Below are 57,671 nucleotides of genomic sequence, written 5' to 3'. Positions count from 1 at the left end.
CCCCGCCCGGTTAGCGTCGGACGTAACCCCGCCTCAGGGGAGGCTTCCAGCCGCTGTGCCAGCACCTGCGCCGGGGCGCACAGGTAAATAACCGTTCCCCGCTCCCGCATAAAACAGCGGTTTTGCTGCGCCAACACCATGCCGCCGCCGGTCGCAACCAGCGTGCTATCCGCCGCTACCGCCTGTAGCGCCTGACTTTCTCTGGCGCGAAAGCCTTCCCAACCTTCCTGTTCTACAATCTGCGCAACGGTCATCCGCGCTTCACGCTGAAGCCAGTGATCGGTATCAATAAAGTGTAAACCCAGCGCAGCGGACAGCGCTTTACCCGTCGTGGTTTTGCCGCAGCCGCGGGCACCAACTAAAAACAGGGGTTGTGTCATTACTGGCAAATCCTCTTTCCTTGCGCATTGTGTAACCATTACGGTGGTATGGCGAATAAGCGAACGATAATCATACCAGCCGATGGATGCGTATCAAGGTGTAAAATAATTTTTACTTACAAACTTTTACTGACAATAATTTCACAAAAAATCAACAAGAATGGGAAATTAAATGTAAATAAAACATAACATCGTCTGTACAATATACAAGACGCATATGCCCATGCCGCAGCATGAAGCATAGCCGGTAACACTTTCACATGCGACTTTACTCACTAATTATTTACAACACATCTTTTTGTTTCACTCTGAAATATGACGCAGTGAACGGAACAGTGGTAATCAGAGGCAAGTGGAAGAGCAACGCCTGTTAAGCGCCGTGTGCAGGTCAGAAAGAACGACGCCCCATGCAATGCCTGCGCCGAAGCGCAAATTAACCAGCGGCGGAGCCGGCAACCTGACCTGATTCCGGAAGCGACGGTAAAGCAACTTAACGCCCAGGTTCAGGTGCCACAAGCGCAGGCTAATTAAAACAAAGCGCCGAACAGAACAGCGGCAGCGTCCCCCGCCGGGCTACCTGACAACAGCACGTCACATTTAACTCTCACCTGGCAAGAAAGCCCTGACAACTCGCCGGTTTTCGCCAGCCAGTTAAAAAACGCTGCGCAGAATACCGCCGCACCGCCAGGCATGCAGCCTTCAGCGCACGCGGCGGGTTTATGGACAGCGTGTTGCAGGCGGCGGCAGGCATGACGGACAGCCTGGCGCCGATAAACCAGTTAACCGGTATATTCCAGCACACCCGACCAAATTGTTACTATTATCAACACGCCCGCACGGAATACCGACATCGTCCAAACGCATAACGCAGCCCTGCGGGTGGGCCACAGGGCGCAAACCGCTTAACACGGCGTCGCCAAAACGGATAAATTACGGCTGCGACAGCAAGCGTTGGAATTAACCGCGTTGCGACGCCAGCAGCCACTTATCCAGCTCTGAGGCAAATTGCTGGCGATCCCGCGGGCCGAGCGCCGCCGGGCCGCCGGTCTGGATGCCGCTGGCGCGCAGCGTATCCATAAAATCACGCATCGTCAGTCGCTCGCGGATAGTTTCCGGGCGGTAGCGTTCACCGCGCGGATTCAGCGCAGCAGCGCCCTTTTCAATCACCTGCGCAGCCAGCGGAATATCAGCGGTAATCACTAAATCGCCCGCCTCACAGCGACGCACAATTTCATTATCCGCCACGTCAAAACCCGTCTGTACGCGTAACGTACGAATATGCGGCGATGGCGGCACGTTTAACGGCTGATTGGCCACCAGCGTCAGCGTTGTACCGGTGCGCGTAGCCGCCCGATACAACATGTCTTTAATCACGTTTGGACACGCATCGGCGTCCACCCAAATTTGCATAGCGGCTCCTGCCGGATCAATGAAGGGCGGATTGTCGCCGCAGCGCGCAGCCGTTGCAACCTGTCTGTGCTTTTTGTTTACCCGGTTACGGCGCGGTAAACGCCGCTAACCGATACAGCATACCCCACAGACACCCCGATCTGCGTCAGGTCGAAAACCATAGCGGACGTGGTCAACTGAAGCTCCCGCCGCTTCACACTCTCCCGGCATGCGCCATGCGTCCATTTTTAGCGCTCTGCTGCCCGTTCCCGATGTACAATGCGCAATTGTTGATCAGACGAGGGACAACCTATGGAAAAAAAAATCGGGTTTATCGGCTGCGGGAATATGGGCAAAGCAATTCTTGGCGGGCTTATCGCCAGTGGCCAGGTACCCGCCGGACATATCTGGGTCTACACCCCTTCATCCAGTAACGTGCAGGCGTTGCGCGAACAGTATGGAATCAACGCCGCGCAGAGCGCACAGGAAGTGGCGCAGGTTGCCGATATTGTGTTTGGCGCAGTAAAGCCGAATATCATGCTAAAAGTACTGGGCGATATCGCTTCCAGTCTGAATAAAGAGTCGCTGGTCGTCTCCATTGCCGCGGGGATTACGCTTGACCAGCTTGCCATCGCGCTGGGCCACGATCGCAAAATCGTGCGCGCCATGCCGAACACGCCAGCGATGGTCAACGCCGGGATGACGTCCGTTACGCCCAACGTTCTGGTCACGCCGCAGGATATTACAGACGTCGTCAATATATTTCGCAGCTTCGGCCATGCTGAAGTGGTCGACGAAGCCATTATCCACCCAGTCGTGGGCGCCAGCGGTTCTGCGCCAGCTTACGTCTTTATGTTTATTGAAGCTATGGCCGATGCCGCCGTACTGGGCGGCATGCCGCGCAAACAGGCTTACAAATTTGCGGCACAGGCGGTAATGGGATCGGCAAAAATGGTGCTGGAAACTGACGAACATCCGGGCGTACTCAAAGACAGGGTTTGTTCGCCGGGAGGCACAACGATTGAAGCCGTACGCGTACTTGAAGAGAAAGGTTTTCGTTCAGCCGTCATTGAAGCGATGGAAAAATGTATGGAAAAATCACGCGCAATGAGTAAATCCTGACAAAACGGCTTCCGGAGTCAACGCCTGCGCTAAAAGCGGCAACCGCAAAAATAGTGAATAACAACCCGGGCGCTGAACTGAAGTAACGAACCCCCGGATCGGTATCGGGTCAGCACCGGATTGCAATCCGGGGAAGTGAGCGCGCCGCGCACAGTGCGTCCATTGCTCACAAAGAGGGCAAGGCCCCGTTTTGCCCTCTTTGTGACTGCTGACGAACCCCAACCTGTCGCAGACAGGGTGGATGAAATACAATAAAAATCAAAGAAATGAATTTCACCTGCTTACCATAAAGAAGGTAAAACCCCGTTTTGCTCTCTTTACGGCCATCATCTGAGCAATTTCCAGATGTTTTTTCTGGCGCTTCTGGCTAAAGCCGTTTGACCCGCAAAATAACAACACGCTTTTTCTCTGCACAGGGCGACGAATGCCAGCAGCGTTAAAGCTTACGCGGATACCTCCCATTCACCCATGAATCAATCCCGCTTTTCTGCCTAACGCAAGGCGAACGCAACACCCGGCCTGCTTTAAGCGAACAATATTACCCTACAACACAGTGGGCTATGGCGCATCAAAATAAAACAGAACGCCTGTCGAACCAGCAAATATCGACTTGCCTGTGTTGCGAATATATTATTTTGGTTTTAGCTGAAGTAGCTTGCGCATATGTTGTTGTATTAATTCAGGATGTTTTAAATGGGTATTATTGCAAGACGTAAACTGCGTAATATCCTCATTAATACGGGTAGTAAAAGAGTAAAAATCTGTCGAGCTCATTTGGCCTATTAGCAAAGTTACCAAACATTCCAGCGCGCTAATACGGGCATCCTGCTCATCTAACTCAGCGTCCTTTTCCGCCAGTTTAACCAGTAATTCGGCAATTAAATTTTTCATGGCGAGACTTCCGAGACCGGGATTAACATCAAATTAACACTCAAGCGGGATAAATCCTAGCAAATAACATAATTATTTTTTATCCCAGGAAAAATATGCGTCTGACATCTAAAAACATTAGCGAAACGTTTAAACGTTATCAGAAACCTGAGCGATTCAGGTCATTATAAATAAGCCGCGCAAGGATAATACTCACGCCGCGTTTTATTGCCGAATAACACCGCATTTAATCCGGATTTCTGCGGCGCAGCGCGGCAGAAAATTGCCAGAGATTAATTAGCACAACGAACGCCGTGACGAGAAATACCCAGCGGTAACCTGCTATTGCAGACACCCCCGCCCCTGTCAATGGCCCCACAACATTTCCCAGGTACATAAACGATTGATTATAACCAAAAATACGCCCGACCACCTGCTCGCTGACATTTTTAAGCAGCATTGTCTGTACTGCCGGGAGCATGGCGCCGTCGGCAAAACCCAACAGAAAACGCAGCACGCCCAACTGTAGCGGCGAAGTCACAAAAGACATAGCGAAGAACAGTACGACAGTGCAGGCAAGCGTAGCAACCAGCACGCGCGCCGTGCCAATCCGATCGCCAAGTTTACCCAGCCGCGGCGCCGACAATAGCGCCGATACCCCAGGCACCGCCGCAATCAGGCCGCTTATGAAAGCGATATTTCCGCTGTCTTGCGACATATCTTTGATAAACAGCGCCAGTATTGGCCCTACAGAGCCGTTACCGAGCTGTATGACCAACGAAGTAATAAACAGACTAAAAATAAGGCGTCGGTGCGCCAGCGAGGCAAATAACGCTTTTGCGCTCAGGCGCTCGCCTTTTGCCGCAGCGGGCCGGACGCCCTCTTTAATCAACAACAACGTAACCAGAAAACTGACCAGCAGCAGCGAGGCCGTAATCAGAAAAACAACGCGCAGCCCAAAGGCATCGGCCATAAAGCCCCCCATGAGCGGCCCGACGATTACACCGCTGATTTGCGCTGTGGATAGCGTACTGAGCGCCCAACCGCTACGCTCGCGCGGAACCTGAGAGGCCACCAGCGCCATAGCATTAGGGATGTAGCCAGACGTGAGCCCCATCAAACCGCGCAGTAAAAATAACTGCCAGACGCTGGTGACAAACGCCTGTAGCAGAATAGCTATCGCCATGCCAAGGGAAGCGCGCAGCAGCATAAGCTTACGCCCTTTGCGATCGGCAAGATTGCCCCACACGGGCGACACAATAGCGGATACCAGGAAAGTAATGCTAAAAGTAAGTCCGGACCACATCGACAGCGCCTGATGAGAAGAGACGCCAAGCTGCTCCACATACAGCGGTAAAAACGGCAAAATCTGGCTGATAGCAAGGCCGGTAAAAAAACAGCCAAACCAGACTGAGATGAGATTAACCTTCCACTTTTCCATCCGAACAGACCCGGTAAATCGGTAATCAGTAAGCCGGCAGCGCAGCCTGCGGCGGGAGCGAAAATATGTGAACACAATCACATAATGGCGCACAGCATACCAGACGTTGTTTCATCGGCACAGGCCAAATCCACGCACGCCGAGATGAAAATGGCCCGCATGGGCGGCATTGTATTGCGGCCCAAGGGCCGTGCCATACCACAGGCAACTTTCCTGAAAAAGCGCTTTTAGTACTGCGGATGTCTTACCCCCGGCACGCCAACCCTTCTCTATGGTGATGCGCTGCCCGTTAGCAAAACGAAAGCCGCTAACGTCAAGCGCGTCTGCCGTGGCATGCTCGCTAAGTCTGCCTTCAGGGCGGTTATAGATATTACGGCAGGCAAAGCTGCCCACGTGGTCGATACGCGTCAGCGCGCTGCCCTGAAGGCGCCGCGCCAACGGCGCGGCATGCTGATGTATGTACATGGCGCTGCGCAACGCCAGCGGGCAACTGGCAAGAAACCGGCTGCTTAACCCTACGGCGCCAAAGCGCTCCACGCGAACCACATTATTAAGCGGACAGGGACCGGCAACGTCGCGCTGCGCCTGCCAGCTAATCATGCCGCGTGCGCGCGCCTGCTTCAGCAGTGCGATACACCGCTGCGGCTGCTGCGCCAGTTTATGCAGCTTATAGCGCGTAAACGTGCCGGGCGGATCGTCAAGCGTCAGGGGGATAAATGGATTATATTGCGTTGGCAGGCGCTGTAGCCCCCACCAGCCGCTCGCGAGAACAACCAGAATTATCATCACGCCAACCGCCCCTTTTGCCATACTCCCCCCTCGCGCTATGCCGACGCTTTTAGGCTGTGTTCCTTAAATCTGCATGGATGCTGCTGGCGGCTATTTTTAGGCGCGGCAAGGCACAAGCCGCGCAATTTAGTGGCCCCAAATCAGCGGCAAGTAACGCAGCGGCGCGTAAAAATAGCCCCAGCCCACCGGGGCGCGTGCGAAAAAACGCTGACTGCGTTGTTGGGCTTGAACAGAGAATCACTCTGCCCTGCGCCTTGCCAGCGGGTTTTTCGCTCAGCGCCAGCATCATGAGGATTAAGGAACACGGCCTGTATAGCCGCTTCTCACGACGGCGCTGTTCTGGCGATATCCCCAGGGGCGCGATGCTGCGCGTGCAAAACAGGCGGCGACGGCGCCTCGCATAAGAAGTGAACAAAGGCTCGCCGCTGCGGCTAATGAAATGTGAACCAGGACGTAAAAACAATATTCAGGACTATTCCGCAACATAATTTACCAGCAATCTGATGTCACCACCGGGTGCAGATTGCCAGACTTACCTTCGTCCGGGCGCGCTAAGCTGCCCATTTATATCCTGCGGGAGGTCGGCAATGGCAGAATTTCCTCTATCTAAACCGGTGATCACTGGCTCAAAAAGAGACGCATCGACCCTCGGCAACGCGGCCTATGCCGTGTTTGTCCTGTTCTGCTTCTGGGCCGGTTCACAGGCTATCAATCTCCTGATGAATATGCCGGGTCTTTTTGAACACCTGATGCAAAGCAGCGGCGCTGCGACACGCCCCTATGTTGAAATGGGGTTTGGCGTAAATATCCTGTTTGGGCTGGGCGTATTTACCGTGGGCGCGCTGGTGCTTGGCGCAATTGTCTTCGCAGCGCGTCTCTTTTACCCTCAGCGCGCCTGAACGCATTTATCGACGCATACAACTGGCACGGCGTGCGTCCACGCGTTTTGCAAACCACGCTGTCGTCAGGTTGCGGGTTATTTTGGGGCTTTCAAGCGTGATACCAGGCAGCATTTCTCTGGGCAGCTTCCTGCCGGCCCGGCGCTCTGCCAGCGAAAATACCGCATTATAAAGTTTACTGTTTTCAAACGCCGGATCATCGCTCTTTCGTAAGGCGCGGTGAATTTCGCTGTCGCTCATTTTCAGCCGGGAAGCCAACTTACGCACCGCCAGCTCGGTTTGGCCCGGTTCATCGCTGTCATAACGTATTAAGTCCCCGTCCAGCGCCAGCTTCACGCCTGAGGCTTTACTCACCGCGTTCTGAAAGGCTGCATTGCGGCTGGCGTACCAGCCGGCATTGAAATCCGCAAAGCGATACAGCGGGCTGCTGTAGCTGGCCGGATAGTTCAGCAGATGATAGATGCCAAACCACAGGCCGCCGCGCCGGGTGAAGACTTCCTGGCGTACTGTGCCATCGATTTTCCACGGATAGTCGGAGGCGTGCTGCTCGGCAAAAGCGATACTGACCTGCATTGGCCCGCCGGTTCGCACCGGGTTCAGATTACCAAACAACGTCTGCCCCAGTGGCGCCATATTAATGAAATCATCGAAAATCGCGCTGAGCTCCCCTTCGCTTTTCACGTTATCAAGCCGTTGCGTATAGCTTTTGCCGTCAGGCGAACGAATTGACAGCGCGCCACGCACCACAAACGCGGGTATATATAACTTGCCTGCCCGGCGGTTGATTTCCTGCCAGGCGATTCGACTTAACCCTGGCACCTGCGGATCGCTTTGATAGGTAGATTCCTGCGCCGCAACGGCCAGTACCGAGCAGACATTCTCTTCACTCGGCGCCAGCTTCTGGCTGGCAAAGGCCGCTGCAATATCCTGCGCCCAGGCGTTGCGATCTTTAACGCTGCCCGGCATTTTCTGACGTACCGTAGCGGCCACATCTACCGGTTTGACGCCGTCAGGCAATTTTTGCTGCGTTTGCTGGCTGGCGCAGCCTGCCAGCGCCAGCGCGCCCAATAGCAGTCCCGAACGAAAAGCATGGCTCATAGCGTTCTCCTTTTTATGCAGTCCGGAGCCTGCCATTTTTGCATCTGCGCCGTCAATACCACAGACATTACGGTGACTCTGACGCCTGGCACAGCGGCGATTCGTCCAGTTGGTGTTCAAAACGCCGTAAGCGTTTATAAATAGACATCAGCTCCACCAGCGTCGACCACGACCCAATCAGATACTGGAAGGCACCGCGCACCTTTTCAAATACATTGGTTATCTGCGTTAGCAGCCCAAGCGTGATGGTGCCCGCCACAATAGAAGGAAAGAGCAAAAACAGCCCAAAAACATTATCAACCTGAAGATAAAGAATACGTGCGATATTGAAATACATGTAGTGAAAGTAGAGGCGAAAATAGTTGCGACGCACGTCAGTAAACAGCTCGCGTACAGTAGGCGGCGCCGCGCGCTGCGGATCGTCTTCGCCATAGACCAGCTCCTTGCGGTAAGCCGCCTCCACACGCTGGTTTTTAAACTCAAGCCCGGGTAATTTAATCCCGACAACCGCCAACAACCCGGTTCCTATTAGCGCCCAGATAATGGCCGCCAGCACCAGCCCATAGGGCACGTGCCCCACAAACGGGAGCGCCTGCACATGAGGCGACAATGCAACCAGCACCGGTAAAAACGCAATTAGCGTCATCACCGCCTGAATAAACCCAATACCTACGCTTTCAAGGGTGGTGGCAAAACGCATGGTATCTTCCTGTACGCGCTGAGCCGCCCCTTCGATATGGCGCAGACGCTGCCAGTGCGCCATATAGTACTCATTCATGGCGGTGCGCCAGCGGAACACATAATGGCTAACAAAGAAATTATTAAGCACGCCTACCGTCACCGAAATCAGCGCGATACCGAGAAATACCTGCAAGCCTTTGTAAAACTGCGAAAGGGGGACGCTGCCTGGCTTACTGAGCGCCTGCTGGATAATATCGTAGAATGGCGCATACCAGGCGTTAACCGCCACGCCCACCTCCACCAGAAACCAGGTCACAAAAATAATTAACGCCGATCCGAGAATCGACCAGTATTGCCAGCGGTGCGGGCTTAACGTAAACCAGAACAGTGCAAATATCCCCACGCAAACGGCGTAGTAGGCATAAAACAGCAGATAACCGGCCGACCAGAACCGCGCTGCGCTAATGGGCGATTCGCCACGGATGCCAGCCAGCGCCATCAGCCATTCTCTTCCCCCCAGTTGCCAGAAAAGTACGGCAAAAAACGCCCAGACAACCGCCGACAAAAAAAATGCCGCCGGCCGGGGAAAAAATGATTTAAACATCGACAACCTCTCCTGCAAATTCCTGTGCTTACATCAAACATGCGCCCGTTATACTGCAAAGCGCGTACGGCAGATTACAGGATGTTGTATCAAAACATAAAATATCCCTGTAGAAACAGCGCCAAATCAGAAAGTTCCTCTCGTCTGGCAACGGAAAGCCTGCCAGCCGCGCGGGCGTCATTTAACTAACAACGGAAATTCCCCCTCTCCGTTCCTGACGTAGCGGCACGGCAAGAACGGTTTATCAAAACCCGCCGTGAATTTTTATCACATAGCGGATAAATCAGCAGCGCAAATCTCTGGCCTGCCGACTGCATCATGAAAACGCCGCCTTACATAATTTTGTTAACAGAAATACGTAACCCCGCTTGTTTTTTACTCTTCATTAACAAAACGGGTTGGGCCGCCGTCGTCGTTCACCGCCGCTTTTATTGAGAAATGTAAGGTTACGTTTTTTCCTGACAAAATTAGCGCCGAACGCTGGCGAAGCGCTGATGGGTGGTGTAAATACCAATGACCCCATGATATTAACGAATCTAACGGATCGAACACCTTGAAACGACGTCTACTTGCGCCTGGCGCTCTGGTAATAGCCGCGTTAACTTTTTCACAATCGGCCGGCGCGGCGTCTACTGAGCCGCTTTTTACTTCCGATACCGTTGAACGCTACGCTAATCAAATCTTTTATAACAGCGGCGCGACCGGCATGGCGCTGGTCGTAATAGACGGCAATCAGCGCGTATTTCGCAGCTTTGGTGAAACGCGGCCCGGCAACAATGTACGTCCGCAGCTTGATTCGGTTGTCCGCATCGCTTCCATAACCAAACTTATGACAAGCGAGATGCTGGTAAAGTTGCTGGACGACGGTATTGTGCAGCTAAACGATCCGTTGAGTAAATATGCGCCGCCAGGCGCATACGTGCCATCGTTTAACGGCGAGCCTATCCGGCTGGTCAATCTCGCAACCCACACCAGCGCTCTGCCGCGTGAACAGCCAGGTGGCGCGGCCCATCGCCCCGTTTTTGTCTGGCCTACGCGCCAACAGCGCTGGAGCTGGCTGCAAAACGCTACGCTGAAAACGAAGCCGGGCACTACCGCAGGCTATTCGAACCTCGCCTTTGATCTGCTGGCGGATGCGCTCTCCCGCGCTGCGGGCATATCGTATCCGCAGTTGTTTGAAGAACGCATTGCGCGCCCGCTCGGTATGAAAGATACCACTTTTACGCCTTCGCCAGATCAGTGCGCGCGCCTGATGATCCCTGAAAAAGGCGCCAGCCCGTGTAACAATACACTGGCGGCTATCGGCAGCGGCGGCGTCTACTCCACGCCGGAGGATATGATGCGCTGGATGCAGCAGTTCCTGGCCTCGGATTTTCACATCCGCAGCAAGCAGGCCGACAGAATGCAGACGCTGATTTATCAACGCAACCACCTTACCCGCGTCGTGGGTATGGATGTGCCCGGCCGCGCCGACGCGCTGGGCCTCGGCTGGGTATATATGTCACCGAAAAACGACCGCCCCGGCATCATTCAAAAAACCGGCGGCGCGGGCGGTTTTATTACCTATATTGCGATGGTGCCTGCAAAAAACATCGGCGCATTTGTGGTGGTGACCCGCTCGCCGCTAACCCGCTTTGCAAACATGAGCAATGGCGTAAACGATCTGGTAAGCGAATTAAGTCGCCAGCAGGACATCCAGCCTGTGATTGAACAGGCATCGATAAATAATAGTGATGAATTGTTGACCAGCCGCCCTTTCCGGTAACGTTTTGCAGGCCGGCTTTTTGTAACAATACAAGCACACAATTAACGTACTGTATTTATCTGCCGATTCTATAATTGGGAAAATTCTCAAACAGAAGAACCACTATGAACGACCGTACGGAACGTGTGCTGCTGCTGGATGAACACTTACGAATCTGCGGTACGGAAGATAAAGCGCGCGTACATACCACGCATACGCCGCTTCATCTCGCCTTCTCATGCTACATCTTTAATGACGAAAACAGGCTGCTGCTGACGCGACGGGCCTTAAGTAAAATGGCCTGGCCCGGCGTATGGACAAATTCGGTATGCGGTCATCCACTTCCCGATGAACCTTCGCCAGTTGCGCTACGGCGTCGCTGCTGCCAGGAACTGGGGCTTAATGTAGAGAATATATGCGAGGTTGACCCCGATTTTCGCTATCGTGCGGTAGATGCCGGCGGTGTGGTTGAAAATGAGGTTTGCCCGGTCTTTTTTGCTCGCGCCCTCCACTCGCCGCAGCCGAATCCCGCTGAAGTAATGGACTTTTGCTGGTCGCCGGTTTCCAGCGTACTGAATGTCGTACGCGCCGTTCCTGCAGCGTTTAGCCCGTGGATGGGCCAACAACTCCAGCGCGAGGCCGTGCTGGCGGCTATGGCCTCGCGCATGCGATAACGCCCTTAAGCCGTCGCGCTCCCCGTCGTGTGGAAGTGAAAGCGGCAATCCAAAAACGGTTTAAAAAAGGGAGCGTGAAGAACAGCGCAGTTTATGAATATATCATTGCTGTTTCTTACGTATGTCATTATTTCAGACGATTGATAAAATTTGCCGCATAGGCCAGCTCAATAGCCCGTGCGTTTGACAGGGCCATTTTTATTTAACGCAATGGCGTCTCGCGCGAGCGGCGCCGCTTGCGGGATAAAGCGCGCAATCTCCGCCTGCGCCATGCTCACTGTTTCTACGCTATATTACCTTCCTTCTTTTATTATGACGCAACCGCCAGCGAATACTTTCCACTCAATCCCGCAGCTCACATCGTGCTTTGATAAGCCGGCTCTCAAAAAATAATGCATTTACTTTATTTATTACAGTGGTTACTATATCGACCGCAATTAATGAGGTTATGTCAAAATGGATAGTTCGTTTTCTCCTATAGAGCAGATGTTGAAATTTCGCGCCAGCCGGCACGCGGATTTTCCGTATCAGGAAATTTTGCTGACGCGTCTGTGTATGCATATGCAGGGCAAGCTACTGGAAAATCGCAACAAGATGCTGAAAGCGCAGGGAATTAACGAGACTCTGTTTATGGCGTTAATCACGCTGGAATCTCAGGAAAACCACAGCATTCAGCCCAGTGAGCTGAGTTGCGCATTGGGTTCTTCCCGAACCAATGCGACCCGCATTGCCGATGAGCTGGAAAAACGCGGCTGGATCGAGCGCCGCGAAAGCGATAACGATAGACGCTGCCTGCACCTTCATCTGACCGAAAAAGGGCATGAATTCCTGCATCAGGTACTGCCGCCGCAGCACAACAGCCTTCAACAACTCTGGTCATCGCTTTCAGGTACGGAAAAAGAGCAGCTTGAGCAGATCACACGCAAATTGCTCGCACAGCTTGATAAAATGGAAAAAACGCAGTTTGAGCCAGAAACGAGCCGCTAACCGCGCATAAAAACCCCGTTCGGTTATATTTCAGTAAACTTATTTCACAGGCCAGCATCTCGCCATGCTGGCCTGTCCGGCTGAGCAGCCCGCAAACCGTGGCTAATGATAGCTAAAATAATAATTGGTCTGGAGAAAAGCATGAGCGCACAAGCACAAGCGCAAACCCCACTCAAGCCGAAAAAGAGCAAACGTAAAGGCATTCTCCTTCTGCTGACGTTATTTTTTATCCTTCTGGCTGTGGCCTATGGCATCTGGTGGTATCTGGTGCTCCGCCACTACCAGGAAACAGACGACGCTTATGTATCGGGCAACCAGGTACAAATTATGTCTCAGGTCTCCGGCAGCGTGACTAAAGTGTGGGTGGATAACACCGATTATGTGAAGCAGGGCGATGTACTGGTCACGCTTGACGCCACCGATGCACAACAGGCGTTCGAAAAAGCAAAGACTCAGTTGGCCTCCAGCGTACGCCAGACCCGCCAGTTGATGATCAACAGCAAGCAGTATGAAGCCAATATCGCCGTGCAAAAAACCGCACTGGCGCAGGCGCAAAGCGATTTACGCCGCCGTGAACCGCTTGGCAGCGCAAACCTCATCGGCCGCGAGGAGCTGCAACACGCCCGCGACGCGGTAGCCAGCGCTCAGGCGAAACTCGATGTGGCCGTGCAACAATACAATGCAAATCAGGCCATGATTCTCGGCACTCGCCTTGAAGATCAGCCCGCAGTGCAGCAGGCCGCCGCCGAAGTGCGAAACGCCTGGCTGGCGCTGGAGCGCACCCGTATCGTCAGCCCCATGACCGGCTACGTATCACGCCGCGCCGTACAGGTTGGCGCGCAGATTGGCCCTGCTACCGCGCTGATGGCGATTGTACCCTCGACAAACCTGTGGATTGACGCCAACTTTAAAGAAACCCAGCTTGCCCATATGCGTATCGGCCAGAAAGCCACCGTCATCAGCGATATCTATGGTGATGATGTGAAGTACACCGGTAAAGTTGTCGGTCTGGATATGGGCACCGGCAGCGCATTTTCGCTGTTACCGGCACAGAACGCCACCGGCAACTGGATTAAAGTCGTACAGCGCCTGCCTGTACGCATTGAGCTTGATGAAAAACAGTTGGCGCAGCATCCGCTGCGTATCGGCTTATCGACGCTTGTAAAGGTGGACACCACTAACCGCGACGGCGAAGTTCTGGCAACCCAGCAACGCCAGGGGCCGGCCTACGCCAGCAACGCGCGTGAAATCAAACTGGAGCCGGTTAATAAGCTGATTAACGGTATTATTCAGGCAAACGCAGGCTGACGTGGCGGAGGTTGTCGTGCAACACCAAAAACCGCTCGAGGGCGCACAGTTGGTCATTATGACCATCGCCCTTTCTCTGGCGACGTTTATGCAGGTGCTGGATTCCACTATTGCCAACGTCGCCATTCCGACAATCGCAGGTAATCTCGGCTCCTCGCTAAGCCAGGGGACATGGGTCATTACCTCATTTGGGGTGGCGAACGCAATTTCTATCCCGCTGACCGGTTGGCTGGCAAAGCGCTTTGGCGAAGTACGGCTGTTTATTTGGTCAACGGTAGCATTTGCCCTCGCCTCCTGGGCCTGCGGCGTTTCAAACAGCCTCAATATGCTGATTTTTTTCCGCGTGATTCAGGGGGTTGTGGCAGGCCCGCTGATCCCGCTGTCCCAAAGCCTACTGCTGAGCAATTATCCGCCGGCCAAACGCAGCATTGCGCTGGCCCTGTGGTCGATGACGGTGATTGTCGCCCCTATCTTTGGCCCAATACTCGGCGGCTGGATCAGCGATAATTATCACTGGGGCTGGATTTTCTTTATCAACTTGCCTATCGGCATCGCGGTAGTATTGATGACGCTGCAAACGCTGCGCGGCCGTGAAACCCGAACGGAAAAACGACGCATTGATGCAGTAGGCCTCGGCCTGCTGGTAGTTGGCATCGGCAGTCTGCAAATAATGCTCGACCAGGGTAAAGAGCTTGACTGGTTCAACTCCACAGAAATCATTGTACTGACTATTATCGCAGTCGTGACGATAAGCTTCCTGATCGTCTGGGAACTGACGGATAACAACCCCATTGTCGATCTGTCGCTGTTTAAGTCACGTAATTTCACTATTGGCTGTCTGTGTATCAGCCTGGCCTACATGCTCTATTTTGGCAGCATTGTACTGCTACCGCAGCTATTACAGGAGGTATACGGCTATACGGCCACCTGGGCAGGGCTGGCCTCCGCTCCGGTAGGGATCATTCCAGTTATCCTGTCGCCCCTGATTGGCCGCTTTTCCCATAAGCTGGATATGCGCCGTCTGGTGACGTTCAGCTTTATCATGTATGCGGTGTGCTTCTACTGGCGCGCCTGGACATTTGAACCAGGGATGGACTTTGCCGCTTCAGCATGGCCACAGTTCATTCAGGGTTTTGCCGTTGCCTGTTTCTTTATGCCGCTGACCACGATTACGCTGTCCGGGCTGCCGCCGGAACGGCTGGCGGCGGCATCAAGCCTGTCGAATTTTACCCGAACGCTGGCAGGATCTATTGGTACATCTATCACCACAACCATGTGGACGAATCGTGAAGCCATGCACCATACGCAACTCACACAGGCCATTACGCCTTATAACCCCAATGCTCAGGCAATATACGATCGCTTGCAGAGTATGGGAATGAGCCAGCAGCAGGCCTCGGGCTGGATAGCGCAGCAGATAACTAACCAGGGGTTAATTATCTCAGCCAACGAAATTTTCTGGGCCTCAGCGGGAGTATTTCTACTGCTGATGGGGCTGGTGTGGCTGGCAAAACCCCCTTTCGGCGCAGGCAGCGCCGGGGGCGGCGCGCACTAAAACAGGTAGCGCGAGCGTATGGCTGGGGAGCATGTCCGGCAGCGGGCTGCTTCGTCTGTCACAGGATGGCGGCAGCAAAAAGAAATTTGCTCGTTGCCGGCTGACTGAAAGCTATATGGGTTACACGCCGGCCAGGAAAGAGGCTTCTGTTAAGGCTAAGAGGGCTAAATCAAAGGCTGCTGCTGAGTCTATCCACAGCTAACTAATAAAAAAAACGCCAGCCGGTTATTTAACTGGCTGGCTCGAAGCTTTCGCGCGTTTTCGGCAACGTTGCAGACTAAATATGCAGCTCCTGCAATTTTTCCTTCGGTAGCGCCAGTTCATCATTACTGTTAACGGCTATACCGCGCTGCGTAATATGGCGGGCGATGCTCTGCGCCTCTTCCAGCGAATGCATCTGCCAGGTTCCGCACTGGTAAACGTTCAGTTCCGGGATCTGATTCTGATCTTTTACTTTCAGCACGTCTTCCATCGCCGCTTTCCACGCCTGCGCCACACGCTGTTCATCCGGCTGGCCGATAAGGCTCATGTAAAAACCGGTACGACATCCCATCGGCGAGATATCGATAATTTCCACATCGTTGCCGTTCAGGTGATTACGCATAAACCCGGCGAAAAGGTGTTCCAGCGTGTGTATACCTTTTTCCGGCATAACTTCTTTATTTGGCACGCAGAAACGCAGATCAAACACGGTGATCGTGTCGTTATGAGGCGTGTGCATCGTTTTGGCTACGCGCACCGCAGGCGCCCCCATTCGCGTATGGTCAACAGTAAAGCTATCCAGTAATGGCATCTGGCTACCTCCGTTAAGTGAATTTTTTAAATTAAATGAACTATTGGCGCCGGGGCAAGTCTGAAGTTATGAAAGACGCGCATTTGTTATCATCATCCCTGCGATCAGAGATGAAAGTTTGGCCACATAGATGTGGCCTTTTTCTTTGCTGTTACCTCTGTTTTGCCAGCCAGCTTTCAAACGGCTCGGTATCCGCCGCCTCCAGCGCACGCTGACGCGCCCATGAAGCATCGTGCTCCTGACGAAAATCCGCCTCGCTCAGTATGGACAGCGGCTCCTGAATCAGCATGCCACGGTATTTCTCCGCCAGAAGCTGGCCCGCGCCGCCAATCCCATGCGCCAACATAAGCTCCAGGAGGCGTGCGGAATACGTTAACGCCGGATTATCGAAAGATGCAACCAAGGTATCACACACATTACAATAGTCGCTGCCGCCGGAAATAGCGTCCAGCGTTTGCGCAACGCGGCGCAAATCACGAAACAGATTGCGGCCAATCTCATCGAGCGGAAACTGTGCCGTTTCACAACCCACACCCAACGTCAGGCCCGGCTTGCGCCCTTCAAGAATAACGCGATTCCAGTTCACCCGCGTGCACTGCAATTCTGCGCTGCTCATCTGTGGCGCATCTGCAAGCACGCACCAGATCATAAACAGATCCAAAAAACGTACCTGCTGCTCGTCCACGCCTGTGGGGGAGAAAGGGTTAATATCGAGCGAACGCACTTCAATATATTCGATACCGCCTCGTAGCAACGCATCTGAAGGCGTTTCCCCGTCACGCGTTACGCGTTTCGGGCGAACAGGCGCATACAGTTCATTCTCAATTTGCAACACATTAGTATTAAGCTGCAGCCTTTTGCCATCTTTTTTCAAACCAAGGCGAGCAAACTCTTGCGACGGAGTGTTAATCGCCTGTTTAAGCCCGGCGACATAACTGTCGAGGTGGTTAAACGTGATGCCAAGTTTACTCTGCGATTTATTCGTGTAGCCAAGGTCGCTCAGACGCAGCGAAGTCGCATAGGGCAGATAATAGCCGCAGCCGATTTTCTCAAACGGCAGCGCAGACGGTTTGCCCTGCAGGAAAGAAGAGCAGATGGCGGGAGAAGCGCCGAAGAGATAAGGGATAACCCAGCCAAAACGGTAATAATTACGGATCAGGCGAAAATACCCATCAGAGATAACGTCCTTGCCGCTGTTTATGTCTGTCACCCCGTCACGGGCCTGCCAGTATGCGAGCGGCAGCGAGAAATTATAGTGTACGCCCGAGATAGTTTGCATTAATGCGCCGTAGCGATTGCGCAACCCCTCCCGGTAGAGCGTTTTCATCTGCCCAATATTTGAAGTGCCGTACTGCGCCAGCGTTATCGCCTGGCCATCATCAATGAAGCACGGCATACTGAGCGGCCACATCCTTTCATCGCCGATGTTACGCGCCACATAGCGGTGTATGTCGCGAAGGAACGTCAGCATGTGGTCAACATCGCCGTCAACCGGCGTAATGAATTCCAGAAGCGATTCGGCAAAGTCTGTCGTGATCCATTTATGGGTCAACGCTGAACCCAGCACTTCCGGATGCCCGGTGCGGGCCAGTTCGCCCTCGGGAGTAACGCGCAGCGTTTCACGCTCAAGCCCGCGACTAATCCCCTTAACTGCATAAGGATGTGCTTCCAGCCAGGCCAGCGCCTGAGATACGTCCGGGATCAAATTGACCTCCGCCTGTCGAATACATTTTTATTAAGCATAATTGTAATGGTTGCCGATTAAAGGTCATCAATCACTTCAATTACTGCCACCATGCCGCACCCTGGAGCGTCAACGCGGCAACAATGCCGTAACGCAGCGCTTTACCCAGGCACAGAAAAAATAGCGCTGGCCCCCACGCCAGGCGCAACCAGCCCGCAAGCAGGCACAATAGATCGCCAATCAGAGGGGCCCAGCTTAACAACAACGCCGCCGAACCGAAGCGACGCAACAAACGCGCCGCGCTCGCCTGCCAGCGTGAACTTTCGCGTAACGGAAAAAGGCGCCCAATAATAATATTGGTCAGGCCGCCAAGGCTGTTGCCAATGCTCGCCGTTGTGACCAGCAGCCAGGGCGTGCTTTTACCCGCCAGCAGTAATGTAACCAGCAGCGCTTCCGAGCTGCCAGGCAGCAGCGTGGCGCTCAGGAAACTGCTGGAAAAAAGAGAGAAAAGCGAAAGCGTATCGCTCACAGCAGACGTACGTCTATAGCGTCCATCCCGGCATCGCGGGCCGCCTGGAGGCCAAAATCAGCATCTTCAAACACCACGCATTTCTGTGGCGCAACGCTCATCAGTTCGGCACAGCGTAAAAAAGTATCCGGAGCGGGCTTCGGATGCTGGATATGATCGGCGGCGACCACGGCGTCAAAATAGCGGCGCAGGTTCAGATGTGTCAATAACGCTTCAGCAACCACGCTTTCACTGCCGGTGCCAACTGACATTGGTCTGCGCCCATACCAGGACTTGACTACCTCAATCAGAGGGAGCGGCTGCACAGAATCGAGTAGCATCATTTTCACCAGCGCCGTTTTTTCCTCTGCCAGTTCATGCGGATCGAGATTCGCCTGATGCTGATGGATGATGTGCTGGGCGATACGCCAGGTTGGTGAGCCATTGAGCGCAATAACTGACGCTTCGTCAAAACACATGTCATAGCGGCGAAGGACTTCATGCCAGGCTTTACGATGTGTGGGTTCGGTATCAAGTATCGTACCGTCCATGTCAAAAATCAGCCCATCGTAACGATCGTACATTATGCCCCCACACAGGAAAATGTCAGGGAGTTACTTTATCGTAAAGTGTACCAAATGTCGCTAATTGCAATGGGGACAGTCACCTGCGTGAAGAGTTTTCAGACAGCGTCAGCGCACGGCGGCAAAAGGGCGCGCTCAGTATATAAAGAAACGGGAACAGAAAAGAGCGCTACAGGCGACGGATGCAAAACCGACACGGGGCTGCTATAAAAAGTTGAGTATGGAATTTGCCCGGCATGACAGAGAAATAGCGTTCAGGTCATCGCGACCAACGCTGACGCGACGTCTCCTTTTTGGTTCATCCTGCCGCACAACGTCATGAGGTAAAATGGTGCATCCAGGAGGATTCGAACCTCCGACCGCTCGGTTCGTAGCCGAGTACTCTATCCAGCTGAGCTATGGATGCATTAAATGTATTTACTGCTCTGAATGCGTTAAAGCACGAAACCGAAAAATTGCGGAAGATGGTTACAGCATAGCCCTACTTTTGGGCCAACGCCACGGCAACTCTCTTGCCGCCATATCCGGTACCCGCATCTTCCTTTTCGGAATGCCCGCCATCGGTAACATTGGGGAATATGGTGCATCCAGGAGGATTCGAACCTCCGACCGCTCGGTTCGTAGCCGAGTACTCTATCCAGCTGAGCTATGGATGCATTGAAATTTATTGCACTGAACCCGTAAGGCGCGGTTTAGCAAGCTTTCAGAAAATGAACCGCTATCGTTGTCGGCTGCGCCAGCACCGCTCGCCTTCGCGCCCGATACCGACTTTCGGAAAACCCTGTATCGGCAACGCTCTGAATATGGTGCATCCAGGAGGATTCGAACCTCCGACCGCTCGGTTCGTAGCCGAGTACTCTATCCAGCTGAGCTATGGATGCAAATGGCGGTGAGGGGGGGATTCGAACCCCCGATGCAGCTTTTGACCGCATACTCCCTTAGCAGGGGAGCGCCTTCAGCCTCTCGGCCACCTCACCTCGCGCCTCTTACGAGTGCGACGAAGAACTGTTTGCTCGTCGTCGCTGCGATGGCGCACATATTACTTTCTGAGACTTATAAGTCAAACTTTTTTTCCCAACCGTGAATTGATTGCACACTTCACAAACAGTTGGCATGGTTTATCGACAAAACGTTTGTTTTATCAGCAATAAAATGCTTATTCCAGTACCAGAAAGCGGCCGTTAAACACATTGCGTTACTCAGGAATTTTTAGGCTCGGCAAAAGTTGAAGGAGTAATAAAGTTAAAAAATACGCAAAGCAGAACAGAAGTGAAACGGAAGGAAGGGTGCGAAATGAATGTTGCGCCCCGCCGCAAAAAGCGAGGCGCTCAAACCTTAATAACTGGTCTGCTGAGACTTTTCAGCCTGAATGCGCTGGTAGATCTCTTCGCGGTGAACAGAAACTTCTTTCGGGGCATTCACACCAATACGCACCTGGTTGCCCTTCACCCCTAGCACTGTCACGGTGACTTCATCCCCAATCATGAGGGTTTCACCAACTCGACGAGTCAGAATCAGCATTCTTTGCTCCTTGAAAGATTGAAAGAGTCGGGTCTCTGTATCCCGGCATTATCCATCATACAACGTTAAAACGGTAAGCGATAACAGCCGCCTGACGGCACCTGTCGTCATCACACTGCTTTCATGTATACCTAAGTTTAGCCGATATGCACAACTTCAACCTGACTTTGATCATTTAATGCAAAAGCGCCATAACCAGGTATAAGATTATGACGCTTTAACGCTTAATGTTTGTTACAGCCTGGATGCAACCCAGCTTTCAACGCTGGACAGCGCTTGCGGTAGCGCTTTCACATCGGTACCACCCGCCTGGGCCATATCCGGACGACCGCCGCCTTTGCCACCAACCTGCCGGGCAACCATACCAATCAGCTCGCCTGCCTTAATGCGATCGATCAGATCTCTGGAAACGCCACAAATCAGAGAAACCTTATCATCTGATACCGTAGCCAGGACGATAACCGTAGAACCAAGTTGGTTTTTGAGGTCATCAACCATTGTGCGCAACATCCTGGGCTCAACATCGCTCAGCTCGCTAACCAACACCTTCACGCCCTTGATATCAACGGCTTTTTCGGTCAGGTTGGCGCTTTCATGAGCCGCCTGCTGCTCTTTAAGCTGCATAAGCTCTTTTTCAAGCTGGCGTGAACGCTCCAGCACAGCGCGAAGTTTATCATTCAGGCTGCTGCTGTCGCTTTTCAGCAACTGTGAAATTTCATGGAGTTTATCGCTCTGAGCATGCAGCGAAGCCATCGCGCCTTCTCCGGTTACGGCTTCAATGCGGCGCACGCCCGCCGCCGTACCCGATTCAGCAACAATACGGAACAGGCCAATATCCCCCGTACGGCTGGCGTGCGTTCCCCCGCACAATTCGGTTGAGAAATCGCCCATGCTAAGGACACGAACATGCTCATCATATTTTTCACCAAACAGCGCCATTGCGCCTTTGGCTTTCGCCGCAGCAAGATCCATAATATCGGTCTTGATAGCCAGGTTACGACGAATCTGTTCGTTAACTTTATCTTCTACAGCCCGAATCTCTTCTGGCTTCATTGCTTCGGTATGCGAAAAGTCAAAACGCAAACCTTTATCGTTGACCAGAGAACCTTTCTGCGCTACGTGCGTACCCAGTACCTGACGAAGCGCAGCGTGCAACAGATGAGTGGCCGAGTGGTTTAGTCGAATACGCGCGCGACGCGCCTGATCGACATCAGCCTTAACGCTATCGCCTACTTTAAGCATGCCAGACGTCAGCCTGCCGATATGGCCAATCGCCTGGCCATATTTTTGCGTATCCTGAACATCAAAACTAAAACCACTGCCGGAAAGCACGCCTTTATCGCCTACCTGGCCGCCAGATTCTGCATAGAAAGGCGTTTCATCAAGAATAATAACGGCATCCTGATCTGTAACAATTTGTTCAGCCGGCTTTCCATCAACAAACAGCGCGCTGACTTTTCCGGTTAGCTCCAGTCTGTCGTAACCTTTAAACGATGTCGCGTCGTCAATACGAATAATGCTGTTGTAGTCTGCGCCAAAACCGCTGGATTCGCGCGCGCGACGGCGCTGCGCCTCCATCGCGGCTTCAAATCCCGCTTCATCAATTTTGATATTGCGTTCCCGGCAAACGTCGGCGGTTAAATCCGCCGGGAAACCATAGGTATCATACAGACGGAATACGGTTTCACCATCCAGCGTATCGCCCTTCAGCCGCGTCAGCTCGTCATCAAGCAGCACCAGCCCACGCTCCAGCGTACGGGCAAACTGCTCTTCTTCCGTCTTCAGTGTCTGCTCAACCCGTACTTGCTGGCACTTCAGATCGTCGCCCGCGCTACCCATTACATCAATGAGCGGCGTAACCAGTTTATAGAAGAAGGCCTCTTTTGCTCCCAGCATATTGCCATGACGTACTGCGCGACGGATGATGCGGCGCAATACATAACCGCGCCCTTCGTTAGAGGGAGTGACGCCATCGGCAACCAGGAAAGCGCAGGAGCGGATATGGTCCGCAATAACGCGCAGCGACTTGTTTGACAGGTCGGTCGCGCCGGTCACTTTCGCCACTTCGGCAATCAGCGCCCGGAACAGATCAATATCGTAGTTAGAGTTCACATGCTGCAACACGGCTGCAATACGCTCCAGCCCCATACCTGTATCAACAGACGGCTTCGGCAGCGGTTCCATCGTACCGTCAGGCTGACGGTTGAACTGCATGAAAACAATATTCCAGATTTCAATATAACGATCGCCGTCTTCTTCCGGGCTGCCTGGCGGGCCGCCCCAGATATGGCCGCCGTGGTCATAGAAAATTTCGGTACACGGGCCGCACGGGCCGGTATCGCCCATCTGCCAGAAATTGTCAGAAGCGTATGCGCCGCCTTTATTATCGCCAATGCGGATAATACGCTCGCGCGGTACGCCAACTTCATTTTCCCAGATATTGTAGGCTTCATCGTCGGTTTCATAGACGGTGACCCACAGGCGATCTTTTGGCAGGTTAAACCACTTCTCGCTGGTCAGCAGTTCCCATGCAAAGTTAATAGCGTCATGCTTGAAGTAATCGCCAAAGCTGAAGTTACCCAGCATTTCAAAAAACGTATGATGGCGTGCGGTATAACCCACATTTTCGAGGTCATTATGCTTGCCGCCTGCGCGAACGCAGCGTTGCGCAGTAGTGGCGCGAGAATAGTTGCGTTTATCGAGACCAAGGAAGACCTCCTTGAACTGATTCATTCCCGCATTAGTAAACAACAGCGTCGGGTCGTTACCGGGAACCAGAGAGCTGCTGGCAACGATCTGGTGTCCTTTACTGTGAAAAAAATCGAGAAACGCCTGACGGATCTCAGCGGTGCTCTTGCTCATAGATGTCCTGGAAGAAAACTTAACTCATCATTGTGGTACCTGGCCACGTAAGCGCTTACACGCTGTCTGACCAGTTTCGCGTACAAATTGGGGGATAAGATATGTTTTCTGGCAAGGGAAGTAAAACCCCAGGTGTGCTAAACGTTGAAATTTCGGTAAATGGACTGGATATCGTCCATATAAAAACCGCGATACAGTAAAAAACGCTGTATTTTTACTTTTTCAGAAAAGGTTGAAGGCAGAGGATACCCAAACCGCTTTACCGCCAGCTCAGTCGCCAACCGTACCCAGTCTGTTTCGCTTGCCTTAAAAGCCGCGTCGATATCATCATTGCTAACGCCCTTTTGTTTCAACTCCTGCCGAATGCGCTGTGGGCCATATCCTTTACGACTGCGCCCGGCAAGATAGCGCTGGGCAAACCGCTTATCGTCAACCCAGCCGTGCTCAAGGCACCGGGTCATAACGCGTTCCAGATCGTGCTGAGTAGCATCGCTATCGTTTGTTCCATCCCCAAGCAATGTTCCAAGCTTACGTCTTAATTCCTGTTCCGCGTGATCGCGCATCGCCAGCAGACGGGTTGATTTATCAAGTAAGCGAGTATAGCCAGAACGGCGGGAAATAGATTCAGACACAGGTGTATCCAGAAAGTGGTGGCGCAGGAGAAGCTTAAGGAGAGGGGCCGCATTCGCAGCCCCGTAATCATCAGAAATCTTGATCGGCTTGTGCAACGCCTTCGTTAAGATCATCCACCGCAAAATCGGGTTTATCATCCTGATTATTCAATAGCGTTTCACGCAGCTTTTTCTCAATTTCTGCCGCCATTGGCTTATTTTCTTTCAGGAAGTTAGACGCGTTCGCTTTACCCTGCCCGATTTTTTCGCCGTTATAGCTATACCATGCGCCAGCTTTTTCAATCAGTTTATGCTTAACGCCCAGATCCACCAGTTCACCGTAAAAGTTAATGCCTTCTCCATAAAGAATCTGGAATTCCGCCTGTTTGAACGGCGCCGCGACTTTGTTTTTTACAACCTTAACGCGCGTTTCGCTGCCTACCACATTCTCACCTTCTTTCACCGCGCCAATGCGGCGAATATCAAGGCGAACAGAGGCATAAAATTTTAGCGCGTTACCGCCGGTTGTGGTTTCCGGATTACCGAACATGACGCCAATTTTCATACGGATCTGATTAATGAAAATCAGCAGCGTATTAGACTGTTTCAGGTTACCGGCAAGCTTACGCATGGCCTGGCTCATCATACGCGCCGCAAGGCCCATATGAGAGTCGCCGATCTCGCCTTCGATTTCTGCTTTCGGCGTCAGCGCCGCGACGGAGTCGACGACGATAACATCAACCGCGCCAGAGCGCGCCAGCGCATCGCAAATTTCCAACGCCTGCTCGCCAGTATCCGGCTGAGAGCACAGCAGATTATCAATATCGACGCCCAGCTTGCGCGCATAGACCGGATCCAGCGCGTGTTCCGCATCGATAAACGCGCACGTCTTACCTTCGCGCTGCGCGGCGGCAATCACCTGCAAAGTGAGCGTGGTTTTACCAGAAGATTCCGGCCCGTAAATTTCAACAATACGCCCCATAGGCAACCCGCCGGCGCCCAGAGCGATATCAAGCGACAGAGAGCCGGTAGAGATCGTTTCCACATCCATAGAACGGTCTTCACCCAGACGCATGATGGAACCTTTGCCGAATTGTTTTTCAATCTGGCCGAGTGCTGCCGCTAACGCCTTTTGTTTGTTTTCGTCGATAGCCATTATTACTCCTGTCATGCAGCGCGGCTGCGCCACTCTGTGTCTTAATCTGGATTGCTTCAGTTGCGGCAATTATACTGTATGACTGTACAGTATCAAGTGTTTTGTAGAAATTGTTGCCATAGCGTTTGCAAGGCATAAGCCGTCGCCTGGCGGCGCACTGCATCACGATCGCCGGCAAAGCATTCACAGCGGGTAACGATGCGCCTGTCGGCATCCGCGAAAGCGAACCAGACCGTGCCAACCGGCTTAACCGCCGTGCCGCCGTCAGGCCCGGCAATACCGCTAATGGCGATTGCATAGTCCGCTGAGGCGGCGCGCTGCGCGCCGAGCGCCATCTCACAAACCGTTTCCTTGCTGACGGCGCCGTGTTCGTTCAGCGTCTGGCTGCGAACTCCTGCCATTTGTTCTTTCGCCTCATTACTGTAAGTGACAAAACTACGTTCAAACCAGGCAGAACTTCCCGCGATATCCGTAATAACTTTTGCCACCCAACCGCCGGTGCATGACTCAGCGGTAGTGACCGTCGCGCCGCGTTGTTTCAACGCCAGGCCAATTTTCCGGCTTAGTTCAAGTAATGTTTCATCATTCACTATAAAGAGGCCCCTGCGCGTCCAGAACGTAATAAGCCAGCCAACCCCAAACTTCAGGGCCGGTCGATATCCCCGGAATGCCTGTTACACAACGCATATTTCAGCAAACCGGGAATGTATTTACTTACGAGCCATTGCAACAGCCTGCCCAAGCTGCCAAACGGCCATCGCATAATGCGTACTGTGGTTATAGCGTGTAATAACATAAAAGTTTGGCAAACCATACCAGTACTGATAGTGAGTTCCCACATCAAGGCGCAGCAGGCTTGCCGAGCTATAGCCCCCCGGCCGCTGCTGTGGCGTAAGACCAGCGGCCGCCAGTTGGTTAAGGGTATACCTCGTGTTATAACCCGTCGCCAGGCCCGGCGCTTCGCCGTTAGCCTGCACCGCGACCGGACCGCCTTTCACCCAGCCATGAGCTTTGAAATAGTTTGCCACGCTGCCAATGGCATCCACCGGATCCCATAAATTAATGTGCCCGTCGCCGTTGAAATCTACCGCATATTCTTTAAACGATGTCGGCATGAATTGCCCATATCCCATTGCGCCAGCAAAAGAGCCGCGCAGTGACAAGGGATCGTTGCCTTCGGTACGCGCCATCAGAAGGTAAGTTTCCAGTTCACCTGCAAAATATTTAGCGCGGCGGGGATAATCAAAAGCCAGCGTGGAAAGCGCATCGATGATACGTGTTTTCCCCATCACCCGCCCCCAGCGGGTTTCAACGCCAATGATACCGACAATGATTTCCGGCGGCACGCCATAAATCTGCCAGGCGCGATTAAGCGCATCCTGATATTGATTCCAGAACATCACGCCGTTTTGTACGTTATCAGGCGCAATAAACTTGCCGCGATAGCGCAGCCATGCGCCGTTCGGGCCGCGGGGCACCTGGGTTGTCGGCGCTTGCCGATTCATCAGGCGTAATACGGAGTCAAGACGCTTAGTTTGCGAAAATATTTCATACAATTGCTGGCGATCGAAACCATGCACGCGAACCATTTTATTAATAAATTTTTCCGCTGCGGGATTCATCGCAAAATCACCGCCGAGCTGTTTTATATTGTGCTGTGGTTCCAGTAAAAATCCCCCTAAAGGAACAGCAGCAGGCGCGCTCCCCCCCTCCGGTTGCATGTGCGTTTTACTACTGCAGGCAACAAGAAGCGCCATCGCTGGCAGAAGTGTGGCATAACGTCGACTAAGCATATGTGTCCCTGAACATAACTGCGAAAGTAGTAACTAATGGTAATTCGTTATTCGCGATCAACGAAAGTTTATCCAGGTATTTTCACATTAAATTTACCTTTCTTCGCACCAATATCAGGTTTTTCTACAACTTCAGCATAGATTTTTCAGAGAATTACCTGGTTTATTCCATTTTCGGGCCAAGCCACCCGGGCAGACAACCGAAGCCTCATCGTCAGGCCCCTACGTGGATGCTCTCGCGATAGCGGTAACGTTGGGTTCTGTTAACAAGGCATTCAATATGGTTAAAGACAGGCCTCTATTTCCATAACCTTATTTTCATCATTTCAATCAATCCCGAAGAAAGCACCTTCCGTGCTGGTTTTCCTGACATAAAGACTCCGTTATCATGCACACTGCACATCAGGGCAGTGCGCTAAACAGCACCGGTTAATCCGCTTACAGCCCGTTAAACAAGGCCCAAGCCTGGGGGTCTGAAGCCGCTCTCTTATAAATGACGATGCGACAACACAGACGCCATAAGAACAACAATTGCCGCAGCCTCATTAAAAATTAAGCAAATGGACATCAAAAGCTAATGAGTACATTAGAGAATTTAGATTCCCACACCCCTATGATGCAGCAGTATCTGCGCCTGAAGGCAGAGCATCGCGATATTCTGCTGTTTTATCGCATGGGAGATTTTTACGAGCTGTTCTATGACGATGCGAAGCGCGCCTCTCAACTTCTGGACATTTCATTAACCAAACGCGGCGCCTCTGCGGGCGAACCGATACCGATGGCTGGCGTGCCGCACCATGCCGTAGAAAACTATCTTGCAAAGCTGGTCAACCTCGGCGAATCAGTCGCTATCTGTGAGCAAATTGGCGATCCGGCAACCGCAAAAGGTCCGGTCGAGCGTAAGGTCGTGCGTATCGTGACACCCGGCACTATCAGCGACGAGGCGCTGTTGCAGGAACGCCAGGACAATCTTCTGGCCGCCATTTGGCAGGATGGCAAAAGTTTTGGCTACGCCACGCTCGACATCAGTTCCGGCCGCTTTCGCCTGAGCGAACCGGCGGACAAAGAAGCGATGGCCGCTGAGTTACAGCGCACAAACCCTGCGGAACTGCTGTATGCAGAAGATTTCGCCGATATGTCGCTAATTGACGCGCGCCGCGGTCTGCGCCGCCGCCCGCTGTGGGAATTCGAACCAGAAACGGCGCGCCAGCAGCTCAATATGCAGTTCGGCACGCGCGATCTGACCGGCTTTGGCGTGGAGAAAGCCGTGCGCGGGCTGTGTGCGGCAGGCTGTCTTTTACAGTATGTCAAAGATACGCAGCGTACTTCCCTGCCCCATATTCGCTCAATAACAATGGAGCGCCAGCAGGACAGTATAATCATGGACGCCGCCACGCGTCGGAATCTCGAAATCACACATAACCTCGCAGGCGGAACAGAAAACACGCTCGCCTCGGTGCTCGACTGTACCGTCACGCCGATGGGCAGCCGAATGCTTAAGCGTTGGCTGCATATGCCGGTGCGCGATGTGCGTACGCTAACCCGGCGCCAGCAAACTATTGCCGCATTGCAGGATTGCGTTGCAGATATCCAGCCGGTATTGCGCCAGGTTGGCGATCTGGAACGTATCCTGGCGCGCCTTGCGCTGCGCACCGCGCGTCCGCGCGATCTGGCGCGTATGCGTCATGCCTTCCAGCAACTGCCAGAGCTGCAAGCCATATTGCAGGATATGGATGTCGAATACGTACAAACGTTGCGCAGCGATATGGGCGAGTTTGCCGAGCTACGCGAGCTGCTGGAGCGCGCGATTATCGAAACGCCGCCGGTGCTGGTACGCGACGGCGGCGTCATTGCGCCCGGTTATAATACGGAGCTGGATGAATGGCGCGCGCTGGCCGACGGCGCCACGGATTATCTTGACAGGCTCGAAGTGCGGGAGCGCGAACGACTGGGAATCGATACGCTTAAAGTCGGATTTAACGCCGTACACGGCTACTATATCCAGGTCAGCCGCGGGCAAAGCCACCTGGTGCCGATGAACTACGTACGCCGCCAGACGCTGAAAAACGCCGAACGTTACATTATTCCTGAATTAAAAGAGTATGAAGATAAGGTACTGACCTCCAAAGGCAAGGCGCTGTCGCTGGAAAAACAGCTTTATGACGAGCTGTTTGACCTTCTGCTGCCGCATCTTGCCGGGCTGCAACAAAGCGCCAGCGCGCTGGCTGAACTCGATGTGCTGACCAACCTTGCTGAGCGTGCAGACAGACTGAACTACATCTGCCCAACCTTTACCGATAAACCTGGAATCAAACTTACCGGCGGCCGACACCCGGTCGTAGAACAGGTACTTAACGATCCGTTTATTGCCAACCCGCTTAACCTCAGTAGCCAGCGGCGAATGCTAATCATAACCGGCCCGAATATGGGCGGTAAAAGCACCTATATGCGTCAGACCGCATTGATTGCCCTGCTGGCCTATATTGGCAGTTTCGTACCGGCGGAAAAAGCCGAGCTTGGTCCGATCGATCGCATCTTTACCCGCGTCGGCGCCGCCGACGATCTGGCTTCGGGGCGTTCCACCTTTATGGTTGAAATGACCGAAACGGCCAATATTCTGCATAATGCTACAGAACAAAGCCTGGTGTTGATGGATGAAATCGGCCGCGGCACGTCAACCTACGACGGTCTGTCGCTGGCCTGGGCCTGCGCAGAAAATCTGGCCACGCGCATCAAGTCGCTGACGCTGTTCGCCACGCACTATTTCGAGCTAACCACCCTCGCGGAAAAAATGGAAGGTGTGGTCAATGTGCATCTGGACGCCGTTGAACACGGCGATACTATCGCCTTTATGCATAGCATACAGGAAGGCGCAGCGAGTAAAAGCTATGGACTTGCCGTGGCAGCGCTCGCCGGGGTGCCCAGAGACGTCATTAAGCGCGCACGACAGAAGCTGCGTGAGCTTGAAAGCATTTCCGGCCCGGCTGCGGCAACCCAAGTGGACGGAAGCCAAATGTCGCTGCTAAGCGTTGAAGAGCGTTCGCCAGCCGTTGAAGCCCTGGAAGCGCTTGATCCGGATACGCTGTCGCCCCGCCAGGCGCTGGAGTGGATCTACCGCCTGAAAAATTTGGTTTAGCCTACAAAAGCCAGCCGGAGACGCTTGCGCGGCTGACTTTGGCTAACCCGCTGAAAACAGAGTGGTAAAATTTAACGGCTGGCTGCGCTAAGGCTTATGGTTATACAGCGGTCATGGCTGCTGCGCTCAGGTTGATGCGGGCAATAAAAGGCTCTCTGCCTGCGGCGGGAAGACATTAACGCTGTCATAGCGACATAAAGCGAGCAAAAAAATACCTCCCGGCGGGAGGTATTTCTGTTTAAACAAAACGCTTAACCACGAAACAGCGCTTCAATGCTCAGCCCCTGGGTTTGAAGGATCTCACGCAAACGGCGTAGCCCTTCGACCTGAATCTGACGTACCCTTTCACGGGTCAGGCCAATTTCACGCCCTACGTCTTCAAGCGTTGCCGCTTCATAACCCAGCAGGCCAAAGCGACGCGCCAGCACTTCGCGCTGCTTGGCGTTCAGTTCGAACAGCCATTTGACGATACTCTGCTTCATATCGTCGTCCTGAGTGGTATCTTCCGGGCCGTTGTCTTTTTCATCTGCCAGAATATCCAGCAGCGCTTTTTCAGAATCTCCGCCCAGCGGCGTATCAACCGATGTGATGCGCTCATTCAGGCGCAGCATTCGGCTGACGTCATCCACCGGTTTATCCAGCTTTTCAGCAATTTCTTCAGCGCTGGGCTCGTGATCCAGCTTATGAGAAAGCTCGCGGGCCGTTCGAAGGTACACATTCAGCTCTTTAACGATGTGGATAGGCAAACGGATCGTACGGGTCTGGTTCATAATAGCCCGTTCGATAGTCTGGCGAATCCACCATGTCGCATAGGTTGAAAAGCGAAACCCGCGCTCCGGGTCAAACTTTTCTACCGCGCGAATCAGGCCCAGATTGCCTTCTTCAATCAGATCCAGCAACGCCAGGCCGCGGTTGCTGTAGCGGCGGGCGATTTTCACCACCAGACGCAGGTTGCTTTCAATCATGCGTTTGCGGGACGAAACGTCGCCGCGCAACGCACGCCGGGCAAAATGAACCTCTTCTTCCGCCGTCAGCAGTGGAGAATAACCAATCTCCCCCAGATAAAGCTGGGTTGCATCAAGGACGCGTTGCGCAGCGCCCTGTGATAACAACTCTTCTTCTGCAAGGTCGATATCACTGGGCTCTTCTTCAACCAAAGCTTTTTCATCAAAAGCTTCCACTCCGTTCTCATCAAATTCCGCATCTTCATTTAAATCATGAACTTTCAGCGTATTCTGACTCATAAGGTGACTCCTACCCGTGATCCCTGGGCGCAGCACCCGCATAAGCAACACCTTTCAGGGCACAGCAAAACTCTGCTGCTGTCGTTATCCCGACGCTCTGGATTGCCAGACTGTCGGGATTAACTCCGCTGCCTTCCTGGTGCGGTCTGAACGGGGGGTTATACTGGGTTTTCGCCGATGTTATCGCTGCGGTAAGTAACGCAGCGGGTTTACGGATTTCCCCTTGTAACGAATCTCAAAGTGCAAACGTGTAGAACTGGTTCCGGTGCTACCCATAGTAGCTATTTTCTGCCCCGCCTTAACTTCTTGTTGCTCCCGGACCAGCATAGTGTCGTTATGGGCGTAGGCGCTCAGGTAGTCGTCATTATGTTTGACGATAATCAGATTTCCGTAACCGCGCAGGGCGTTGCCAGCATAAACTACGCGCCCATCGGCGGTAGCGGTAATAGCCTGGCCCTTCGTTCCTGCGATATCAATCCCCTTATTGCCGCCTTCAGCAGCAGAAAAGTTCTCGATAATTTTGCCGCTCGTCGGCCAGCGCCAGGTTGAAATCGGCGAACTGGTCGACGTACTACTGACAGTCGGTTCGGCTGTGCCTGTTGCTGGAGCCGTAACGGGAGCGGCAACGCTGCCGACGCTTTGGTTTCCAGGCAACATCTTATTAGCACTCTGTTTACCCGAATCCTCAGAATACGTAATTGTTAGTTTAGACGCAACTACTGTATTCGGATTTTGTGCAGCCGTGACGCCCTGGGCCGAGGCATCGGCCTGAGTGATGGCGTTTTCGCCGGTAATCGGCCCTCCGGAAGCGTTTCCGACCTGCAGCCTCTGGCCCACAGACAGGTTATAGGGCGCAGCAATAGCATTACGCTGCGCCAGGTCGCGAAAATCATTGCCGGTAATCCAGGCAATATAGAACAGCGTATCGCCGTGCTTAACGGTATAAGTATCGCCGCCGGTATAGCTGCCTTTTGGAATATCCCCGTAGCTACGGTTATAAACAATCCGGCCATTTTGAATCTGTACCGGCTGTACTGCCGTCGGCTGCGATGTCTGAACCGGCTGCGCAGGCTGAATCTGCGGCTGTTGTAGCACAGGATTTTGCTGCGACGGGCTCTGTACTGGCGGCGGCTGAGTCACCAGCATTCCGCCGCCGCCCTCATCGCTCCCCTCACCCACAACGCTTATCGGCGCCTGCGTATTATTGCTGGAACAACCGGCAAGCCACAGGCTTACCAGCGATAACGTCGCCAGGCGACGTAAAGTAAAATTCGGGCTTCCCGCGCTCATTGATCCCCCAGGAATGAAAACTGATTTACTTTTATTGCTTTGATTTCAGGTACGTTAAGGCCTGTCCATCCCTGAATCTCCCCTTACAGGGCTGCGGCGTGGTCGGGTTAGTCTGCGCCAGCAGAGCGCCCGCTTATCGGCAAGTTCACTGACAGATGGCCACACTACCGTCCCTGCAGCGCAAAACGCGTCGGTAAAGTTGCCACCAGGTCATTCTGGCCTGTCCTCAGACATCGCCATAAGCGCAAGTATAATTGCGCTATGCCGGCTGGATGAAAACAGGATATTTCCAGGACTTAAGCCAGCTCGCCTTGTACCAGAGGTACAAAACGTACGGCTTCAACAGTGTCAATGAGATATTCACCCGACCGGCGGCGCACCCGCTTGAGAAACTGGCGCTCAACGCCTACCGGCAAAACCAGAACGCCTCCCTCATCAAGTTGCGTCAGCAACGCCGCCGGGATTTCAGGCGGCGCCGCCGTCACAATAATAGCGTCAAATGGAGCGCGTGCCTGCCAACCCTGCCAGCCATCGCCGTGACGGGTTGAAATATTATGCAGATCAAGCTGTTTAAGACGGCGACGCGCCTGCCACTGCAATCCCTTAATGCGTTCGACTGAGCACACGTGGCGCACCAGATGCGCCAGAATCGCCGTCTGGTAGCCCGAGCCAGTGCCAATCTCCAGCACGCGTGATTCATGATTAAGCTCAAGCAGCTCCGTCATGCGCGCAACCATATACGGCTGAGAAATGGTTTGTCCGGAGCCTATTGGCAGCGCCACATTTTCCCAGGCCTTGTGCTCAAAGGCCTCGTCCACAAATTTCTCACGCGGAACCCACGCGATCGCGTTAAGCACGCGCTCATCGCGAATCCCCTGTTCTTTGAGTTTATCGAGCAATTTTTGAATACGCCTGCTTACCATGCCTGCTCCATCCCGGTTCTGGCAAGCCAGGCGCTGACAACATCATGGGCGCTGTAGGCGGTCAAATCGACCTGTAGCGGCGTCACAGAAACGTAGCCCTGCTCAACGGCGGCAAAATCCGTGTCCGGTCCGGCATCGTGCTTTTCGCCTGGCGGGCCAATCCAGTAGATCGTGTTGCCACGCGGATCCTGCTGGGCGATAACTTGATCTGCCGGATGACGGCTGCCGCAGCGAGTCACGCGCCAACCTTTGATCTCGCTTAGCGGCAGATCGGGTACGTTAACGTTCAGAATACGTCCGGTACGCAGCGGTTCGCGGCTAAGCGCCCGCAACATAGCGCAGGTCACCGCAGCCGCGGTGTCATAATGTTCATGGCCATCGAGCGATACCGCCAGCGCAGGAAATCCCAGATGACGGCCCTCCATCGCTGCCGCCACAGTGCCGGAATAGATAACGTCATCGCCCAGATTAGCGCCGGCGTTAATGCCGGAAACAACCACGTCCGGGCGCGGACGCATAAGCGCATTGACGCCCAGATAGACACAATCGGTTGGCGTCCCCATCTGTACGGCAATATCGCCATTAGGGTAGCTAAACGTCCGCAGTGAGGATTCCAGCGTTAACGAATTTGACGCGCCGCTGCGGTTACGATCGGGAGCAACGATCTGAACCCCGGCGAATTCACGCAGCGCTTTCGCCAGCGTCTGAATACCCGGCGCATGAATACCATCATCGTTACTCAGCAATATTCGCATAATCACCTGTATTGATTACTTCCCGGACTACGCTTGTGGCGAAACTGCCTGCGGGTAGCCAGAAACTGGCCTCCAGCGTCACATCATCCCACCAGCTCCATGTTAGCTCGGCAGGATACAGCAACATCGCCCGCCGCGCCGCCTCAACCCGCTCGCGCGCCAACAGCGCCTGCAAATCCGCCTCATGCGCCAGCGTCTGCTGCTCAAACGCCAGCGCCTGGCCCTTGCTTCCCCAGTCGCCGCAGCCCGGCAGCGCCGCAGTAATCATCAGCTCGCCGCTGTCGACCCGAGGCTGGAGCGACGCCAGCTCCCGGTTATCGGCGACAAACCAGCTTCCCCGGCCCGCCAGTTGCAGCGCGTCGCCCTCTATCACCTGGTTAAAGTCCGCTTTTTTCAGGCGTTCGCTAACCTGCTGATTAAATAACGCGCTGCGGGCAGCGGAAAGCCAAAAGCTGCGCTTTGCGCGATCGCGCACCGGCCTGTCGCTCTGCGCCCACGCCCGCGCCTGGCTCAGATTACTGCCGCCGATGCCAAAACGCTGGCTGCCGAAATAATTTGGCACCCCCTGACGCAGCACCTTGTCAAGACGCGCCTGCACGTCCTCGCGGTGCGTAATTTCGCGCAGCACCAGCGTAAAGCGGTTGCCCTTCAGCGCGCCGGGGCGCAGTTTGCGGCGATGGCGCGCGTACTCAAGCACCTGGCAGCCCTCAAGCTCAAAGCGGCCCATATCCGGCATCGCGTTGCCCGGCAGGCGCACGCAAAACCACTGCTCAGCGACCGCATGTTTGTCTTTCTGCCCGGCAAAACTGACTTCACGGGCGTGTACTTTCAAAAACTTCGCCAGCGCATCGGCCACAAACCGTGTATTACAGCCTCTTTTCAGAATACGCACCAACAGGTGCTCGCCTTCTCCATCCGGGCCGAATCCCAGGTCTTCGGTGACGACAAAATCTTCCGGATTGGCCTTTAGCACTCCGCAAGACTGTGGCTGGCCATGCAGCCAGGTAAGCGTTTGCCCATCCATCATGCATTAACCTTAATCAGCAGCGCCACCGCTTGAGCGGCGATGCCTTCGCCGCGACCGGTAAAGCCAAGCTTTTCCGTCGTCGTGGCTTTCACATTGACGTCATCCATATGGCAGCCGAGATCTTCAGCGATAAATACGCGCATCTGCGGGATATGCGGCGCCATCTTCGGCGCCTGAGCGATAATCGTCACATCAACGTTGCCCAGGCGGTAACCTTTCTCACAAATACGACGCCATGCCTCACGCAACAGCGCACGGCTGTCGGCGCCTTTAAACGCCGGGTCGGTATCCGGGAAAAGTTTACCGATATCCCCCAGCGCCGCCGCGCCCAGCAGCGCATCAGTAAGCGCATGCAGCGCCACGTCGCCGTCAGAATGCGCCAGCAACCCTTTTTCAAAAGGGATACGCACGCCGCCGATAACAATCGGGCCTTCGCCGTCAAAAGCATGAACGTCGAAACCGTGTCCGATTCGCATCAATTATTCTCCGTTTTGGGTAACCGGGTCAGATAAAAAGCTGCCAGCGCCAGATCTTCCGGGCGCGTTACTTTAATGTTGTCCGCCCGGGCGCTAACGAGAAGGGGATGAAATCCGCAGTGTTCCAGCGCAGAGGCTTCGTCGGTAATGAGCGCGCCTTCAGCCAGCGAGCGGCTCAGACACTCGCGCAGAAGTTTCAGCGGAAAGAATTGCGGGGTAAGGGCATGCCACAGATCGTCGCGCGCCACGGTGTGGGCAATGCACGATAAACCGGGCTCGCCGCGCTTCATGGTGTCGCGCACCGGGCTTGCCAGTATGCCGCCAACCTCGCTGTGATCGGCAATAGCCAGCAGGCGACAGAGATCGTCAGGGTGCAGGCAGGGGCGTGCGGCATCATGCACCAGCACCCAGTCGGCGTTGCCGGCGGCGTTAAGGCCAGCCAGCACCGAATCCGCGCGTTGCGCGCCGCCAGTCACCTTCAGCACCTGCGGGTGTTTCGCCAGCGCCAGCGCGTCAAACCGGGTATCTTCCGGGCTGATAGCCACAATCACTTTACTGACGCGCCGGTGGCGCAGCAGCGCTGAAACGGCGTGTTCCAGGATCGTTTTATCACCAATGGTGAGGTATTGTTTGGGGCATTGCGCCTGCATACGGCTGCCTGTTCCGGCGGCCGGCACCACGGCGATAACCTCCCTGAAGTGTTCTGACATCTGCACAAGCTCAAATCTGTTTTATGGATTATTCTGTCCTGAACGCCAGTTCCGCTTAGAGGAATCAGGCACCAGACGATAGAAAGTCTCACCCGGTCTGATCATGCTCAGCTCATCGCGCGCGCGCTCTTCAATCGCCTCAAGGCCGCCGTTCAGATCGTCGATTTCAGCAAACAGTTGGTCATTGCGTAACCTGAGTTTGGCATTGGTTGCCTGCTGTGCCTGAACATCTTCGCTTACGCGCGTATAATCATGAACCCCGTTTTTGCCAAACCACAGCGAATACTGGAGCCAGCCCAGCAAAACCAGTAACAGCAGCGTTAGTTTACCCATTTCGCCCCCGGATCAAACGGCGCCATCATCCCATAACGTGTCATGAGACGCTACCAGGCCTGATTCATTCAAGAAAGTGCGGCAGAATTTACCACATAATACGCAAGGATGCGCACTCTGTGCCTGCGGCAAAGAATATGTATAGTCTGTTACGCTTTGAAGTATGTCAGTTCATCAGCCAGAGCAAAAGCGCGCCGAACATGGCGCTAACGCCTGAGAGTGTCACAATAAAGCTTAGCAGCAGGCGGCGCTCAAGCAGCGAATGCAGCGCAACGCCGGTTACTAAAGCGACCGGCAGCAGCGCCAGAAAAAACGGCCACGTATACAAAAAGAAAAACAGCGTATTAGCGCCATAGACAAAGAAGGGGAAACCGAGCGCCAGCATCCATGCAGCAAAACCAATAAGCCCGCCGGAGAGGGACCAGGCGGTATCCTCCCTGTCCGGCAACGTCGCAGGCGGGGTTGTAAAGAGTTGGGGGCTGTTGCGCATATCAAATCCTGTAAACCGAGCGGGCAGGCCTTGCAGCCTGCCCGACGCCGTCTTCAGAATTTGATGATATCGTCCCGGCGCAACAGATCTAATAATTGTCCGGTCAAATTTGTTACCAATTGTTCGCCATCAAGGCGAATTTCCGGGTTTTCCGGCGCTTCATAAACGGCGTCAATGCCGGTGAAATGACAAAGCTCCCCGGCCCGCGCTTTTTTATATAGCCCTTTGGGATCGCGTCCTTCACACACCGCCAGCGGCGTATCGACAAAAACTTCAATAAATCGCCCATCGCCTACCAGCGCGCGTACCATTTCGCGTTCAGCACGATGAGGCGAAATGAATGCGGTAAGCACCACAAGGCCGGCTTCTACCATCAGCTTTGCCACTTCGCCAACGCGGCGGATATTCTCGCGGCGATCGTCATCGCTAAAGCGCAAATCACGGCACAAGCCATGACGCACATTATCGCCATCCAGTAGATAAGTGCTTACGCCCAGCGCATGCAACGCGTCTTCCAGCGCGCCCGCAACGGTGGATTTCCCCGAACCGGAAAGCCCGGTAAACCACAATACCGCACCGCGATGGCCGTGCAGTCGCTCACGCTTTTTTCGGGTCACCGGATGCGTGTGCCAGACAATATTTTCATCATGTAACGCCATCAGCTCGAACCCTGCAAATTACGCGCATTCCAGTGCGGAAAATGGCGACGTATTAGCGCGTTCAGCTCCAGTTCAAATGCGCTATATGACAAAGGCGCCTCCTGCGCTGCGACCTGCGCCTCGCGCGCCTCGCGCACCATACCGGCGCCCACGGTTACGTTGCTCAGGCGATCAATAAAAATAAGCCCGCCGGTGACAGGATTTTCCCGGTAACGGTCCAACGCCAGCGGTTCATCAAACGTTAGCGTCACCAGGCCGATACCGTTGAGCGGCAGGCCGCTGGCGCTGTGGGTTTCCAGCGTATTGATATCCACCTGATGAACAATCGCATCCACGCTAACGCAGGTTTTTTTACCGGCGATTTTAATATCATAGCGCTGGCCTGGCTGTAACGGCCGCTCGGTCATCCATACCACATCCACATCGGCACGTTGCGCCACCGTCACGTCGCTTGCGGCGCTGACCAGCAGGTCGCCGCGGCTAATATCAATTTCGTCTCTGAGCACCAGCGTCACCGCTTCGCCAGCAGCGGCCTCACGCAGATCGCCGTCAAACGTAACGATACGCGCCACGCGGGTCTCTATGCCCGATGGCAGCGCCTTCACACGTTCGCCCACGCGCACCTGCCCGGAGGCAACGGTGCCCGCATAACCGCGAAAATCAAGGTTCGGACGGCTCACATACTGCACAGGGAAACGCAACGGCTGGCGCGCCGCCACACGCTGGACCTCTACGGTTTCCAGCATTTCCAGCAGCGTTGGGCCGCTATACCACGGCATACTGGCGCTTCGGGAGGCGACATTATCGCCTTCCAGCGCTGACAGCGGCACAAAACGGATATCCAGCGCGCCCGGAAGCTGTGCGGCAAAGGTGAGACAGGCCTGCTTAATTTCTTCAAAACGGTCCTGCGAAAACGCCACCAGATCCATTTTATTGACCGCCACGACCAGGTGGCGGATACCCAACAGGGTGGAAATAAAACTGTGGCGGCGGGTTTGATCCAGCACGCCTTTACGCGCGTCCATCAGCAGAATAGCTAAATCGCAGGTGGAGGCGCCGGTCGCCATGTTACGGGTATACTGCTCATGCCCTGGCGTGTCGGCAATAATGAATTTGCGTTTTTCAGTGGAGAAATAGCGATAGGCCACATCGATAGTGATGCCCTGCTCGCGTTCAGCCTGTAGGCCGTCCACCAGCAGCGCCAAATCCAGCTTTTCGCCCTGTGTGCCGTGGCGCTTGCTGTCGTTATGCAGCGATGAGAGCTGGTCTTCGTATATCTGCCGCGTATCGTGCAGCAGGCGGCCAATAAGCGTGCTTTTACCGTCGTCCACGCTGCCGCAGGTCAGTAAGCGCAGCAGGCTTTTGTGCTGTTGGGCATGTAACCAGGCTTCTACGCCGCCCTGGTCGGCAATCTGTTGTGCAATAATCGTATTCATCCGGCGGCTCCTCAGAAATAACCCTGGCGTTTTTTCAGCTCCATTGAGCCGGACTGGTCGCGATCGATAACGCGCCCCTGGCGTTCGCTGGTGGTGGAGACCAGCATTTCTTCGATAATCTCCGCCAGCGTCTTCGCGCCCGACTCCACTGCGCCAGTCAGCGGCCAGCAGCCGAGGGTGCGAAAACGAACCTGGCGCCGTTTAATTACTTCGCCCGGATGCAAATTGATACGGTCGTCATCAACCATCATCAACATGCCGTCGCGCTCCAGCACCGGGCGCTCAGCAGCAAGATACAGCGGCACGATATCGATTTTTTCCAGATAGATATATTGCCAGATATCCAGCTCAGTCCAGTTGCTGAGCGGAAATACGCGTATGTTTTCGCCTTTATTGATCTGGCCGTTATAGTTATGCCACAGCTCCGGACGCTGATTTTTCGGATCCCAGCGGTGAAAGCGGTCGCGAAAGGAGTAGATACGCTCTTTTGCGCGCGATTTCTCTTCATCGCGCCGCGCGCCGCCGAAGGCCGCATCAAAACCATACTTGTTCAGCGCCTGCTTCAGACCTTCGGTTTTCATAATATCGGTGTGTTTGGCGCTGCCGTGTGTGAACGGGTTAATCCCCATCGCCACGCCCTCAGGGTTACGGTGTACCAATAGCTCACAGCCATACGCTTTTACCGTGCGGTCGCGAAAGGCGTACATTTCACGAAATTTCCAGCCCGTATCCACATGCAACAGCGGAAACGGCAGCGAACCGGGAAAAAACGCCTTACGGGCCAGATGCAGCATGACCGAGGAGTCTTTGCCGATGGAGTACAGCATGACCGGATTAGCGAATTCCGCCGCAACCTCGCGGATAATATGGATGCTTTCTATCTCAAGCTGGCGCAGGTGAGTAAGTCGTTTCTGGTCCATAACCTTTCCTCAAACCGGTTTGCCGCCGTCCGGGCGCGTTAACCGGTCAATAAATAAAGCGAACAGATCGGACTATACGTCCCGTACTTGCCTGTTATGAAATGCCTGATTGGAATGATTAGTTCCACAAAGGAATAACGGGTGGGGCAAGGCCGGTTAACTTCGCTCCGGCTCCGCTTTTTCGGCGTTTGGGAAGAATGGAAATTGCGGGCGTTGCGGCCTCGTTTCATACTATCGCCGCCTGGCCGCTTGCCTGATGGAGTAAGGATTATTTATGTTTTCCGCTTTGCGTCGTTCAGCTTCATGGCTGGTTTTAGGTTTTTTTTGCTCATTTTCAACGCTGGCAAACACCCCTGAGCCGGGCGCTATCGCCAGCGCTCAGGCGCGCCATATCGCTACCGTATTTCCAGGCCGCATGACCGGCACGCCGGCGGAAATGCTGGCGGTAGAGTATGTACACCAACAATTTCTAAAATGGGGCTATAAAAGCAACACCCGCCTGTTTCCCGCCAGCTACCTGTACAACCGCCGCGATGGCGAAAAATACAAACAACATGTCACAGGCAGCATGGCCATTGCGATGCATAAGGGCAGCAGCCCACAGCAAATTATTATCATGGCGCACGTTGATACGTATGCGCCGCTCAGCGATAACGACTGCGACAAAAACCTCGGCGGGCTATCGCTTCAGGGCATTGATGACAATGCTTCCGGGGTGGGCGTCATGCTGGAGCTGGCCGAGCGGTTTAAAGATACCCCCACGCGCTACAGCATTCGTTTTATCGCCACCAGCGGGGAAGAAGAAGGGATGCTCGGCGCGCAGGATATCCTGCAACGCATGCCCCTCTCTGAGAGGAAGAATACGCTATTGGTTATTAATCTCGATAGCCTGATAACCGGCGAAAGGCTTTATTTCAACAACGGAAAGAACACGCCCGTTGCGGTACGCAAGCTCACGCGCGACCGTGCGCTGTCCATTGCTCACCAGCACGGCATAGCCGCCAGTACAAATCCCGAACTCAACCCGCGATTTCCCCACGCTACCGGCTGTTGTAACGATGCCGACGTTTTCGATAACGCGGGCATACCGATACTGAGCGTTGAGGCCGCTGACTGGACGCGGGGCAATAAAGACGACGCCCAAAAGCGGGCAAGAAACAAAGCGCTCCCGAAAGGGGAAAGCTGGCACAGCGTACAATATGACAACGTGCCGCATCTTGATAAATGGCTGCCAGGCCAGATTGAGGCACGCAGCCGCGATGTGGTGCGGATCATGCTGCCGTTAGTCAGTGAGTTGGCGAAAGCGGGATAGCGCTTTGCATACAAAACGGGCGCATACGGCGCCTGTCGGATTGTTGGCAAAGAAGGAAAAATGGTTTTTTCCTTCTTTGTGGTAAGCAGGCGAAAACCAATACGTTGATTTTCCTTATTTTTTATTGCGTTTCACCCCTCCTGTCTGCGACAGGTTGGGGTTTGTCAGCAGCCTTACGGGCGCATACGGCGCCCGTCGGATTGTTGGCAAAGAAGGAAAAAACGGAGTTTTTCCTTCTTTGTGGTAAGCAGGCGAAAATCAATGCATTGATTTTACTTATTTTTTATTGCGCTCCCCCTCCTGTCTGCAACAGGTTGGGGTTTGTCAGCAGCCTTACGGGCGCATACGGCGCCCGTTGCGATTTACCCTTCATGCAACCCGCATTCACGCTTAAGCCCAAAGAAGCGTGTCTCTTCTTCCGCCATGCCGGGTTCCCATTTACGAGTAGTATGCGTATCGCCTACTGAAAGATAACCTTTTTCCCACAGCGGGTGGTATTTCAGCCCGTGCTTTATCAGATACTGATACACCGTACGATTATCCCAGTCGATAATCGGCAGCAGCTTAAACACGCCGCGCTGTACGCCAAGGACCGGCAGCGTTGAGCGGCTTGCGGACTGCTCGCGGCGCAGCCCGGCAAACCAGGTGCCCGCGCTCAAATCCGCCAGCGCACGGTTCATCGGCTCTACTTTATTCAGGGCGTTATAGCGCTCAATCCCTTCCACGCCCTGCTCCCACAGCCTGCCATAGCGCGCCTCCTGCCAGGCCGGGCTTTCGGCTGCGCGATAGACCCGCAGGTTCAGGCCAAGCCGGTCTGTGAGTTCATCAATAAAACGGTAGGTTTCCGCAAACAGGTAGCCGGTATCGGTCAGAATAACCGGAATGTCCGCCCACTCGCGCGTCACCAGATGCAGGCAAACTGCGGCCTGAATACCAAAACTGGACGAGAGCACGAATTCGCCGGGCAAATTGTTAAGCCCCCAGACGACGCGCTCACGCGCGGTCATACTTTCCAGCGTTGCGTTTGTTTCCCGCAACGCCAGTTGACGCTCCTCTTTTGCCAGCGCGTTCAGCGCGCACAGATTATACTCGCTCATTGTCGCCCCCCATTATTCGCCCCAAAAGTCGCGCGCCGGATCGAGAATCGGGCGGATAATACCTACACGTACAGTAAAATCGCCAAACCCCTCTCCCGGCTCGCGCTCTGTCGCCCAGCGGCCGACCAGCGCGTCAATCGTTTCGATAATTTCAGGCTCGGTGATATTTTCACGCAGCATGCGCGCAATACGCGTACCCGTGCGATTACCGCCGATATGCAGGTTATAGCGCCCTGGCGCTTTCCCCACCAGGCCAATTTCCGCCAGCATGGCGCGACCACAGCCGTTCGGACAGCCGGTCACGCGCAGCACAATGTGGTCATCGCCAACGCCGCGAGCGGTCATAATCGCCTCAATTTTATCGACAAACTGCGGCAGAAAACGTTCAGCTTCCGCCATCGCCAACGGGCAGGTTGGGAAGGAGACACAGGCCATTGAGTTCTCACGCTGCGGAGTTGTTGCCGCCATCAGCCCATGATCGCGCGCCAGTTTTTCAATCTTTTCCTTCTCTTTTTCCGCTACGCCTGCCACGATCAGATTCTGATTAGCCGTCAGTCGAAAATCGCCTTTATGCACCCTGGCAATTTCCAGCAGCCCGGTTTTCAGCGGCTTGCCCGGATAATCAAGTATGCGACCGTTTTCGATAAACAGCGTCAGGTGCCATTTGTCATCAATGCCTTTCACCCAACCAATGCGATCGCCCCGGCCGGTAAATGCGTAAGGGCGAATCGGTTCAAATTTTATACCGGCGCGACGTTCCACCTCCGCCTTGAAGGCTTCCACGCCCACGCGTTCAAGCGTATATTTGGTTTTGGCATTTTTACGGTCGGTGCGGTTGCCCCAGTCGCGCTGAGTGGTCACCACCGCCTGCGCCACTGCCAGCGTATGCGCCAGCGGAATATAGCCAAATTCACTGGCGGTGCGCGCGTAGGTTTTCTTATTGCCGTGCTCAACGGAAAGCCCGCCGCCCACCAGCAGGTTAAAGCCCACCAGCCTGCCGTTTTCGGCAATCGCGACAAAGTTCATATCGTTGGCGTGCAGATCGACATCGTTTTGCGGCGGCACCACGACGGTCGTTTTAAACTTACGCGGCAGATACGTCGGCCCAAGGATAGGTTCTTCATCCGTGGTCGCCACCTTTTCCTGATCCAGCCAAATTTCCGCATAGGCGCGCGTGCGTGGCAACAGGTGCTCAGACAGCTTTTTCGCCCACTCCCAGGCCTCGGCGTGTAGCTGCGACTCAACGGGATTGGAGGTACACAGCACATTACGGTTTACGTCATTAGCCGTAGCCAGCGCATCCAGCCCCACGTCATGCAGCATCTGGTGCGCAGGTTTCACGTTCTGTTTAAGGATACCGTGAAACTGAAAAGTCTGGCGGTTAGTGAGGCGGATACTGCCATAAAGCGTGTTATCCGCGGCAAATTTATCAATGGCTTGCCACTGCCGGGGGGTCATAATTCCTCCGGGCAAGCGGCAGCGCAGCATCATGGCATGGCGTGGCTCCAGCTTCTGTTCAGCGCGCTCGGCGCGAATATCGCGGTCATCCTGCTGATACATACCGTGAAAACGGATGAGCAGGAAGTTGTCGCCTTTAAAACCACCGGTCAACCCATCCTGTAAATCTTCGGCGATGGTGCCGCGCAGGTAATGGCTCTCAAGCTTCATGCGCTCAGCGTCAGACAGCTTGCCTTCGACCACCAGAGGGCCTGGATGTTTTTCATTCATTAATAGACATCTCGCTGATAACGGCGCGCTACGCGCAGCTCACTTAAAAATTCATCCGCCGCGTCGGCGTCCATGCCGCCATATGCGGCAATGACGTCCACAAGCGCATGCTCAACGTCTTTCGCCATACGGCTTGCATCGCCGCAAACGTAAATATGCGCGCCATCGTTAATCCAGCGCCAAAGCTCTGCTCCCTGTTCGCGCAGTTTATGTTGAACATACACCTTTTCTTTTTGATCCCGCGACCAGGCAAGATCGATGCGGCTTAGCAGGCCATCTTTGACATAGCGCTGCCACTCCACCTGATACAAAAAATCTTCAGTAAAATGCGGATTACCGAAGAACAGCCAGTTTTTTCCGCTCGCGCCCTGCGCGTCGCGCTCCTGCATGAAAGCGCGAAACGGCGCTATACCTGTTCCCGGGCCTATCATAATGACCGGCGTTTCGGGGTTATCCGGTAGGCGGAAGTTATCGTTATGCTCAATGAAGACGCGCACTTCGCCCTCCTCTTCCAGCCGGTCGGCCAGAAAACCGGACGCGCCGCCGGTGCGGGCGCGGCCTTCAATGTCATAACGCACAACGCCAACGGTAATATGCACTTCATTTTCTACTTCGTTCTGGGATGAGGCGATGGAATACAGTCGCGGCGTAAGCGGACGTAGCAGGTCAATAAGCTGCTGCGCCTCCAGTTGTGCGGGCGCAAAACGCGCCATATCAACAATCGGCGTCGTCGCCGCGTAGCGCTGCAATGTTGCTTTATCACCCACCAGTTCAAGCAGAGGCGTATTACGCGTCAGCATGGCGTAGTTTTCCACAATGGCGGCAGTGTTGACCGTCAGTTCAAGATGCCACTGTAGCGCCTCAGCCAACGGCATCGTTTCGCCGCCCAGCGTCACCTTTTCATCGCCTTTGAGCCACAGCAGCTCAACCAACTCCTGCACCAGCGCCGGACAGTTCCTGTACCACACGCCAAGCGCGTCGCCTGGCTGATAACGCAGGCCAGAATCGCCAAGGTCGATTTCAATATGGCGCACATCTTTTTGCGAGTTGCGGCCGGTAATTTTCTGGTTTACGGCAAGCGTGGCGCTAAGCGGCGCCGCCTTAGTGTAGGGGCTTGAGAAAATGTCGTTTACCGCACCAGCGGCGGCGCTCTGCACGCATGCGGCCTTCGGCGCACGCGTTTTCATCACATCCACCACGCGCGCGCGCCAGGCCTGAGCGGCAGCCTGATATTCCACGTCGGCATCGACGCGGCTCAGCAGGCGTTCCGCCCCCAGTTCCGCCAGCCTGGCATCAAAATCTTTACCGGCCTGGCAGAAATGTTCATAAGAGGTATCCCCAAGACCAAACACGGCAAATGCGGTACCGGCAAGCGCTGGCGCTTTTTTAGAAAACAGGAATTTATGCAGCGCAACAGCTTCTTCCGGCGGCTCACCTTCCCCCTGGGTCGATGCCACAAGCAGCAGCAGTTTTTCCTGCGCTATCTGTTTAAATTTGTAATCACCGGCATTAACCAGCGTGACGTTAAGCTGCGCGGCCAGCAGATCATCGCGAAGTTGCTCGGCCACGCGGCGCGCGTTGCCGGTTTGAGAAGCGGACAGTAGCGTAATCGCGCACGATGCCTGTTCAACGGGCGTTAATGTCGCGCCCGGCTGCTGTTGGCTCACCCCCCAGAAGTAGCCGGCCAGCCAGGCAAGCTGGGCGGGTGAAAAATCCGCAGTCGCGCTCTGAAGGCGCTTTAGCTGCTCCGGGCTTAGCGGGAGCTGCGAGGTAATAGAAGCCTGAGTCGTCATGCGTCGTTATATTCCCGTGGCGTGAAGGCGTTACCCAAAAATGCGTGAAAACAAGAGTAACGATGTGGGTAACATCAAACCAAAGAAGCGTTGGCAATATCAAATAACAAATTCGCCTAATCTGTTTTTTCCGTAACCCTTACTGGAAAAAGTGTTTAACCCTACTGCTGAATAAAAAACGCCCTGTCTTCACTTTCACGGCCATTGGTCAGGCATGCTCACGCGCAAAGCCTCGCGGTTTTTCGCTCAATACCCGCCCTTAACGTATTTAACCATCATCGCTTTACAAAACTAATGCGGGCCGCAGACATACCCATAAAAATCATATCGGACCGAATAACACTTTGTTTTTATTAAGATTTTTTCTTGATCATGCCGACAAGTCCACCTACTTTTTTAACAGCAGCAACATAACGCAATGGAGAAAATAATGAGTGACATGACGAATGACATGAAAACCGGCACTATCCCGGAACTGGGCGAGAGTTATGAAGTCTTGTTTCGTAAAACCCAGCCGGTTAGCGCATCAGAGACATATCCGGGCTTTAATCCCTCCACGCATATTCTGCCGGCAGGTTCCGTACACCGTGAAGGCGGGATGCCGTTACCGGTAGATATTCTGTTTGAACAGGATGTCGCCGTGACGCTTCGCGATGGAACAACAATTTATGTCGATGTTTATCGCCCGACAGATCAACAGGATTGCCCGGCGATTATCTCCTGGAGCCCGTTTGGTAAAAAAGGAAGCTGGCTTAGCCTGGATCGTTTTGAAAACCGCATGGACGTTCCCACCCAGTGGGAAGACGGCCTTAATAAATTCGAAGGCCCGGTCCCGGGCTACTGGGTGCAGTACGGTTACGCCATCGTGAACGTGGACGGACGGGGCGTATTTAAATCTGAAGGGGATATTCCTTTCTTTGGGCTGCAGGACGCGGAAGATGAAACGGACGTCATCGCCTGGATTGCAGAGCAACCCTGGTCAAATGGCAATGTCGGCGCCTGCGGCAACAGCGGGTTTGCCATTTATCAGTGGAACATTTGCCAGTATAACCCGCCGCAGCTCAAAGCTATTGCCCCCTGGGAAGGTATTCGGGACTGGTATCGCGACACAATCGTGCGCGGCGGCATTCCAAACCAGGAGTTTTTCAACGGCATGCTGGCTAATCTTTACGGCGACAATTATGCCGAAGATATTGTCGCTATGGTGGAGCCGGCCCCGTTATTCGACGCGTACTGGAATACTAAAGTGCCTGACGTAAGTAAGTCGCGAATTCCGGCCTATATTGTCGCATCCTGGACTAACGTATTACATACGCAAGGCACATTTTCCGCCTGGGAAGATTACGGATGCGCGGAAAAATGGCTGCGGGTACACAACCGCCATGAATGGGTCGATTTTTTCAACCCGGTAAACAGCGACGATTTACGCCGCTTCTTTGATTACTACCTGAAAGAGGAAGATAACGGCTGGAAAGAGACGCCTCGCGTGCGGTTGACCGTGCTCGACCCCGGCCACGAGGATATTCTGTATCGCCCGGAGACAACGTTTCCGCTGGCGCGGCAAAAATTTGTGCCTCTTTACCTGGATGCCGCCCACGGCAGGCTGACGGCAAAATGCGCCAAACACTGCGCCGCCAAAGAATATATGCCGGACGAGGAAGGAACCGTCTTCAAATATACCTTTACAGAAGATACCGAAATTGCCGGACACATTAAGCTCAAAGCCTGGATGGAGGCGGCCAGTTTCGACGATATGGACGTATTCGCCTTTATCAGTAAACTCGACGTCAACCAGAATGAAGTGCTTCCCGAACCTGTAACCAATCGTTATCATCAGGGAGCCAACGGGCGCCTGCGGGCCTCTATGCGCAAGCTGGACACCGCGAAATCCCGCCCCGAAAAACCGTTTCATACTTTTGATACGGTTGAAAAACTTAAGCCAGGAGAGATTGTTCCGCTGGAAATCGATATCTGGCCCTACGCCATGAAGTGGCACAAAGGCGAAACCCTGCAACTGCGTATTAATGGCGTAAATCTGATAACCCAACCGGAATTCCCCGACCTGCCGCCCGTCGGCACGATTAATCAGGGAAATCATATTATTCACACAGGGGGAAAATTTGATTCGCATTTGCTTATTCCCGTCACGCAGGGCGTAATTAAATAACCGCAGGCGTAGTTTTACGCAGCGCAGGCCTGAACGGGCCTGCGCTGGTGGCTATTTTATTTCTGAGGCGGTGTACGTTCACCAGCGGTTAAAACACATTACCAAAAGCGGCTCCTGGCGCTTTTTCCGGCTCACTTTGCTGTTTGCCCGTTTCGTAAACAACACGTGCTGGCATGCTCCTGGCGGCGGCTAACAGGATTGGCGACATGCGCCTTACCTGTACGATTAAAACCAACGGCTTGCTTGCGGCACAAACCATTGACAATATAACTCCACAGACAATAATAGTAACCAATAGCTTCATCAGGCCATTAATTTTATTAGCCGCGCCTGATTACTGTCGTTATCGACATTGCGTGCGCTGTTTAAACATTCAATAACCTGCCTGTTATAAAATGTGATTTAATTCAAAAAAACAATGCAAAGAAAAATATAATTACCAATTATTCTTCCATTATAAAAGCATTTAACCACATAACACGGTAACAGGGATAGCGTTTCATGAAGCACAATAATATCATACCCATCCGTTAAAGCGGGGCGACTTAAGCCGTCGGCACGGGAAGTGCCCCTTTTTTTTGTAAAACAAACCATTAAATCAAATCTTCTATAGCCAGGGGGAAATGATGGAAAAATACATTATATTTATAAACGAGGATAAAACGAAAGTTATCGCCAAAACCTTATTAACGCAGGATTTAACCAGAAAGCTGAAAAAACAGGGGTTCAGAAAACATCACATTGAGGTAAATGCTGAAAATGAGAACGATGCCATTAATAAAGTGAATAAAGAATGCAACGAGCATCTGGATTCATTAAAAGATTTTTCTGGCGGGCTTGTTATATGCTCAGTTTGTTTTATTATTATCGCTCTGGTCTCTTTTTTCATATTATAAATTGCAGGCGAAATGAAAATACGAATATAATCCTGGCCAGAGCCTCGAAGCGCGTTTCGCAGTCTATCCCCCTCTGTTCACACGCTGCTGAAAACAAAACAGCCGGTGACGAACCCACATCCGGTGGCACGCTGCAACGATTAATGTCACAATGCCGCACTCAGTAAAGGTATAGCCCGCTTGCATTACGTACAGGCCAGGGCAGAGCAAACGGCTCCCCCTGTACGTCCTGAAACAGAGCAGGTTTATCCCCCCCGACAGAACAAGCCACATCGAGACATCACAATGCCTACCACGCTGTTTAAAGATTTCACCTTTGAAGCCGCCCATCGTCTGCCTCATGTACCACAAGGGCACAAGTGCGGCCGTCTGCACGGTCACTCTTTTATGGTACGCCTGGAAATTACCGGTGAAGTCGATCCCCGCACGGGCTGGATTATGGATTTTGCCGAACTAAAAGCCGCATTTACGCCCACCTATAACCGTCTGGATCATCACTATCTGAACGATATCGAAGGCCTGGAAAACCCCACCAGCGAAGTACTGGCAGAATGGATCTGGCAGCAGCTTAAACCTCAGCTACCGCTGCTTAGCGCGGTTACGGTAAAAGAAACCTGCACCGCAGGCTGCGTGTATCGCGGGTAAACGCCCCATTTAGCCCCAAATACTCCGCTTAGGCGCGACCTGCCAACCCGCGCCGTTCGCAGCGGTTTAAACGCTTACGGCAGGCGGTTTAACGCCAGGCGCTGAACGCCCCGGCGCACATTTAGCCCTGGCTGGCTCTCCATCAGGGTTAAATAGCATTAATGCGTAATGACGGAAATAACAGAGGCTGCGCCTGAGCGCCGAAGCTGAAAGCGGCCCGGGCAGAAGGGTTTTTCTGCATTCGCCAAATGGTTAATATCAATTCCATCTCTTTTCCTGACAACCTACCTGCCCTGAAGGACGGGATTTCTGCAGCGTTCAGCCCGGAGCCTGAATCGCCCCGGTGGGTTCCTGCTTCAACGGCGGCCTGACTGCGCCGCCCCTCCACAGGCAAGCACGGCATATCCTGCCGCTAAAATATTTCGTGCCCCATTAATAGTGGCGTTTTCGGTATATCCGCCTCCGGGGCATTCAAAGGTTGACGAAACCGTGGGCGCGAGAGCCGGGATGCTCACCTCTCAGGCCTCGCGGCGCCCCAGCCAGCGCTCTTTCATCAGCGATACCTTTACTGCGGCATCCAGCAGCGGAGAAGGCGGCAGCAGATTCGCCCGCCCCACCGCCAGCATATCGCCGATTAGCGGATGATCCTGTTTGAGCGCATAGTACGCCAGTAGCTCGCCTGCTATAGTCTGGCGGGAAATTCCCGCGCCGTTACAGCCTGCGGCGGTATAGATATTGCGCGCAACATTCCCCCACAGCGGCGCACCGTTACGCGTAACGCTAATGGCGCCGGACCAGGTTTTCACCAGTGCGACCTCGCCGCCAAACTGCGGATATATCCGGTTAAAAAGCGCATTGTGCTGGCGCGCCGCCTGGCGCGTCTGCTCTTTCGTCACCACGCCGCGCAGCGCCGGCATCACATGCTGGCGGATCAGGAAACGGCGATCGGACGTAAAGCGCACCGTCGCGCCGGCAATCGCATTTACCGGCGTCATCCCCCAGCTCGTCATCTCACGCGGGAGCTTCATCATTTGCTGTACGGTCAGCGGCTGCGTCAGGCTGGCGAACGTCGCCATTGATGCCTGGCGGCGCAGCCGCCCCGGCATCAACTCCGGCGAGAGCGCATTAGTCGCCAGCATCACGTTTTTTACCTTCACCGCGCCCTGCGGCGTAAAAATTTCCGTCACGTCACCTGCTTTTATCGCCAGCGCCGGCGTGTTTTGGTAAAGGGTGACGTTCGCCGGCAGGGAATCCGCCAGCCCGGCAATCAGCCGCGCCGGGTTAACTAAAATCGTGCCCGGCGTGAATATTCCCTTGTGCCAGAAGCCGCTTCCCAGCCTGCGTCTGAGCGCCTCGCCATCCAGTTCTTCATAAGGTTCTTCAATGCGCTCCAGGCTTTCGCGGTAGGTCTTCAGTACGGCATCGCTGCCTTCAGATACCTGGCAGTGGTACTTGCCGGCGTTTTCCCAGTCGCAGGCGATAGCGTGCTTCTCCACCTGCTCCCACAGGATTTCGATTCCCGCCTGCAGCAAATTACGCCACGTCTGCGCCTTTTTCAGTTCCGCCATTGAACTGCCGATATTGTGCGGCAGGCCAATCACAAAACCGGAGTTACGCCCCGCGGAGCTATCCCAGGGCGCGCTGGCGGCATCGAAAACCACAATGTGTAAATCCGGGTTTAGCGTCGCCAGCGTGCGGGCAAACGCCAGCCCCGCATAACCGGCGCCGATAACAGCCCAGTCGGCCTGAAGGTCCCCGGTTAACGCTAAACAGGTTGAAGGCGAGTCTGACGGCAGCGGCCAGCCGACACTATTTTGATTCTGAGGTAATGAAACACGTTTCATAAAATCCCTGCCGGTTATGAAATCCCTGTATTTTTAAGATTCTATCACCGCCGGCAAACGGATGGGCACCGCAAATCAGGCGATATGAAGATATTTATGAGTCTGCATTGAAAGCCGCCAGTTGCGCGCAATACAGGTATCGATGCACAGGCGCGTCGCATCTTCTTTTTGGCTTATGGGCTGTAGCGCGATAATGCGCTTTTTACCGTCCTCCAGCGTGGCGAGCAGCTCATCCAGCGCTTCAATATCACGCAGGCGGCCTACCGGGTGTTTAATTTCATCAGCGCGAGACAGTGCCTGCGCCAGCACCTCATAGCCGCCGCGCATATTAACCTTAGGCGAAACCGTTACCCAGGCCGCGTCGCTACAGCGCACGTCGTGCGTGCCGCTGGTTTCAATCTGGCAGCGAAAGCCGTTTTCTTCAAGCAATACGGTCAGCGGGCGTAAATCGTGGATACAGGGCTCCCCGCCGGTAATGACTACATGGCGTGCGGTGTAGCCCTGGCGGCCAATGGCAGCCAGCAGCTCGTCTGCGCTGGCGCTACTCCATTTGTCACTTTCACGCGTTTTCGCCAGCACGCTGAACAGCGATACTTCCCGTTCAGCACGTTTATCCCAGGTATGTTGCGTATCGCACCATGCACACCCCACAGGGCAGCCCTGCAAGCGGATAAAAATAGCGGGAACGCCGGTGAAATACCCCTCGCCCTGTAGCGTCTGAAACATCTCGTTAATCGGGTACTGCATAATCATCTCAGTGAAGGGGATAAGCAATAAGTATCGCAGATTCCCAGCAGATGATCATGCACCACAGATACTGCGCGCGCGAATTGCCGCCATAAACCGTGCTGTAATCTGCTGTGGGCGGGTGATAGCCCCACCGACAACGACCGCGTGAGCACCCAGCGCCAGACATTTCGCCGCCCGTTCCGGTGTATCAACATTGCCTTCCGCAATCACCGGGATCGTGACGGCGGCGAGAACCTTCCGCAGGAAGGCACAGTCGTTATCAGGCAGAATGTGACCGGCCGTGTCTGCCGTATAGCCGTAAAGCGTAGTACCGACACAATCAAAACCCAGCGCCTGCGCCATCACCGCTTCATCAACAGTGGCGATATCCGCCATCAATAGCACCGAAGGATAACGCGCGCGAATTTGCTTAACCAGCACCTCCAGCGGTTGACCACCGGGCCGGCGACGGGCAGTCGCATCCAGCGCAATAATCTCCGGTGAAACCGTCATCAGTTCGTCCACTTCTTTTAGCGTGGCGGTGATAAACACCTCGCTGTCCGGATAATCTCGCTTGATAATACCAATGATGGGCAAAGAAACCTGTTGTTTGATGGCTTCAATATCTACTACGCTATTAGCACGGATCGCGCTGGCACCGCCCTGGGCCACCGCCAGCGCCATGCGCGACATAATAAACGGACTATGCAACGGTTCGTTATCCAGCGCCTGGCAAGAGACGACCAGGTTTCCTTTCAAGTTATCCAGTACAGTTTTCATTACGATAAGATCTCTTCAACTTCATTTTTGATAATCGTGACGTGCGGACCATAAATAACCTGCACGCCGTTACCGCGCACAATCACACCACGCGCCCCGGTGGCTTTAAGCGCAGATTCATTCACTTTGCCGCCGTCTTTCACGGTGACGCGAAGACGCGTCGCGCAGCAGTCCACCTCTTCCAGATTGTCTCTGCCACCTAGCCCCGCAATCACCGCTGATGCTCGTTTACTTTGTGATAGAGCAGTATCTTCTGCCGTAGCCTCTTTTTCGCGCCCCGGTGTGGCAAAATCAAAGCAATTGATCAGATAGCGGAAGGTGAAGTAGTACAGGAAGAACCACGGTACACCTACCAGCGGAACAAACAGCCAGTTCGTTTTGGCTTCGCCCTGAAGTATGCCGAACAGCACGAAGTCGATAAATCCACCGGAGAAGGTTTGTCCAATCGTGATGTGTAAAATATGGGCGAGCATAAATGCCAGACCATCAAATAGCGCGTGAATGACATAGAGCACTGGCGCGACAAACAGAAAGGAGAACTCAATAGGTTCCGTAATCCCCGTCAGAAAAGAGGTCAACGCCGCGGATAGTAGCAGCCCCGCCACACGCTTTTTATTCTCTGGTTTTGCCGTGTGGTACATCGCCAGACATGCTCCGAGAAGGCCAAACATCATGGTGATGAAGCGCCCGGACATGAAACGAGAGATGCCCGCATAAAACTGTTGTGTCGCCGGGTCAGCCAGTTGAGCAAAGAAGATCCGCTGTGCGCCTTCAACCAGTTGACCATTCACAATCTCACTACCACCTAGCGCAGTCGTCCAGAACGGCAGATAGAAGATATGATGTAATCCGAACGGGCCCAGCATACGCAAAATAAACCCGTACAGCAGGGTTCCCAGATAACCGGTCGCATCAACAAGCCCCCCCAGACCAAAAATCAGTTTCTGGAAATGCGGCCAGACCACGGTCATTATCGCCCCAACAACAATTGCCGCCAGTGAGCTGATTATGGGGACAAAGCGAGAACCGCCAAAAAACCCCAGGAATTGGGGAAGAGCAATTTTGTTGAACCGATGATGTAGCACGCAGGTAACCAGCCCTATCACCACCCCGCCAAAAACCCCGGTCTCCAGCGTCTGGATACCCAGCGTCATACCCTGGCCAACTGCACCCGGGTTCTCATGGGCCAGCTTACCGGTCAGAGTGAGCAGCGCATTAATGGTGGCATTCATGATAAGAAAGGCCAGTAATGCCGCCAGCCCCGCAGTGCCTTTATCCGTTTTCGCCAGCCCAACCGCCACACCCACGGCAAACAGTACGGAGAGATTGGCAAAGACAATCGACCCCGCACTACTCATGATAGTGAAGATAGCCTGTAGCCAGTCGGCATCCAGGAAGGGGTACGCGGCCAGCGTGTTTGGGTTCGACAACGCCCCACCAATACCCAGCAACAACCCCGCCGCAGGCAGTACCGCTATCGGCAACATAAACGATTTGCCAAAACGCTGTGCTTTTTCAAACCATCCTCCGGAAGACGCCCCACTGAAAATCTGCATCATTTTCTCTCTCACACCTTACATTTGAAAATTTTTATCAAAAATTAATTATGCACTGAAAATTATCACCAACAATAGAGAGGCAGATCATGTTTTTAAAATTACTGGCGTACTTCCCCTACTTTCCGCCACACTAGCGCACAGAGAACACATTAAGGATTGAGCATGTCTGAAAATGAAAACCTGCTGCTGAGGTTGCGCCAGGGGCTTTGCGGATACAGCCCTACGCAGCAAAAACTGGGGGAGATCGTACTCAACAATCCGTCAAAGGTGCTTTACCTGACCATTACGGAACTCGCGCGGGAAAGCCATACCAGTGAAGCAAGCGTGACGCGCCTCTGCCGCACGTTAGGCTGTAAGGGATATAACGAGTTTAAAATGGCGCTGGCGCTTGATATCCAGCAGGGACAACCTGCTCGTCAGCAGGGTGATAAGATCGACAACGTCGTTGATGAGTCTGTGCAGGCACTGCAGGATACGGCAAAACTGCTCGACCGGACGTTGCTGGAAAAAGCGGCGCTTGCTCTGCATCAGGCGCAGTCGGTGGAGATCTACGGCGTCGCGGCCAGCGCTATTTTGGGTGAATACCTGCAATACAAACTCTTGCGACTTGGTAAACCTGCGCAACTCTTCAGTGACATGCACCGGGCGGCCATGAATGCCGCCACGCTCTCTGCGGATAAGCTGGTGGTAGCCATTTCCAGTTCAGGTTCGACACGTGATTTGCTGCATGTCATTAAGCTGGCGCATAAACAGGGGGCCAGGGTCCTGGCGCTCAGTAATACGCCTCGCAGTCCGCTGGCCTCATTGAGTGATTTACTACTGGTGGCGGCAAAGCCAGAAGGTCCGTTAAGCGCCGGGGCATTAAATGCAAAGGTAGGGGTAATGCTGTTGATTGAACTGCTGAGTACTTCTCTAATCGCGCTTGATGAGTATTACGGTGTAGTGAGCCAACAAACCGCCAGCGCCACACTTCCCCTGCTGCTCTGATACCGTTATAAAAAAACCGCCGAAGCGCAATACCGTTCACTTAAGCGGAGCAGTACTGCATTTCGCCTGCCCGGTGCCGGTGGCTGGCGCCACGTTGCGGTTTTCGCCGCCGCCCCCGCTGCCGGAAATCGCCACGGCGTAACCGTTACCGGCGGTTTTACTTTCGTTACGTATCGCCGTCCAGCCCAGCGTTCCCGTATCCAGCCTGTTCCGCCCGCTGTCTGCCGTGGACGCAATCACCGCTCCGTCAAGCTGCGTCCTGCCGCCCACCGTCACCTCAAACCCGCCGCTTCCCGCAAATATTCCGCTCTGCTCAGCGACGCTCTTACCGTTATGGGCGACGTTTTCGCCCGAGGCGCTGACATGGCCGGAAAGCTCCCGACTCTGAGGCCGGGATCATTTCATTTACAATTCCGAATATCTAATACCTTCAATTTGCTCATATGTTGTCGACAAAGCTTCGAAGATATTTATCTCATCACCAATATTCATAATAATTAAACTCAAGTGATTTTCAAAATCTAGCCTTAAGCCCACATAGGCATCCTCTACTGAGGAAAATATCAAAAACACCTTCAGCAAAGTTTTTTCAATAAAATTAGCAAACGGATGGATATGTGAAATATCAATAATAGTTTCTTTACCGTATTCACCAAGTTCTTTTTCTTGCATAGGATGCTCCGTTAACACAAGTGTTGAACCATCCTTTCCACATTTCAAACTACTAATGGTTACTGCCTTTGAAAAAACAAGCTGTAACTGTTGTGGATGTTCAAAATCAGGAACATCAAGGGAATAAATTAATCCTTTAATCTGCAAAAGTTTTTTACCCACAACACCGAGAGTCCATTCTTCATAATTCCTTAAAGATTTAATCATTTCGGATCTCCCTTCAATGCATTTTTCACAGAGGTATTATTAATACCATCCTTAAGAATAGTGACAAAGCTACCATCGGGCTTGGTAACAACAACATCATTTCCCTTTATTCTGAAGAATACATCACCACGGCTGGCACCGCTTCCTGCACCTTGTCCCGCAAATTTACCAGCAACAACTTTATCAGGATTTGAACCTATATCATTTATAATATCCAAGACACGTTGTCTATCTGCTGCATTCGACGCATTACCACCAAAATCTTCAACGTGTTTTCCGAGTTTTTTACCTAACTGTGCGTTGGTCACTGAAAAGGCAGCACCAGATCCTACTCCCGAACCTGGTAAAGATGTTTGGCCAGGGCTGGGCAAATGCCCTGAGAGCTCTTTACTGGCCTTATTGATAAGTGTAGACGCCTCGGCCAGTTCCCCTTTCTTCAGCGCCGTTTCCGCCGCCTTAATCACCTTACCAGCAGCATCACCCGCGCCAGGGATAATCCCCACCGCTGCGACCAGGTAATCCAGCGCGCTCTGCGCTTCTGCAAAGCTCTTGATATCGCCAACCACCGGCACAAAATCCACGCCAAATGAAGCGGTATCCTTGAGTGCTTCAAGCCTCTGCTTATACATCTGTACTGAGCACGCTTCCGCGCTCATGCCTGCGCAGTTTTCCTGCCTGTAGCGCTCGTTTTCTGCTTTTACATGCTCCTGCGCTTTCTGCTCCGGAGTTTTACCGGCCGCGACGGATTCTGCTATATCGCTTAAGCTGTTATTGGTCACTTCCACCTTCGCGGCATTCGCGCC

Annotated in this window: 51 protein-coding genes, 4 tRNA genes and 2 pseudogenes (1 of these 57 running past the window's edge); 13 read left to right on the top strand and 44 right to left on the bottom strand. The window is 53.8% G+C overall.

The window, feature by feature from the left end; all coding sequences use genetic code 11:
- Positions 1-380, bottom strand: the 5' portion of a protein-coding gene (gene aroL, locus JJB97_RS10845; protein ID WP_238714027.1) for a shikimate kinase AroL. Its footprint begins 160 nt before the window's first position; the window shows 380 of its 540 coding nt (coding positions 1-380); it begins with the start codon at positions 378-380; its stop codon lies beyond the left edge, outside the window.
- Positions 381-1,337: 957 nt separating this feature from the next.
- Positions 1,338-1,790, bottom strand: coding sequence for a YaiI/YqxD family protein (locus tag JJB97_RS10840; RefSeq protein ID WP_238714025.1), 453 nt, complete (start codon positions 1,788-1,790; stop codon positions 1,338-1,340).
- A 291-nt stretch (positions 1,791-2,081) separates the two neighbouring features.
- On the opposite strand from JJB97_RS10840, the gene proC reads away from it, so the two are divergent.
- Entirely contained in the window at positions 2,082-2,891 is an 810-nt protein-coding gene (gene proC, locus JJB97_RS10835; protein WP_238714024.1) for a pyrroline-5-carboxylate reductase, read from the top strand.
- Positions 2,892-3,521: 630 nt separating this feature from the next.
- Here proC and JJB97_RS10830 read toward each other — a convergent pair.
- From JJB97_RS10830 to JJB97_RS10820, 3 genes are all read right to left on the bottom strand, one after another.
- Positions 3,522-3,782 (bottom strand): anti-adapter protein IraP, encoded by a 261-nt coding sequence (locus JJB97_RS10830; RefSeq protein ID WP_238714023.1) that lies wholly within the window; start codon positions 3,780-3,782, stop codon positions 3,522-3,524.
- Positions 3,783-4,008: 226 nt separating this feature from the next.
- On the bottom strand, positions 4,009-5,202 hold the full coding sequence (locus JJB97_RS10825) for a multidrug efflux MFS transporter (protein ID WP_238714022.1): 1,194 nt from the start codon (positions 5,200-5,202) through the stop codon (positions 4,009-4,011).
- A gap of 111 nt (positions 5,203-5,313) precedes the next feature.
- A complete protein-coding gene (locus JJB97_RS10820) occupies positions 5,314-6,012 on the bottom strand; it encodes an extensin-like domain-containing protein (protein ID WP_238714021.1) in 699 nt (232 codons plus the stop codon).
- Between the two features lie 566 nt (positions 6,013-6,578).
- Here JJB97_RS10820 and JJB97_RS10815 point away from each other — a divergent pair.
- Positions 6,579-6,890, top strand: a complete 312-nt coding sequence (locus tag JJB97_RS10815; RefSeq protein ID WP_238714020.1) for a DUF2755 family protein — start codon at positions 6,579-6,581, stop codon at positions 6,888-6,890.
- A 6-nt stretch (positions 6,891-6,896) separates the two neighbouring features.
- Here the strand turns inward: JJB97_RS10815 and JJB97_RS10810 are convergent, their stop codons facing one another.
- Positions 6,897-7,988, bottom strand: coding sequence for a DUF1615 domain-containing protein (locus tag JJB97_RS10810; RefSeq protein ID WP_238714019.1), 1,092 nt, complete (start codon positions 7,986-7,988; stop codon positions 6,897-6,899).
- Between the two features lie 67 nt (positions 7,989-8,055).
- Positions 8,056-9,273 carry a peptide antibiotic transporter SbmA gene (gene sbmA / locus JJB97_RS10805; protein WP_238714018.1) on the bottom strand — a complete coding sequence of 406 codons (1,218 nt, stop codon included), beginning with the start codon at positions 9,271-9,273 and terminating at the stop codon, positions 8,056-8,058.
- 553 nt (positions 9,274-9,826) lie between these two features.
- Here sbmA and ampH point away from each other — a divergent pair.
- The 5 genes from ampH to emrB all read left to right on the top strand — a co-directional run bounded on the left by ampH (position 9,827) and on the right by emrB (position 15,541).
- Entirely contained in the window at positions 9,827-11,038 is a 1,212-nt protein-coding gene (ampH, locus tag JJB97_RS10800; RefSeq protein ID WP_399198430.1) for a D-alanyl-D-alanine-carboxypeptidase/endopeptidase AmpH, read from the top strand.
- A gap of 104 nt (positions 11,039-11,142) precedes the next feature.
- A complete protein-coding gene (gene idi, locus JJB97_RS10795; RefSeq protein ID WP_238714017.1) occupies positions 11,143-11,691 on the top strand; it encodes an isopentenyl-diphosphate Delta-isomerase in 549 nt (182 codons plus the stop codon).
- A gap of 456 nt (positions 11,692-12,147) precedes the next feature.
- Positions 12,148-12,678 (top strand): transcriptional repressor MprA, encoded by a 531-nt coding sequence (mprA, locus tag JJB97_RS10790; RefSeq protein ID WP_238714016.1) that lies wholly within the window; start codon positions 12,148-12,150, stop codon positions 12,676-12,678.
- Positions 12,679-12,819: 141 nt separating this feature from the next.
- Positions 12,820-13,986, top strand: a complete 1,167-nt coding sequence (emrA, locus tag JJB97_RS10785; protein WP_238714015.1) for a multidrug efflux MFS transporter periplasmic adaptor subunit EmrA — start codon at positions 12,820-12,822, stop codon at positions 13,984-13,986.
- A 16-nt stretch (positions 13,987-14,002) separates the two neighbouring features.
- Positions 14,003-15,541, top strand: coding sequence for a multidrug efflux MFS transporter permease subunit EmrB (emrB, locus tag JJB97_RS10780; protein WP_238714014.1), 1,539 nt, complete (start codon positions 14,003-14,005; stop codon positions 15,539-15,541).
- Between the two features lie 277 nt (positions 15,542-15,818).
- Here the strand turns inward: emrB and luxS are convergent, their stop codons facing one another.
- From luxS to mltB, 14 genes are all read right to left on the bottom strand, one after another.
- Positions 15,819-16,334, bottom strand: a complete 516-nt coding sequence (gene luxS, locus JJB97_RS10775; protein WP_238714013.1) for an S-ribosylhomocysteine lyase — start codon at positions 16,332-16,334, stop codon at positions 15,819-15,821.
- A 151-nt stretch (positions 16,335-16,485) separates the two neighbouring features.
- Positions 16,486-18,039, bottom strand: coding sequence for a glutamate--cysteine ligase (gene gshA, locus JJB97_RS10770; protein ID WP_238714012.1), 1,554 nt, complete (start codon positions 18,037-18,039; stop codon positions 16,486-16,488).
- A gap of 79 nt (positions 18,040-18,118) precedes the next feature.
- Positions 18,119-18,547, bottom strand: coding sequence for a YqaA family protein (locus JJB97_RS10765; RefSeq protein ID WP_238714011.1), 429 nt, complete (start codon positions 18,545-18,547; stop codon positions 18,119-18,121).
- Positions 18,544-19,110: a fructose-1-phosphate/6-phosphogluconate phosphatase gene (gene yqaB / locus JJB97_RS10760; protein ID WP_238714010.1), complete on the bottom strand. Its 567-nt coding sequence runs from the start codon at positions 19,108-19,110 to the stop codon at positions 18,544-18,546. Before yqaB ends, JJB97_RS10765 begins: the two co-directional genes overlap by 4 nt.
- A gap of 329 nt (positions 19,111-19,439) precedes the next feature.
- Positions 19,440-19,516 (bottom strand) — tRNA-Arg (locus tag JJB97_RS10755).
- 173 nt (positions 19,517-19,689) lie between these two features.
- A tRNA-Arg gene (locus JJB97_RS10750) sits at positions 19,690-19,766 on the bottom strand.
- A gap of 148 nt (positions 19,767-19,914) precedes the next feature.
- Positions 19,915-19,991: transfer RNA gene (locus JJB97_RS10745), tRNA-Arg, on the bottom strand.
- 3 nt (positions 19,992-19,994) lie between these two features.
- Positions 19,995-20,087, bottom strand: a tRNA-Ser gene (locus JJB97_RS10740).
- A 358-nt stretch (positions 20,088-20,445) separates the two neighbouring features.
- Positions 20,446-20,631 carry a carbon storage regulator CsrA gene (gene csrA / locus JJB97_RS10735; protein WP_013574027.1) on the bottom strand — a complete coding sequence of 62 codons (186 nt, stop codon included), beginning with the start codon at positions 20,629-20,631 and terminating at the stop codon, positions 20,446-20,448.
- A 234-nt stretch (positions 20,632-20,865) separates the two neighbouring features.
- Complete coding sequence (alaS, locus tag JJB97_RS10730) at positions 20,866-23,493, bottom strand: alanine--tRNA ligase (protein ID WP_238714009.1); 2,628 nt, start codon at positions 23,491-23,493, stop codon at positions 20,866-20,868.
- Positions 23,494-23,630: 137 nt separating this feature from the next.
- Positions 23,631-24,125, bottom strand: a complete 495-nt coding sequence (locus tag JJB97_RS10725; protein ID WP_238714008.1) for a regulatory protein RecX — start codon at positions 24,123-24,125, stop codon at positions 23,631-23,633.
- Positions 24,126-24,195: 70 nt separating this feature from the next.
- On the bottom strand, positions 24,196-25,260 hold the full coding sequence (gene recA / locus JJB97_RS10720) for a recombinase RecA (RefSeq protein WP_238714007.1): 1,065 nt from the start codon (positions 25,258-25,260) through the stop codon (positions 24,196-24,198).
- Positions 25,261-25,352: 92 nt separating this feature from the next.
- A complete protein-coding gene (gene pncC, locus JJB97_RS10715; RefSeq protein WP_238714006.1) occupies positions 25,353-25,850 on the bottom strand; it encodes a nicotinamide-nucleotide amidase in 498 nt (165 codons plus the stop codon).
- Between the two features lie 120 nt (positions 25,851-25,970).
- The gene (gene mltB, locus JJB97_RS10710; protein WP_238714005.1) at positions 25,971-27,053 is read right to left on the bottom strand and encodes a lytic murein transglycosylase B; all 1,083 of its coding nucleotides are present in this window, start codon (positions 27,051-27,053) and stop codon (positions 25,971-25,973) included.
- A 577-nt stretch (positions 27,054-27,630) separates the two neighbouring features.
- Here mltB and mutS point away from each other — a divergent pair.
- Positions 27,631-30,189, top strand: coding sequence for a DNA mismatch repair protein MutS (mutS, locus tag JJB97_RS10705; protein ID WP_238714004.1), 2,559 nt, complete (start codon positions 27,631-27,633; stop codon positions 30,187-30,189).
- Positions 30,190-30,440: 251 nt separating this feature from the next.
- Here mutS and rpoS read toward each other — a convergent pair whose 3' ends face one another.
- From rpoS to cysD, 12 genes are all read right to left on the bottom strand, one after another.
- Positions 30,441-31,433 carry an RNA polymerase sigma factor RpoS gene (rpoS, locus tag JJB97_RS10700; RefSeq protein ID WP_238714003.1) on the bottom strand — a complete coding sequence of 331 codons (993 nt, stop codon included), beginning with the start codon at positions 31,431-31,433 and terminating at the stop codon, positions 30,441-30,443.
- A 180-nt stretch (positions 31,434-31,613) separates the two neighbouring features.
- Positions 31,614-32,723, bottom strand: coding sequence for a murein hydrolase activator NlpD (gene nlpD / locus JJB97_RS10695; RefSeq protein ID WP_399198425.1), 1,110 nt, complete (start codon positions 32,721-32,723; stop codon positions 31,614-31,616).
- A 296-nt stretch (positions 32,724-33,019) separates the two neighbouring features.
- Entirely contained in the window at positions 33,020-33,646 is a 627-nt protein-coding gene (locus JJB97_RS10690) for a protein-L-isoaspartate(D-aspartate) O-methyltransferase (protein ID WP_238714002.1), read from the bottom strand.
- Positions 33,640-34,401, bottom strand: coding sequence for a 5'/3'-nucleotidase SurE (surE, locus tag JJB97_RS10685; RefSeq protein ID WP_238714001.1), 762 nt, complete (start codon positions 34,399-34,401; stop codon positions 33,640-33,642). Before surE ends, JJB97_RS10690 begins: the two co-directional genes overlap by 7 nt.
- On the bottom strand, positions 34,382-35,428 hold the full coding sequence (truD, locus tag JJB97_RS10680; protein ID WP_238714000.1) for a tRNA pseudouridine(13) synthase TruD: 1,047 nt from the start codon (positions 35,426-35,428) through the stop codon (positions 34,382-34,384). The genes surE and truD overlap by 20 nt, the downstream gene beginning before the upstream one ends.
- Positions 35,425-35,904: a 2-C-methyl-D-erythritol 2,4-cyclodiphosphate synthase gene (ispF, locus tag JJB97_RS10675; protein WP_238713999.1), complete on the bottom strand. Its 480-nt coding sequence runs from the start codon at positions 35,902-35,904 to the stop codon at positions 35,425-35,427. The genes truD and ispF overlap by 4 nt, the downstream gene beginning before the upstream one ends.
- Positions 35,904-36,614 (bottom strand): 2-C-methyl-D-erythritol 4-phosphate cytidylyltransferase, encoded by a 711-nt coding sequence (ispD, locus tag JJB97_RS10670; RefSeq protein ID WP_238713998.1) that lies wholly within the window; start codon positions 36,612-36,614, stop codon positions 35,904-35,906. Before ispD ends, ispF begins: the two co-directional genes overlap by 1 nt.
- A 21-nt stretch (positions 36,615-36,635) precedes the next feature.
- Positions 36,636-36,947 carry a cell division protein FtsB gene (ftsB, locus tag JJB97_RS10665; RefSeq protein WP_238713997.1) on the bottom strand — a complete coding sequence of 104 codons (312 nt, stop codon included), beginning with the start codon at positions 36,945-36,947 and terminating at the stop codon, positions 36,636-36,638.
- A gap of 166 nt (positions 36,948-37,113) precedes the next feature.
- Complete coding sequence (locus JJB97_RS10660; RefSeq protein WP_238713996.1) at positions 37,114-37,437, bottom strand: DUF3561 family protein; 324 nt, start codon at positions 37,435-37,437, stop codon at positions 37,114-37,116.
- 53 nt (positions 37,438-37,490) lie between these two features.
- Complete coding sequence (cysC, locus tag JJB97_RS10655) at positions 37,491-38,096, bottom strand: adenylyl-sulfate kinase (protein ID WP_238713995.1); 606 nt, start codon at positions 38,094-38,096, stop codon at positions 37,491-37,493.
- Positions 38,096-39,532, bottom strand: coding sequence for a sulfate adenylyltransferase subunit CysN (gene cysN / locus JJB97_RS10650; RefSeq protein ID WP_238713994.1), 1,437 nt, complete (start codon positions 39,530-39,532; stop codon positions 38,096-38,098). The genes cysC and cysN overlap by 1 nt, the downstream gene beginning before the upstream one ends.
- Positions 39,533-39,543: 11 nt before the next feature.
- Entirely contained in the window at positions 39,544-40,452 is a 909-nt protein-coding gene (gene cysD, locus JJB97_RS10645) for a sulfate adenylyltransferase subunit CysD (RefSeq protein ID WP_238713993.1), read from the bottom strand.
- A 274-nt stretch (positions 40,453-40,726) separates the two neighbouring features.
- Between cysD and JJB97_RS10640 the strand changes: the two genes are divergently transcribed.
- A complete protein-coding gene (locus JJB97_RS10640; RefSeq protein WP_238713992.1) occupies positions 40,727-41,764 on the top strand; it encodes an aminopeptidase in 1,038 nt (345 codons plus the stop codon).
- Positions 41,765-42,126: 362 nt separating this feature from the next.
- Here JJB97_RS10640 and JJB97_RS10635 read toward each other — a convergent pair whose 3' ends face one another.
- Genes JJB97_RS10635 through cysJ form a run of 3 tightly spaced genes read right to left on the bottom strand, consistent with a single transcriptional unit; the run spans position 42,127 to position 46,382 of the window.
- Positions 42,127-42,861: a phosphoadenylyl-sulfate reductase gene (locus tag JJB97_RS10635; RefSeq protein ID WP_238713991.1), complete on the bottom strand. Its 735-nt coding sequence runs from the start codon at positions 42,859-42,861 to the stop codon at positions 42,127-42,129.
- Between the two features lie 12 nt (positions 42,862-42,873).
- The gene (gene cysI / locus JJB97_RS10630) at positions 42,874-44,589 is read right to left on the bottom strand and encodes an assimilatory sulfite reductase (NADPH) hemoprotein subunit (protein ID WP_238713990.1); all 1,716 of its coding nucleotides are present in this window, start codon (positions 44,587-44,589) and stop codon (positions 42,874-42,876) included.
- The gene (gene cysJ, locus JJB97_RS10625; RefSeq protein WP_238713989.1) at positions 44,589-46,382 is read right to left on the bottom strand and encodes an NADPH-dependent assimilatory sulfite reductase flavoprotein subunit; all 1,794 of its coding nucleotides are present in this window, start codon (positions 46,380-46,382) and stop codon (positions 44,589-44,591) included. The genes cysI and cysJ overlap by 1 nt, the downstream gene beginning before the upstream one ends.
- Before the next feature lie 430 nt (positions 46,383-46,812).
- Between cysJ and JJB97_RS10620 the strand changes: the two genes are divergently transcribed.
- From JJB97_RS10620 to queD, 3 genes are all read left to right on the top strand, one after another.
- Positions 46,813-48,549, top strand: coding sequence for a CocE/NonD family hydrolase (locus tag JJB97_RS10620; RefSeq protein ID WP_238713988.1), 1,737 nt, complete (start codon positions 46,813-46,815; stop codon positions 48,547-48,549).
- Between the two features lie 623 nt (positions 48,550-49,172).
- Positions 49,173-49,445, top strand: a complete 273-nt coding sequence (locus JJB97_RS10615; RefSeq protein ID WP_317981148.1) for a hypothetical protein — start codon at positions 49,173-49,175, stop codon at positions 49,443-49,445.
- A gap of 285 nt (positions 49,446-49,730) precedes the next feature.
- Positions 49,731-50,090: a 6-carboxytetrahydropterin synthase QueD gene (gene queD, locus JJB97_RS10610; RefSeq protein ID WP_238713987.1), complete on the top strand. Its 360-nt coding sequence runs from the start codon at positions 49,731-49,733 to the stop codon at positions 50,088-50,090.
- A 318-nt stretch (positions 50,091-50,408) separates the two neighbouring features.
- Here queD and JJB97_RS10605 read toward each other — a convergent pair.
- The 5 genes and pseudogenes from JJB97_RS10605 to JJB97_RS10585 all read right to left on the bottom strand — a co-directional run.
- Positions 50,409-50,572, bottom strand: a pseudogene (locus JJB97_RS10605) (RNA-guided endonuclease InsQ/TnpB family protein); the annotation flags it as partial.
- Between the two features lie 36 nt (positions 50,573-50,608).
- Entirely contained in the window at positions 50,609-51,934 is a 1,326-nt protein-coding gene (locus JJB97_RS10600; protein ID WP_238713986.1) for an NAD(P)/FAD-dependent oxidoreductase, read from the bottom strand.
- Positions 51,935-52,009: 75 nt separating this feature from the next.
- A complete protein-coding gene (gene queE / locus JJB97_RS10595) occupies positions 52,010-52,681 on the bottom strand; it encodes a 7-carboxy-7-deazaguanine synthase QueE (protein ID WP_238713985.1) in 672 nt (223 codons plus the stop codon).
- Between the two features lie 54 nt (positions 52,682-52,735).
- Positions 52,736-53,443, bottom strand: a complete 708-nt coding sequence (locus tag JJB97_RS10590; protein WP_238713984.1) for an N-acetylmannosamine-6-phosphate 2-epimerase — start codon at positions 53,441-53,443, stop codon at positions 52,736-52,738.
- On the bottom strand, positions 53,443-55,002 hold the full coding sequence (locus JJB97_RS10585; RefSeq protein WP_238713983.1) for a PTS transporter subunit EIIC: 1,560 nt from the start codon (positions 55,000-55,002) through the stop codon (positions 53,443-53,445). Before JJB97_RS10585 ends, JJB97_RS10590 begins: the two co-directional genes overlap by 1 nt.
- 162 nt (positions 55,003-55,164) lie before the next feature.
- On the opposite strand from JJB97_RS10585, the gene JJB97_RS10580 reads away from it, so the two are divergent.
- Entirely contained in the window at positions 55,165-55,989 is an 825-nt protein-coding gene (locus tag JJB97_RS10580; protein ID WP_238713982.1) for a MurR/RpiR family transcriptional regulator, read from the top strand.
- A gap of 36 nt (positions 55,990-56,025) precedes the next feature.
- Here JJB97_RS10580 and JJB97_RS10575 read toward each other — a convergent pair whose 3' ends face one another.
- The 3 genes and pseudogenes from JJB97_RS10575 to JJB97_RS10565 all read right to left on the bottom strand — a co-directional run.
- Positions 56,026-56,259 carry a hypothetical protein gene (locus JJB97_RS10575; RefSeq protein WP_238713981.1) on the bottom strand — a complete coding sequence of 78 codons (234 nt, stop codon included), beginning with the start codon at positions 56,257-56,259 and terminating at the stop codon, positions 56,026-56,028.
- Between the two features lie 135 nt (positions 56,260-56,394).
- A complete protein-coding gene (locus JJB97_RS10570) occupies positions 56,395-56,868 on the bottom strand; it encodes a hypothetical protein (RefSeq protein ID WP_238713980.1) in 474 nt (157 codons plus the stop codon).
- Positions 56,865-57,671: pseudogene (locus JJB97_RS10565) on the bottom strand (hypothetical protein); the annotation flags it as partial. The gene JJB97_RS10570 and the pseudogene JJB97_RS10565, both read right to left, overlap by 4 nt.

Source organism: Tenebrionibacter intestinalis (genome assembly GCF_016632365.1).
Lineage (GTDB): Bacteria > Pseudomonadota > Gammaproteobacteria > Enterobacterales > Enterobacteriaceae > Tenebrionibacter > Tenebrionibacter intestinalis.
This window is presented reverse-complemented; position numbering and strand designations above follow the sequence as displayed.

What these genes read in the sequence shown, in the direction of transcription:
- JJB97_RS10840 (WP_238714025.1), bottom strand. Translation starts at nt 1,790, where the DNA reads ATGCAAATTTGGGTGGACGCCGATGCGTGTCCAAACGTGATTAAAGAC.
- proC (WP_238714024.1), top strand. Translation starts at nt 2,082, where the DNA reads ATGGAAAAAAAAATCGGGTTTATCGGCTGCGGGAATATGGGCAAAGCA.
- JJB97_RS10830 (WP_238714023.1), bottom strand. Translation starts at nt 3,782, where the DNA reads ATGAAAAATTTAATTGCCGAATTACTGGTTAAACTGGCGGAAAAGGAC.
- JJB97_RS10825 (WP_238714022.1), bottom strand. Translation starts at nt 5,202, where the DNA reads ATGGAAAAGTGGAAGGTTAATCTCATCTCAGTCTGGTTTGGCTGTTTT.
- JJB97_RS10820 (WP_238714021.1), bottom strand. Translation starts at nt 6,012, where the DNA reads ATGGCAAAAGGGGCGGTTGGCGTGATGATAATTCTGGTTGTTCTCGCG.
- JJB97_RS10815 (WP_238714020.1), top strand. Translation starts at nt 6,579, where the DNA reads ATGGCAGAATTTCCTCTATCTAAACCGGTGATCACTGGCTCAAAAAGA.
- JJB97_RS10810 (WP_238714019.1), bottom strand. Translation starts at nt 7,988, where the DNA reads ATGAGCCATGCTTTTCGTTCGGGACTGCTATTGGGCGCGCTGGCGCTG.
- sbmA (WP_238714018.1), bottom strand. Translation starts at nt 9,273, where the DNA reads ATGTTTAAATCATTTTTTCCCCGGCCGGCGGCATTTTTTTTGTCGGCG.
- idi (WP_238714017.1), top strand. Translation starts at nt 11,143, where the DNA reads ATGAACGACCGTACGGAACGTGTGCTGCTGCTGGATGAACACTTACGA.
- mprA (WP_238714016.1), top strand. Translation starts at nt 12,148, where the DNA reads ATGGATAGTTCGTTTTCTCCTATAGAGCAGATGTTGAAATTTCGCGCC.
- emrA (WP_238714015.1), top strand. Translation starts at nt 12,820, where the DNA reads ATGAGCGCACAAGCACAAGCGCAAACCCCACTCAAGCCGAAAAAGAGC.
- luxS (WP_238714013.1), bottom strand. Translation starts at nt 16,334, where the DNA reads ATGCCATTACTGGATAGCTTTACTGTTGACCATACGCGAATGGGGGCG.
- yqaB (WP_238714010.1), bottom strand. Translation starts at nt 19,110, where the DNA reads ATGTACGATCGTTACGATGGGCTGATTTTTGACATGGACGGTACGATA.
- csrA (WP_013574027.1), bottom strand. Translation starts at nt 20,631, where the DNA reads ATGCTGATTCTGACTCGTCGAGTTGGTGAAACCCTCATGATTGGGGAT.
- alaS (WP_238714009.1), bottom strand. Translation starts at nt 23,493, where the DNA reads ATGAGCAAGAGCACCGCTGAGATCCGTCAGGCGTTTCTCGATTTTTTT.
- recA (WP_238714007.1), bottom strand. Translation starts at nt 25,260, where the DNA reads ATGGCTATCGACGAAAACAAACAAAAGGCGTTAGCGGCAGCACTCGGC.
- mltB (WP_238714005.1), bottom strand. Translation starts at nt 27,053, where the DNA reads ATGCTTAGTCGACGTTATGCCACACTTCTGCCAGCGATGGCGCTTCTT.
- mutS (WP_238714004.1), top strand. Translation starts at nt 27,631, where the DNA reads ATGAGTACATTAGAGAATTTAGATTCCCACACCCCTATGATGCAGCAG.
- rpoS (WP_238714003.1), bottom strand. Translation starts at nt 31,433, where the DNA reads ATGAGTCAGAATACGCTGAAAGTTCATGATTTAAATGAAGATGCGGAA.
- nlpD (WP_399198425.1), bottom strand. Translation starts at nt 32,723, where the DNA reads ATGAGCGCGGGAAGCCCGAATTTTACTTTACGTCGCCTGGCGACGTTA.
- JJB97_RS10690 (WP_238714002.1), bottom strand. Translation starts at nt 33,646, where the DNA reads ATGGTAAGCAGGCGTATTCAAAAATTGCTCGATAAACTCAAAGAACAG.
- surE (WP_238714001.1), bottom strand. Translation starts at nt 34,401, where the DNA reads ATGCGAATATTGCTGAGTAACGATGATGGTATTCATGCGCCGGGTATT.
- truD (WP_238714000.1), bottom strand. Translation starts at nt 35,428, where the DNA reads ATGATGGATGGGCAAACGCTTACCTGGCTGCATGGCCAGCCACAGTCT.
- ispF (WP_238713999.1), bottom strand. Translation starts at nt 35,904, where the DNA reads ATGCGAATCGGACACGGTTTCGACGTTCATGCTTTTGACGGCGAAGGC.
- ispD (WP_238713998.1), bottom strand. Translation starts at nt 36,614, where the DNA reads ATGTCAGAACACTTCAGGGAGGTTATCGCCGTGGTGCCGGCCGCCGGA.
- ftsB (WP_238713997.1), bottom strand. Translation starts at nt 36,947, where the DNA reads ATGGGTAAACTAACGCTGCTGTTACTGGTTTTGCTGGGCTGGCTCCAG.
- JJB97_RS10660 (WP_238713996.1), bottom strand. Translation starts at nt 37,437, where the DNA reads ATGCGCAACAGCCCCCAACTCTTTACAACCCCGCCTGCGACGTTGCCG.
- cysC (WP_238713995.1), bottom strand. Translation starts at nt 38,096, where the DNA reads ATGGCGTTACATGATGAAAATATTGTCTGGCACACGCATCCGGTGACC.
- cysN (WP_238713994.1), bottom strand. Translation starts at nt 39,532, where the DNA reads ATGAATACGATTATTGCACAACAGATTGCCGACCAGGGCGGCGTAGAA.
- cysD (WP_238713993.1), bottom strand. Translation starts at nt 40,452, where the DNA reads ATGGACCAGAAACGACTTACTCACCTGCGCCAGCTTGAGATAGAAAGC.
- JJB97_RS10640 (WP_238713992.1), top strand. Translation starts at nt 40,727, where the DNA reads ATGTTTTCCGCTTTGCGTCGTTCAGCTTCATGGCTGGTTTTAGGTTTT.
- JJB97_RS10635 (WP_238713991.1), bottom strand. Translation starts at nt 42,861, where the DNA reads ATGAGCGAGTATAATCTGTGCGCGCTGAACGCGCTGGCAAAAGAGGAG.
- cysI (WP_238713990.1), bottom strand. Translation starts at nt 44,589, where the DNA reads ATGAATGAAAAACATCCAGGCCCTCTGGTGGTCGAAGGCAAGCTGTCT.
- cysJ (WP_238713989.1), bottom strand. Translation starts at nt 46,382, where the DNA reads ATGACGACTCAGGCTTCTATTACCTCGCAGCTCCCGCTAAGCCCGGAG.
- JJB97_RS10620 (WP_238713988.1), top strand. Translation starts at nt 46,813, where the DNA reads ATGAGTGACATGACGAATGACATGAAAACCGGCACTATCCCGGAACTG.
- JJB97_RS10615 (WP_317981148.1), top strand. Translation starts at nt 49,173, where the DNA reads ATGATGGAAAAATACATTATATTTATAAACGAGGATAAAACGAAAGTT.
- queD (WP_238713987.1), top strand. Translation starts at nt 49,731, where the DNA reads ATGCCTACCACGCTGTTTAAAGATTTCACCTTTGAAGCCGCCCATCGT.
- JJB97_RS10600 (WP_238713986.1), bottom strand. Translation starts at nt 51,934, where the DNA reads ATGAAACGTGTTTCATTACCTCAGAATCAAAATAGTGTCGGCTGGCCG.
- queE (WP_238713985.1), bottom strand. Translation starts at nt 52,681, where the DNA reads ATGCAGTACCCGATTAACGAGATGTTTCAGACGCTACAGGGCGAGGGG.
- JJB97_RS10590 (WP_238713984.1), bottom strand. Translation starts at nt 53,443, where the DNA reads ATGAAAACTGTACTGGATAACTTGAAAGGAAACCTGGTCGTCTCTTGC.
- JJB97_RS10585 (WP_238713983.1), bottom strand. Translation starts at nt 55,002, where the DNA reads ATGATGCAGATTTTCAGTGGGGCGTCTTCCGGAGGATGGTTTGAAAAA.
- JJB97_RS10580 (WP_238713982.1), top strand. Translation starts at nt 55,165, where the DNA reads ATGTCTGAAAATGAAAACCTGCTGCTGAGGTTGCGCCAGGGGCTTTGC.
- JJB97_RS10570 (WP_238713980.1), bottom strand. Translation starts at nt 56,868, where the DNA reads ATGATTAAATCTTTAAGGAATTATGAAGAATGGACTCTCGGTGTTGTG.